At 39.1% G+C, this 57,329-nt stretch carries 58 protein-coding genes, 1 tRNA gene and 3 pseudogenes (2 of these 62 running past the window's edge); 30 read left to right on the top strand and 32 right to left on the bottom strand.

Annotated elements, in window-relative coordinates; all coding sequences use genetic code 11:
* A pseudogene (locus IC572_RS07730) lies at nt 1-440 on the top strand (Fic family protein); it begins 264 nt to the left of the window's first position.
* Between the two features lie 11 nt (nt 441-451).
* Here the strand turns inward: IC572_RS07730 and IC572_RS02930 are convergent.
* The 5 genes from IC572_RS02930 to IC572_RS02910 form a co-directional block, all read right to left on the bottom strand.
* Nucleotides 452-1,696, bottom strand: a complete 1,245-nt coding sequence (locus IC572_RS02930) for an RNA polymerase factor sigma-54 (RefSeq protein WP_187855013.1) — start codon at nt 1,694-1,696, stop codon at nt 452-454.
* A gap of 2 nt (nt 1,697-1,698) precedes the next feature.
* Entirely contained in the window at nt 1,699-2,421 is a 723-nt protein-coding gene (gene lptB / locus IC572_RS02925) for an LPS export ABC transporter ATP-binding protein (protein WP_000353244.1), read from the bottom strand.
* Between the two features lie 12 nt (nt 2,422-2,433).
* Nucleotides 2,434-2,835 carry a tRNA (adenosine(37)-N6)-threonylcarbamoyltransferase complex ATPase subunit type 1 TsaE gene (gene tsaE / locus IC572_RS02920; protein ID WP_053577250.1) on the bottom strand — a complete coding sequence of 134 codons (402 nt, stop codon included), beginning with the start codon at nt 2,833-2,835 and terminating at the stop codon, nt 2,434-2,436.
* Complete coding sequence (locus IC572_RS02915) at nt 2,832-4,598, bottom strand: DNA polymerase III subunit gamma/tau (protein WP_187855012.1); 1,767 nt, start codon at nt 4,596-4,598, stop codon at nt 2,832-2,834. The genes tsaE and IC572_RS02915 overlap by 4 nt, the downstream gene beginning before the upstream one ends.
* Before the next feature lie 68 nt (nt 4,599-4,666).
* Complete coding sequence (locus tag IC572_RS02910; protein WP_187855011.1) at nt 4,667-5,299, bottom strand: LysE family transporter; 633 nt, start codon at nt 5,297-5,299, stop codon at nt 4,667-4,669.
* Between the two features lie 267 nt (nt 5,300-5,566).
* Here IC572_RS02910 and IC572_RS02905 point away from each other — a divergent pair, with 267 nt between their 5' ends.
* The 3 genes from IC572_RS02905 (at nt 5,567) to IC572_RS02895 (ending at nt 7,095) form a co-directional block, all read left to right on the top strand.
* Nucleotides 5,567-5,989 (top strand): DUF1104 domain-containing protein, encoded by a 423-nt coding sequence (locus IC572_RS02905; RefSeq protein WP_187841775.1) that lies wholly within the window; start codon nt 5,567-5,569, stop codon nt 5,987-5,989.
* A gap of 28 nt (nt 5,990-6,017) precedes the next feature.
* Nucleotides 6,018-6,479, top strand: coding sequence for a sialic acid-binding protein (locus IC572_RS02900; RefSeq protein WP_187855010.1), 462 nt, complete (start codon nt 6,018-6,020; stop codon nt 6,477-6,479).
* 181 nt (nt 6,480-6,660) lie between these two features.
* Complete coding sequence (locus tag IC572_RS02895) at nt 6,661-7,095, top strand: hypothetical protein (RefSeq protein ID WP_187855009.1); 435 nt, start codon at nt 6,661-6,663, stop codon at nt 7,093-7,095.
* 45 nt (nt 7,096-7,140) lie between these two features.
* Here IC572_RS02895 and IC572_RS02890 read toward each other — a convergent pair whose 3' ends face one another.
* Nucleotides 7,141-8,193, bottom strand: coding sequence for a type II asparaginase (locus IC572_RS02890; protein ID WP_187855008.1), 1,053 nt, complete (start codon nt 8,191-8,193; stop codon nt 7,141-7,143).
* Nucleotides 8,194-8,267: 74 nt separating this feature from the next.
* Here IC572_RS02890 and IC572_RS02885 point away from each other — a divergent pair, with 74 nt between their 5' ends.
* Entirely contained in the window at nt 8,268-9,599 is a 1,332-nt protein-coding gene (locus tag IC572_RS02885) for an anaerobic C4-dicarboxylate transporter (protein ID WP_187855007.1), read from the top strand.
* Nucleotides 9,600-9,674: 75 nt separating this feature from the next.
* Here IC572_RS02885 and sabA read toward each other — a convergent pair whose 3' ends face one another.
* The 11 genes from sabA to IC572_RS02830 form a co-directional block, all read right to left on the bottom strand.
* Entirely contained in the window at nt 9,675-11,636 is a 1,962-nt protein-coding gene (gene sabA, locus IC572_RS02880; protein ID WP_332246568.1) for a Hop family adhesin SabA/HopD, read from the bottom strand.
* A 227-nt stretch (nt 11,637-11,863) separates the two neighbouring features.
* Nucleotides 11,864-12,781, bottom strand: coding sequence for an outer membrane beta-barrel protein (locus IC572_RS02875; protein WP_187855005.1), 918 nt, complete (start codon nt 12,779-12,781; stop codon nt 11,864-11,866).
* Nucleotides 12,751-13,737, bottom strand: a complete 987-nt coding sequence (locus IC572_RS02870) for a tRNA dihydrouridine synthase (RefSeq protein WP_187855004.1) — start codon at nt 13,735-13,737, stop codon at nt 12,751-12,753. The genes IC572_RS02875 and IC572_RS02870 overlap by 31 nt, the downstream gene beginning before the upstream one ends.
* 90 nt (nt 13,738-13,827) lie before the next feature.
* Nucleotides 13,828-14,844 carry a tRNA lysidine(34) synthetase TilS gene (tilS, locus tag IC572_RS02865; RefSeq protein ID WP_187855003.1) on the bottom strand — a complete coding sequence of 339 codons (1,017 nt, stop codon included), beginning with the start codon at nt 14,842-14,844 and terminating at the stop codon, nt 13,828-13,830.
* 35 nt (nt 14,845-14,879) lie between these two features.
* Entirely contained in the window at nt 14,880-15,947 is a 1,068-nt protein-coding gene (locus tag IC572_RS02860; RefSeq protein WP_187855002.1) for an HP0729 family protein, read from the bottom strand.
* Nucleotides 15,948-15,955: 8 nt separating this feature from the next.
* The gene (locus IC572_RS02855) at nt 15,956-16,207 is read right to left on the bottom strand and encodes a hypothetical protein (RefSeq protein ID WP_332246567.1); all 252 of its coding nucleotides are present in this window, start codon (nt 16,205-16,207) and stop codon (nt 15,956-15,958) included.
* 158 nt (nt 16,208-16,365) lie between these two features.
* Entirely contained in the window at nt 16,366-18,084 is a 1,719-nt protein-coding gene (locus IC572_RS02850; RefSeq protein WP_187855000.1) for a LeoA/HP0731 family dynamin-like GTPase, read from the bottom strand.
* Entirely contained in the window at nt 18,081-19,925 is a 1,845-nt protein-coding gene (locus IC572_RS02845; RefSeq protein WP_187855034.1) for a GTPase, read from the bottom strand. The genes IC572_RS02850 and IC572_RS02845 overlap by 4 nt, the downstream gene beginning before the upstream one ends.
* Nucleotides 19,926-20,047: 122 nt before the next feature.
* Nucleotides 20,048-21,367 (bottom strand): 30S ribosomal protein S12 methylthiotransferase RimO, encoded by a 1,320-nt coding sequence (rimO, locus tag IC572_RS02840; RefSeq protein WP_187854999.1) that lies wholly within the window; start codon nt 21,365-21,367, stop codon nt 20,048-20,050.
* Nucleotide 21,368: 1 nt separating this feature from the next.
* Nucleotides 21,369-21,830, bottom strand: a complete 462-nt coding sequence (locus tag IC572_RS02835; RefSeq protein WP_187854998.1) for a phosphoribosyltransferase — start codon at nt 21,828-21,830, stop codon at nt 21,369-21,371.
* Between the two features lie 8 nt (nt 21,831-21,838).
* A complete protein-coding gene (locus IC572_RS02830) occupies nt 21,839-22,948 on the bottom strand; it encodes a pyridoxal-phosphate-dependent aminotransferase family protein (protein WP_187854997.1) in 1,110 nt (369 codons plus the stop codon).
* A 146-nt stretch (nt 22,949-23,094) separates the two neighbouring features.
* Between IC572_RS02830 and IC572_RS02825 the strand changes: the two genes are divergently transcribed.
* From IC572_RS02825 to IC572_RS02800, 6 genes are all read left to right on the top strand, one after another.
* Nucleotides 23,095-23,571, top strand: coding sequence for a phosphatidylglycerophosphatase A family protein (locus IC572_RS02825; protein ID WP_187854996.1), 477 nt, complete (start codon nt 23,095-23,097; stop codon nt 23,569-23,571).
* A 77-nt stretch (nt 23,572-23,648) separates the two neighbouring features.
* Nucleotides 23,649-24,692, top strand: coding sequence for a D-alanine--D-alanine ligase (locus tag IC572_RS02820; protein ID WP_187855033.1), 1,044 nt, complete (start codon nt 23,649-23,651; stop codon nt 24,690-24,692).
* On the top strand, nt 24,693-25,418 hold the full coding sequence (estV, locus tag IC572_RS02815; protein ID WP_187854995.1) for a lipase EstV: 726 nt from the start codon (nt 24,693-24,695) through the stop codon (nt 25,416-25,418). It begins immediately after the preceding gene.
* Entirely contained in the window at nt 25,405-26,886 is a 1,482-nt protein-coding gene (locus IC572_RS02810; RefSeq protein WP_187854994.1) for a Mur ligase family protein, read from the top strand. Before estV ends, IC572_RS02810 begins: the two co-directional genes overlap by 14 nt.
* 9 nt (nt 26,887-26,895) lie before the next feature.
* A complete protein-coding gene (locus tag IC572_RS02805; RefSeq protein WP_187854993.1) occupies nt 26,896-27,381 on the top strand; it encodes an HIT family protein in 486 nt (161 codons plus the stop codon).
* Nucleotides 27,382-27,445: 64 nt separating this feature from the next.
* Nucleotides 27,446-28,402: a ribose-phosphate pyrophosphokinase gene (locus IC572_RS02800; RefSeq protein WP_000647424.1), complete on the top strand. Its 957-nt coding sequence runs from the start codon at nt 27,446-27,448 to the stop codon at nt 28,400-28,402.
* Nucleotides 28,403-28,428: 26 nt separating this feature from the next.
* Here the strand turns inward: IC572_RS02800 and IC572_RS02795 are convergent.
* The 4 genes from IC572_RS02795 to IC572_RS07900 form a co-directional block, all read right to left on the bottom strand.
* Nucleotides 28,429-28,505, bottom strand: a tRNA-Ile gene (locus IC572_RS02795).
* A complete protein-coding gene (locus IC572_RS02790) occupies nt 28,467-29,612 on the bottom strand; it encodes an FtsW/RodA/SpoVE family cell cycle protein (protein WP_187855032.1) in 1,146 nt (381 codons plus the stop codon). The genes IC572_RS02795 and IC572_RS02790 overlap by 39 nt, the downstream gene beginning before the upstream one ends.
* 22 nt (nt 29,613-29,634) lie before the next feature.
* Entirely contained in the window at nt 29,635-30,252 is a 618-nt protein-coding gene (locus IC572_RS02785) for a hypothetical protein (protein ID WP_415751472.1), read from the bottom strand.
* Nucleotides 30,253-30,389: 137 nt separating this feature from the next.
* On the bottom strand, nt 30,390-30,848 hold the full coding sequence (locus IC572_RS07900) for a GTPase (protein ID WP_187854992.1): 459 nt from the start codon (nt 30,846-30,848) through the stop codon (nt 30,390-30,392).
* 133 nt (nt 30,849-30,981) lie between these two features.
* Here IC572_RS07900 and IC572_RS02775 point away from each other — a divergent pair, with 133 nt between their 5' ends.
* The 15 genes from IC572_RS02775 to IC572_RS02705 all read left to right on the top strand — a co-directional run bounded on the left by IC572_RS02775 (nt 30,982) and on the right by IC572_RS02705 (nt 44,724).
* A complete protein-coding gene (locus tag IC572_RS02775; protein WP_187854991.1) occupies nt 30,982-31,965 on the top strand; it encodes an RluA family pseudouridine synthase in 984 nt (327 codons plus the stop codon).
* Nucleotides 31,928-33,181 carry a fibronectin type III domain-containing protein gene (locus IC572_RS02770; RefSeq protein ID WP_187855030.1) on the top strand — a complete coding sequence of 418 codons (1,254 nt, stop codon included), beginning with the start codon at nt 31,928-31,930 and terminating at the stop codon, nt 33,179-33,181. The genes IC572_RS02775 and IC572_RS02770 overlap by 38 nt, the downstream gene beginning before the upstream one ends.
* 10 nt (nt 33,182-33,191) lie before the next feature.
* Nucleotides 33,192-34,373: a tRNA (guanosine(46)-N7)-methyltransferase TrmB gene (gene trmB, locus IC572_RS02765; protein WP_187854990.1), complete on the top strand. Its 1,182-nt coding sequence runs from the start codon at nt 33,192-33,194 to the stop codon at nt 34,371-34,373.
* Nucleotides 34,370-35,041: an ABC transporter ATP-binding protein gene (locus IC572_RS02760; RefSeq protein WP_001934524.1), complete on the top strand. Its 672-nt coding sequence runs from the start codon at nt 34,370-34,372 to the stop codon at nt 35,039-35,041. Before trmB ends, IC572_RS02760 begins: the two co-directional genes overlap by 4 nt.
* Entirely contained in the window at nt 35,028-35,834 is an 807-nt protein-coding gene (locus IC572_RS02755) for an FtsX-like permease family protein (protein ID WP_187854989.1), read from the top strand. The genes IC572_RS02760 and IC572_RS02755 overlap by 14 nt, the downstream gene beginning before the upstream one ends.
* The gene (locus tag IC572_RS02750; RefSeq protein ID WP_187854988.1) at nt 35,827-37,029 is read left to right on the top strand and encodes a murein hydrolase activator EnvC family protein; all 1,203 of its coding nucleotides are present in this window, start codon (nt 35,827-35,829) and stop codon (nt 37,027-37,029) included. The genes IC572_RS02755 and IC572_RS02750 overlap by 8 nt, the downstream gene beginning before the upstream one ends.
* A gap of 91 nt (nt 37,030-37,120) precedes the next feature.
* Nucleotides 37,121-37,480 (top strand): FlaG family protein, encoded by a 360-nt coding sequence (locus tag IC572_RS02745; protein ID WP_001876599.1) that lies wholly within the window; start codon nt 37,121-37,123, stop codon nt 37,478-37,480.
* Between the two features lie 16 nt (nt 37,481-37,496).
* A complete protein-coding gene (gene fliD / locus IC572_RS02740; protein ID WP_187854987.1) occupies nt 37,497-39,554 on the top strand; it encodes a flagellar filament capping protein FliD in 2,058 nt (685 codons plus the stop codon).
* Between the two features lie 41 nt (nt 39,555-39,595).
* Entirely contained in the window at nt 39,596-39,976 is a 381-nt protein-coding gene (gene fliS / locus IC572_RS02735; protein WP_001199081.1) for a flagellar export chaperone FliS, read from the top strand.
* The gene (locus tag IC572_RS02730) at nt 39,963-40,202 is read left to right on the top strand and encodes a hypothetical protein (RefSeq protein ID WP_187854986.1); all 240 of its coding nucleotides are present in this window, start codon (nt 39,963-39,965) and stop codon (nt 40,200-40,202) included. The genes fliS and IC572_RS02730 overlap by 14 nt, the downstream gene beginning before the upstream one ends.
* Nucleotides 40,203-40,254: 52 nt before the next feature.
* The gene (locus IC572_RS02725) at nt 40,255-40,914 is read left to right on the top strand and encodes a tRNA threonylcarbamoyladenosine dehydratase (RefSeq protein WP_187854985.1); all 660 of its coding nucleotides are present in this window, start codon (nt 40,255-40,257) and stop codon (nt 40,912-40,914) included.
* A 25-nt stretch (nt 40,915-40,939) separates the two neighbouring features.
* Nucleotides 40,940-41,086, top strand: a complete 147-nt coding sequence (locus IC572_RS02720) for a hypothetical protein (protein WP_000656207.1) — start codon at nt 40,940-40,942, stop codon at nt 41,084-41,086.
* A gap of 3 nt (nt 41,087-41,089) precedes the next feature.
* Nucleotides 41,090-41,968 carry a carbon-nitrogen hydrolase gene (locus IC572_RS02715; RefSeq protein WP_000638536.1) on the top strand — a complete coding sequence of 293 codons (879 nt, stop codon included), beginning with the start codon at nt 41,090-41,092 and terminating at the stop codon, nt 41,966-41,968.
* Nucleotides 41,969-42,094: 126 nt separating this feature from the next.
* Nucleotides 42,095-43,408, top strand: coding sequence for a Na+/H+ antiporter family protein (locus IC572_RS02710; protein WP_187854984.1), 1,314 nt, complete (start codon nt 42,095-42,097; stop codon nt 43,406-43,408).
* On the top strand, nt 43,408-44,724 hold the full coding sequence (locus tag IC572_RS02705) for an MATE family efflux transporter (protein ID WP_332246566.1): 1,317 nt from the start codon (nt 43,408-43,410) through the stop codon (nt 44,722-44,724). The genes IC572_RS02710 and IC572_RS02705 overlap by 1 nt, the downstream gene beginning before the upstream one ends.
* Here the strand turns inward: IC572_RS02705 and rny are convergent, their stop codons facing one another.
* Nucleotides 44,725-46,236, bottom strand: coding sequence for a ribonuclease Y (gene rny, locus IC572_RS02700; protein ID WP_232263321.1), 1,512 nt, complete (start codon nt 46,234-46,236; stop codon nt 44,725-44,727).
* Nucleotides 46,214-46,882, bottom strand: coding sequence for a 5-formyltetrahydrofolate cyclo-ligase (locus IC572_RS02695; RefSeq protein WP_187855028.1), 669 nt, complete (start codon nt 46,880-46,882; stop codon nt 46,214-46,216). The genes rny and IC572_RS02695 overlap by 23 nt, the downstream gene beginning before the upstream one ends.
* A 97-nt stretch (nt 46,883-46,979) precedes the next feature.
* On the opposite strand from IC572_RS02695, the gene IC572_RS02690 reads away from it, so the two are divergent.
* Together IC572_RS02690 and ftsY are read left to right on the top strand one after the other, a co-directional pair.
* Complete coding sequence (locus IC572_RS02690; protein WP_187854982.1) at nt 46,980-47,537, top strand: hypothetical protein; 558 nt, start codon at nt 46,980-46,982, stop codon at nt 47,535-47,537.
* Between the two features lie 6 nt (nt 47,538-47,543).
* Nucleotides 47,544-48,422, top strand: a complete 879-nt coding sequence (ftsY, locus tag IC572_RS02685; protein WP_187854981.1) for a signal recognition particle-docking protein FtsY — start codon at nt 47,544-47,546, stop codon at nt 48,420-48,422.
* 8 nt (nt 48,423-48,430) lie between these two features.
* On the opposite strand, the gene IC572_RS02680 is transcribed toward ftsY, so the two are convergent.
* The 5 genes and pseudogenes from IC572_RS02680 to moaA all read right to left on the bottom strand — a co-directional run bounded on the left by IC572_RS02680 (nt 48,431) and on the right by moaA (nt 51,756).
* Nucleotides 48,431-48,751, bottom strand: coding sequence for a YkgJ family cysteine cluster protein (locus tag IC572_RS02680; RefSeq protein ID WP_187854980.1), 321 nt, complete (start codon nt 48,749-48,751; stop codon nt 48,431-48,433).
* Between the two features lie 60 nt (nt 48,752-48,811).
* Nucleotides 48,812-49,638, bottom strand: a pseudogene (locus IC572_RS07720) (sortase).
* 144 nt (nt 49,639-49,782) lie between these two features.
* On the bottom strand, nt 49,783-50,091 hold the full coding sequence (locus tag IC572_RS02665) for a hypothetical protein (protein WP_097720036.1): 309 nt from the start codon (nt 50,089-50,091) through the stop codon (nt 49,783-49,785).
* A 10-nt stretch (nt 50,092-50,101) separates the two neighbouring features.
* Nucleotides 50,102-50,347 (bottom strand): annotated as a pseudogene (locus tag IC572_RS07985) (hypothetical protein); the annotation flags it as partial.
* Between the two features lie 443 nt (nt 50,348-50,790).
* Nucleotides 50,791-51,756, bottom strand: a complete 966-nt coding sequence (gene moaA / locus IC572_RS02655) for a GTP 3',8-cyclase MoaA (RefSeq protein WP_187854979.1) — start codon at nt 51,754-51,756, stop codon at nt 50,791-50,793.
* An 86-nt stretch (nt 51,757-51,842) separates the two neighbouring features.
* Between moaA and mobA the strand changes: the two genes are divergently transcribed.
* A complete protein-coding gene (gene mobA, locus IC572_RS02650) occupies nt 51,843-52,448 on the top strand; it encodes a molybdenum cofactor guanylyltransferase MobA (protein ID WP_187854978.1) in 606 nt (201 codons plus the stop codon).
* Complete coding sequence (gene flhB / locus IC572_RS02645; protein WP_187854977.1) at nt 52,441-53,517, top strand: flagellar biosynthesis protein FlhB; 1,077 nt, start codon at nt 52,441-52,443, stop codon at nt 53,515-53,517. Before mobA ends, flhB begins: the two co-directional genes overlap by 8 nt.
* A gap of 94 nt (nt 53,518-53,611) precedes the next feature.
* On the opposite strand, the gene IC572_RS02640 is transcribed toward flhB, so the two are convergent.
* The 4 genes in view from IC572_RS02640 to tyrS are tightly spaced (at most 18 nt apart) and all read right to left on the bottom strand, a layout consistent with a single transcriptional unit that may run on beyond the window.
* Nucleotides 53,612-54,349, bottom strand: a complete 738-nt coding sequence (locus IC572_RS02640) for a hypothetical protein (protein WP_187854976.1) — start codon at nt 54,347-54,349, stop codon at nt 53,612-53,614.
* 18 nt (nt 54,350-54,367) lie between these two features.
* Nucleotides 54,368-55,729, bottom strand: a complete 1,362-nt coding sequence (locus IC572_RS02635; RefSeq protein WP_187854975.1) for an N-acetylmuramoyl-L-alanine amidase family protein — start codon at nt 55,727-55,729, stop codon at nt 54,368-54,370.
* 6 nt (nt 55,730-55,735) lie between these two features.
* A complete protein-coding gene (gene fabX / locus IC572_RS02630; protein ID WP_000255243.1) occupies nt 55,736-56,827 on the bottom strand; it encodes a decanoate oxidase/trans-2-decenoyl-[acyl-carrier protein] isomerase FabX in 1,092 nt (363 codons plus the stop codon).
* A gap of 15 nt (nt 56,828-56,842) precedes the next feature.
* Nucleotides 56,843-57,329, bottom strand: the final stretch of a protein-coding gene (gene tyrS, locus IC572_RS02625) for a tyrosine--tRNA ligase (RefSeq protein ID WP_187854974.1). Its footprint extends 722 nt past the window's final position; only the last 487 of its 1,209 coding nucleotides appear in the window; the start codon falls outside the window, past its right edge; it ends in the stop codon at nt 56,843-56,845.

Below are 57,329 nucleotides of genomic sequence, written 5' to 3'. Positions count from 1 at the left end.
TTTAATGAATTTTTTACTCCCTAATAAGGGGGCTTTCAAAACGACTGATAATACCATTTTAAGAGCTAGTTTTGAAACGACCCCCCATTTTCAAGTGCCTATGGCTATGAAAGAATGGTGCGATAACCTCAATTATAAGATGAATACCTTACAAGATAAAGAAGAAAAACTAAAAGCCATTTTAGAACAACACATTTTGTTTGAAAGGATACACCCTTTTAGCGATAGTAAATGGTAGGGTGGGCAGAATGCTAATCTTTTATAGTGTTTTAGAGCAAAACTTAATACCATTTGTGATCACCAAAGAACAAAAAGAGGCTTACATTAAGGCTTTAGACACACGCAATACAGAAATCTTATACCAACTCGCCAAAGTATCCCAAGAGTTTGAACTCACACGCATACAAGGGCAAATGATACTCAATAAGAATAAGCCCTAAAATCATGGTTTTCAAGCGCGCATCAAATAGAGCTTTTTCCTTTCGCTTGAAGAAGCGATGTTGAGCAGTTGGCGGTATTTGGTGATCGTTCTTCTTACCATTTTCAAATGGAATTTTTCTTCAATGAGTTCTAAAATCTTAGCGTCGCTCAAAGGCTCTTTTTTGTCTTCGTTTTTGATCAATTCTAAAAGATAGTCTTTAATCACAGCGTTTGAAGTCTCGCTATTGTCTAAGGCGGTGCTAAAGAAATGTTTAATAGGGAAAACCCCCCTTTCGCATGCCAAATATTTATTAGAAATGGCCCTTGAAATCGTGCTTACAGAGTGGTTAAACTCATTAGCTAAATCTAATAGCTTTAAAGGGCGTAATTCCTTACCCTTAAAAAAATCGTATTGATACTCTAAAAGCATGAGGCCGATTTTATAAATCGTGGCTTTTCGTAAATTTAACGCGTCAATCAAATCTTTAGCCTCTTTTAATTTTTCTTTTAAATAGCCGCTATCCTTAAAGCGATTTTCTTCTAAACTGATCGTCGGGTAGCTTTCATCATTCAAACGCACGATGATTTCATCATCCACTTCTACAATAAAAAGTTCAGGAATGACTTCTATTTCTTTTTCTAAAAACTCAATGGCTGGGGGGTTTTTAAAGGATTTTAAAATCTTTAAAGCCTTTTCGTAATAAAAATCTTTAGAAAATTCATGGTGTTTTTCTAAATTTAAAATGATTTTTCGCGCTTCTTCATAAAGCTCGTTATCGTCCAATTCCCTACCCTCTAACTGGAATAAAAAGCTCTCTTTCACATCTTTAGCGCCAATGCCAGCGGGATTAAGGTAACTAAAACGCTTGCGCACTTTTTCATAAACTTCGCTCTCTACCCCTAAAATTCTAGCCCTTTCTTCAATGTTTTCTTCAAAATACCCTTCACTATCCAGCCCGCTGATAATATCCATAGCGATTTTTTGAGAGGTTTCAGTGGGAAAAAGGGGGGAAATGATTTGAGCCTCTAAAGTTTCAAAAAGGCTTTTAGATGCGATTGCGAAATTTTCTAAATGATCGCTGCTCTTTTTAGCGCTAAAACGATCGCTAAAATTTTTGATGCGTTTGTTTTCAATTTTGATTAAGGGGTTATCTAGGGCGTTTTGTTTCAACACTTCTTCTAAATCTTCAAGCTCGCTTTGTAAAATGGGGAGCCACCCTTTTAAAGTAGCGTTTAACTTGTTTTTAGGGCTAAGGTTTGCGCGTAAGATCGCCATGTCTATACCTTAAAATTTTCCCCTAAATAATACTTGCGCACCAAAGCGTTTTCATAAATTTCATTAGCGTTCCCGCTCGCTAAAAGCGTGCCGCTTTTAATCACATACGCCCTATGGCACACGCTCAAAGTCTCTCGCACATTGTGATCAGTGATCAACACACCAATGTTTAATCCAATCAAGCTTTCAATGATTCTTTGAATGTCAATCACCGCAATCGGATCCACGCCCGCAAAAGGCTCATCTAATAGCACGAATTTAGGGTTTTTCATTAAAGCCCTAGCGATTTCTACGCGCCTTCTTTCTCCCCCACTCAAGCTCATGCCCTTGCGCTCTCTTATGGCTTGGATATTAAAAGCATCAAGCAAGCTTTCCATTTTTTCTTCGCTCTCTTTAGAGTTTTTAAAAGTGCTCTCCCCTGCTAGGGCCAGATTCTCTTCCACGCTCAATTCTTTAAAAATGCTGGATTCTTGGGGCAAGTAGCCTATACCTAAGTTAGAACGCTTGTGTAAGGGGTATTTAGCTAAATTCACATCGTTTAAATAAACGCTCCCCCCACTAGGCTCTAAAAGCCCACATATCATATAAAAGGTGGTGGTTTTACCCGCCCCATTAGGCCCTAAAAGCCCCACCACTTCGCCGCTTTTCACTTCTAAAGAAACATCTGAAACGATTTTGGTTTTTTTAATCTGTTTGTTTAAATGCTCTGCTTTTAAAATATCCATTCAAGCGACCCTTTAAGCGATCTTTATTGTATAAAAACGGCTAGTTGATTCGGTTTTGATTTCCACAACCTTAATAGCTAAATCGTATTTTTTTAAAATTTTTTCTAATTTTTCATCGCCCCATTCCACAAAATGGATCCCCTTTTCTAACAAGCACTCCAACATGCCAAGCTCCAAGCAAGCCTTTAAATCGCGCATGTAAAAATCGTAATGGAACACGCTCTCGCTATAAGCATGCATCAAGCTAAAGGTTGGCGAAGTCGCTTGAATGTCTAAACCCAAGCGTTTCAAGCACGCTTGAACTAAAGTCGTTTTACCGCTCCCCACAACGCCCTTTAAAAGCACCACCCCCTTAAAATCATCTTTTAAAATTGCAGCCGCCACTTTGTCTAATTCGTCTAAATTCGCTCTCATAACAATTCCACGCTTTTGATTTCAAACTCACTCTTAATCTCTTCAATCAGCTCAGAGTGGTTAGCCATGAATTCTTGCAAGGCTGTAGGGGCTTGTTTTGGTTGGGTTTCTTGAATCTCTTTAGTATCGTTTTCTTTAGTTTCTTTTTCTTTAATCTCTTTTTCTTTAGTTTCTTTTTCAATCGCCTCTTTAGTGTCGTTTTCTTTCATTTCAGCCATCGTTTCGGTGGTTGGTTTGGGTAAGATTTTTTCCCTTAAAGAAGAGATTTTAACCTCTTTAGTTTCTTCTCTAGCGCTTTTATTTTCTGAATGATTTTTTAAAGCGATTTTGATATTTTCGCCCTTGCCAAAAACCCCATCAACGATACTTTTCACGATTTTAAATCGTTCTCTTAAAAGCTCTTTATCTTTATTGGTGGCTAAAGACTCCCAAGTCAAGGTTTTAGTCTGGCTGTCAAAATCAATGAAACGGATATTTTTTTCAAACACCGCCCCCAACTCGTAATTGCGCTCATAAACCAATGTTTGAACTTGCTTGAAAAGGTTGTGGAAAATGCGATCTTTAGCTGAAAGCATGGGAGTTTGTGGGGTTTCTGCGTTCTCTTTTTTTTCTGCACTTTCTTTTTTTTCTGTTCCCTCTATTCTTTCTGCGCTTTTGGGTTCTTGTTTAGGGGCGTTAGCGTTTTGGTTTAAGGGTTTTAAAACGCTTTCTTTACTTTGCTCTAATTCTACAATCGCATCGTCTAGGGCTTTGAGTTTTAAAGCTTCTTTGAATTTCATTTTCAATAACAACAGCACAAAACTGGCATTTGCCCCTTCTTTTAAAAGGCTGAGACTGCTCATAATGATTTTAAAAAAGCGCTCTATTAAAAGAATGGAATACGAATCAGGGCTTAATAATTTCGCTTTCAAAAAAAGCATCATTTCTTCTAAAACGCTCTCGGTTTCATAATTTTCTAAAATGGCATAACGCTCTTGCAATCGCGCTTCATCTTGGTTGATTAAGCTTTGAAAAAAATCTTCTAAAACGCTCCTGTCAATCGCTCCTAACATTGCAGCCACCTTGCTTTCTGTAATAGCGTTATCGCAATAATTGATGGCTTGTTCTAAAAGAGTGATCGTATCCCTCAAACTCCCTTGCCCGCTGTGAGCGAGTTTTTCTAACGCGCTACTTTCATAACTCACTTGTTCTTTTTCTAAAATGGTTTTTAAATGAGAAATAACGGAATTTTCAGGGATTTTTTTAAACCTGAAATGCTGGGTGCGGCTGAGTATGGTAGCGGGCAATTTCAAAGCGTCCGTTGTCGCTAAAAGGAATTTCACATGGCTAGGAGGCTCTTCTAAAGTCTTTAAAAGCGCGTTAAACGCTTCAGTGGTGAACATATGCACTTCATCAATGATAAAGATTTTATAGCGCCCAAAGCTTGGTTTGTAGCGCGTTTGCTCTATGAGGTTACGGACATCATCAATCCCCCTATTAGACGCCCCATCCATTTCTATAATATCTATATGGTGGTTGTTTAAAGCGCTCTGGCATTGGATGCAAGTATCGCAAGGCACAGCCTTTGGACCTTCTTCACACATTAAAGCCCTAGCAAAAATCCTAGAAGAGCTGGTTTTCCCTGAACCCCTTAACCCGCTGAATAAATAAGCGTTAGCCAAACGCTGGTTGTCTAGGGCTAAAGAAAGCGTTTTAGCCACGCTCTCTTGACCGACTAGCTCGCTAAAATGTTTGGGGCGGTATTTTAACGCTAAAACTTGCATATTGATTGTAATCCTTAAAACTCATTTAGGAGTATTGTAATGCAAAATGACTTAAAACTAGCCCCTTTTTAGGTTTTGCTCAATAGTGCTAAAAAATCCCTAAATAAAGTAACGCTGAGCGTTCCCATGATAGCGGTTACAAAGAGATTCACGCCCATAAAGATTTTTTGGTTGTTTAAAAGTTTGGAGCCATAACGCAACGATAAAGTGCATAACAATAAAAGCCAAGAAAGAGCCGCCGATAAAGTGCCGGCTAGAAAGACAAATTTTTGCGTTAAGTTAAAAGACAAAGCGCTCGCGCCAATTAAAAACACCATTTCCAAATACACTTGAGGGTTGAGTAAGGTAACGCCTAAAGTGAATAATAAGGTCTTTCTTAAGGATAATTTTTTAGGGGTTTGGACTTGCTTCTTTTTAAAGGTTTGAAAAAGGGTTTTTAAAGCTAAAAAAGCGTAAAACCCGGTAAAAACTGCCCCAAATAAATTCAAAAACAAACTCAAATAAAGGTTTTTAGCGAAATAAGCCCCCACGCCAAACACGCCCATGCTCATTAACACAATATCGCACATAAAACACAGAGCACAAATCAAAAACACATAATTCCTGGCCATGCCTCGCTCTATAATAAACAAGGATTGCGCTCCCACAGCCGCGCACAAAGAAATCGCTAAACCAAAACCTTCTATAAAAACCACAAACATCTTGCTTAAATCCTTTCACTCAAAATAAGCCAAAAACTACCAACGCCATACAAACCAATCATTCAAAAGGGTATTTTAAAATTTTAGGGTTTAAAACGACCTTTATAAATAAAAGTTAAATGATGATACGCAATGGCTTGTGCGAAATTTAAAAACCCCATTTTTTAGCGCTCTTAAAGGCGTTTGAGAATAAATTAAAATTAACATGGTAGAATGCCAAAATTTGCTGTCGTCATGCGGCAAAAATTTAACAACAAGGGATTGGGAATGAGAAAGAGTTTGGCTTTTTGCCTGTTAGCTTTGCTTGGATTACAGGTTTTAGGCGCTAGGGATTTTTCGCAACTCAAAGATAAGGAGCTTTTGGAATTAGCTGGCACTCTGCCTTCTAATGAAGCGATCGATTATCGCATGGAAGTGTCTAAACGCCTTAAAGCTTTAAAAGCTGAAGACGCTAAGAAATTTCGCGCGAATTTCAGCCGGATCGCCAGGAAGAATCTTTCCAAAATGAGTGAAGAAGATTTCAAAAAAATGCGTGAAGAAGTGCGTAAGGAATTAGAAGAAAAAACCAAAGGTTTGAGCGCTGAAGAAATCAAGGCAAAAGGGCTTAATGTGAGCGTTTGCAGCGGCGATACGAGAAAAGTTTGGTGTAGGGCTGTTAAGAAAAAAGACGAACATTGCTCTCCTAAGTGAGACAAAATTTAATTTAAAAGGATAAAACATGAAAAAAGCGTTGAAAATACTTTCTGTTAGCGCGTTGTTATTTGTGGCTTTGAACGCCAAAGATTTCAGCAAAACAAGCGATGAAAATTTGGCTAAAATGGCTGGCGTTGTCGCTCCGCAGGATATTGTGGATTACACAAAAGAGTTGAAAAAGCGCATGGAAAAGATGCCTGAAGACAAGAGAAAGGCGTTCCATAAACAATTGCATGAATATGCGACTAAAAACACAGACAAGATGACCGTGGCGGATTTTGAAGCCCGCCAAAAAGCCGTTAAAGAAGCGCTTAAAAAAGGCAATATGGAAGACATGGATGATGATTTTGGATTGAGATCATGCAAGCATGGGAAAATGCATAAACACCACAAACACGGTGGCCATGATAAACATGGCAAAGGGCATGACAAAGAACAAGACAAAAAAGACCACGATCACAATGATCATGGCGAAAATGAAAAATAAAGCTTAAACCACACCACTTTTTCTATCAAAGCTTCAAATTCTTTAAGCAAAAATCCTAAACGCTTTGTGGCGTTTGGGATAGAAGCTTTTAAGTATTGTATAAAATATTATTAGCAATTTTTGTTATTTTAATGAAGTATGGTATAATTAAGACGATTAAAAATCCTACAAGGATTAAACAATGGCTTACAATAGCGAAATGTCAATTTTAGCACGCGTATTCAACACCGCCGTCTTTAGTAACAATAGCGCCTTTGGTATAACGCCATTTGATTTAGGCGAGGAACAGATGAGCGTGGACATGAAAGACGAAGTCGTAAAAAGGTTACAAGCGGCGACCCAAACTATCGCAAGCACTAACATTTATATCCCCACGACTATCAAAGTCCCCATTTTAAAGACAAGCCCAGCTTATGCGATATGGCTAAAAGCGATGACAAGCAACGCTATCGTAGGGGGGCAATGCACATTAAAAGACGACACAGGGTTTCAGTGTGTGATAAAACAAGTAACTTTGGATTTCAATGTTATAGATTTGGTAACAAACGCTGAATTTACGATTAAAGGCGACTTCTACCCCCAACCACAATTTGATAAAATTCCAATCAAAAAATAAAAACCTAAAACCGCTTCAGCGTTTCAAACCATTCTAAAGAGCGTTTCAATACTCTTCAAACATTTCTTGGATTTTTGCCTTATCATTCGTTTTAGTTAGAGCAAGTTGTAAAAGCACCCTGGCTTTTTGGGGGTTTAAATTGTCGCTTGTGATGAAACCATAAGCCTTGTCATCAATCTCGCCTGAAGTAATCTCACCGTTGCCTACCCTGCTAGAACGAACAATAACCACCCCCATTTCGCTCGCTTCTTGCATCGCTTTTAAAAACCCAGCGCTCACATTCCCGTTACCCACCCCGGCTATCACAACGCCTTTTGCATGCGAGTTTAGGCTCGCTTGGAATAAATCAGGGGTCATGCCGACATGCGTGTAAATAATATCCACTTTAGGCAGGGGGGTTTTGAGTTGTGAAAGGGAAAATTCGCTCTCTGTGGTGTGTTTTCTCAAAGGTTGCATGTAATAGCGCGCCTTGCCATAATACACGCTCCCTATCGCACCGCTATTTAGGGCTTTAAAGGTGGAAGTGTGGGTGGTGTGCGTTTTAATCGCTTCCCTAGCGCTAAAAATACTATCGTCCATCACCACCAACACGCCCTTATTCGCGCTTTTTTCATCGATCGCCACGCTCAGCGCGTTATACAAATTCAAAGCCCCATCCGCGCTCAAAGAAGTAGCGTTACGCATCGCTCCCACTAACACCACCGGTTTTGTGGAGCGTAAAACTAAGTTTAAAAAATACGCGCTCTCTTCTAAAGTGTCCGTGCCATGCGTGATCACCACGCTCTTAATACGGCTATCATTGAGCAATTTTTGAACGCGTTTGGCGAGTTTGAACCATACCTCTTCATTCATGTCTTGTGAGCCGATATTAGAAATCTGCTCCCCTTGAATGCGAGCGATCTTGTTGAGACTAGGGATAGCCTTCAAAAGCTCTTTGACACCCAACTCACCGCTCTTATAACTACCCAAACTCGCGCTTGTGCCACTCCCTGCAATCGTCCCCCCTGTCGCTAATAAAGCAATGGTAGGTAAATTTTGAGCCATGACTTGCCCTTTCAAACAAAGTAAAAGAATCAAAAATTTCAAAAACATTCTCATTATAGACTACCTTTTGAAATTAAAAGATTTTATAGTATAGTAAAACATCGTTAAAATAAATTTAAAAAGGGTTAATGGTGGATGCCTTTTTTCAAATTATCGTGTTACTTTTTTCGCTTTTTTTAGGGGCAAGGCTAGGGGGCTTGGGAGTGGGCTATGCGGGGGGCTTGGGCGTGCTTATTTTATGCTTATTTTTGGGGCTAAATCCGGGCAAAATCCCTTTTGATGTGATTTTAATCATCATGGCAGTCATTAGCGCTATCAGTGCCATGCAAAAGGCTGGGGGCTTGGATTACTTAGTTAAAATCGCTGAAAAAATTTTAAGGAAACACCCCAAGCAAATCAACTATTTAGCACCAAGCGTGGCGTATTTTTTAACGATACTAGCCGGCACCGGGCATACGGTTTTTTCTTTGATTCCGGTGATTGTGGAAGTGAGCCAGAGCCAAAATATCAAACCCAAAGCGCCCTTAAGCTTAGCGGTAGTCTCTAGTCAAGTCGCTATTACCGCAAGCCCGGTGAGCGCGGCGGTGGTATTTATGAGCGGCATTTTAGAGCCTTTAGGGGCAAATTATCTCACCCTTTTAATGGTTTGGATCCCTACGACTTTTTTAGCATGCATGCTCACGGCGTTTATTATGGGTTTTACTGATTTAAAGTTAGACAGCGATCCGCATTATTTAGAGCGCTTGAAAGCGGGCAAAATCTCGCCCCCTAAAATCAAAGAAGAAAAAGAAACCTCAAAAAGCGCGAAATTATCGTTATGGATTTTTATCGGCGGGGTTGTAGCGATCGTGTTTTATGCGAGCGCGATTTCTAAAAATATCGCTTTAATTAGCCCGGTGGTTTTAGGCAGAGATTACGCGATCGTGTCTTTCATGCTAAGCGTGGCGACTCTCATTGTGATTTTTTGCAAGATCAACGCTAATGAAATCGCTCATTCAAGCGTGTTTAAATCCGGCATGCAAGCGTGCGTGTGCGTGTTGGGCGTGGCATGGCTAGGCGATACTTTTGTGAGCAATCATATAGATGAAATCAAGCGATACGCTTCTTTTTTGATTGCAGATTACCCGTTTTTATTAGCCGTAGCGCTCTTTTTGGCTTCCATGCTTTTGTATTCGCAAGCCGCCACCTCTAAAGCGCTCATCCCAAGCGTGATCACAGCCTTAGGCATTAGCGCTAACCATACGGAGCATTTGTATATTATCGTGGCTTCTTTTGCGAGCGTTTCGGCGTTGTTTGTGTTACCCACTTACCCCACTTTATTAGGAGCGATCGCTATGGATAACACCGGCACCACTAAAATGGGCCGTTATGTGTTTGATCATGCGTTTTTGATTCCTGGGGTTTTAGTCGTGTTTTTGAGCGTGGCGTTAGGGTTTGTTGTCGCACCGTTGGTTTTGTAGATTTCATCATCAATGATAAAAAGCTTGATGTTGCACTTTTTCTAAACCCCTTTAAAAAAAGAGGATTTAACCCATTCAATAAGCGAACACATAATTGAGATACACGCTATAGAGCCTTCGGTATTGCAATTGAGTGCCTAGAAAAGAATAGTAATTCGTGTTAATGGTGGGGATCTTCACGCCTAGTTCCATGCCATGTTGCACGGAATGTTCGCTGTCTTTTTTCTTTTTCATAGCGAGATTCGTCCTCAAGCCGAGATTGAACAAAAATTGGAAATTGGAAGCATTGACTTTCGCGCTGTAAGGGTTATTGAACGCTGTTAAATTCACGTATTGGGAATTAAGCCATGTAGTCCCTGCTAGTTGGATGCCTCCAAAAAGACCCACAGAGAGCTTGTTGTTCTTTTTAGTGGCTTTATCGTTAAGAAAGTTAAACAACAAATCGCTCCCACCGCCATAAGTCCATACATCAGAAGACGAATTAAAAAAGCTGGATTTGATATAGCCGTGGTTGTAATCAAAGAAGCCGTAATACCTTAACCCAAACGCTTTCTTTTTCCCAAAGAATTGCTTATAGCCCACTTGCACGCCAAGCCCGTTCAAAGCGCCGTTATTGTTTTGAGAGCTGATCATTCCTATATTTTTAAAGGGGTTATTGCTCATCGCCGCTAAAGCTTGATTAAGATTGGATTGCTGCTCTGGGTTGATTTGGTAGTTGTATTGGCCCGCTGCCGGAGCGTTTTTATCGTAAGGCAGTGTAACAATGTCTTTTGTATTGACTTGATTGTGCGGGAGTTTAGAAATCTCTTCGCTCAAATTCTTAGCGTCGTTATAAGTGGTTACAATCTCTGTTTGATTGGATTTTAGGTTATAAACATCTTTAGCCACGCTTAAAGCCGCATCCACCCGGTTACCATAATAACTCACATTGTTTTGAATCGTTTGAACTTCTTTATTCAAATTCACAACTGCCATATAGGGGTTAGTAGGCGTTGAACCCGCATTGGGTATTTTCAAGTAGGCTTTCTCCAAATAACGATACTGATCTTTAGGGATGGAATCAAAGAGGTTGAAAATGTCTTTGGCGTAAGAGATGACTTGCTTTTGGTTTTGGGCGAAAGCGTAAATGTCTTTAGCGAATTTGGGGTTTGTTTGAGTCCCTGTGGCTTGAGCTTGCAACTGAGTGGATAGGGTGTGGTTATTTTGAGAAAGCGTAACCGCTTGTTGCAAGATAGGTATCATCGCCTTAATGTTGTTAAACACCGCGTATTGAGTGGGGTAGCCAGTGGATATGATAGCGCCGGACGCGTTTGAAACGCCACTGATGACGATATTTTTCCACATCATAGCCGTCTTAGTGTTTGCGATTAAATCCATAAGCTTTTGCGCGGTTTCAAGAGCGTTGCTTACGGTTGAGTTTGGTGTGTTTGATGAGTTTGATGCCGAGTCTGTTGTGGCGCATCCGGATAAAGCGCAAAGATTGTTGCCTTTAGTGGTAGCGTTTTGTTGGGCTGCTTGGAGGCTTTCAGCGAGCTTTTTCATCTCATCATAAGTGGTTTGATTCATCGCGCAGTTTTCAATTCCTGAGCAGTTGCTGACAATAGTGCTAAAAGGAGGGTTACCATAGACATCAGCGGGTTTTTGAGTATCCTTATTAACCACAAAAAAAGTGAAGTAGTTCCCCGCATAAAGACTCCAAAAACCCAATACCGAAGTGATAACGGCTTGCACGGCGTTGAATATGGGCGATTGGGTGGTGCTGTTATAGTTGTTGTTGGTAAAGCTTTTCAAATAGTTTAAAGAGCTATTGACCAGCTCAATGTTGTTGGCGTTTTGAATGCTTTGCTTCAACGAAGCCACTTGATTTAAATACTGGTTTAATTGCTCGTATTTTTCGTTCAAGTTTTTTAATTCACCGGTGTTTTTGACCATTTGCACCGCTTCGCCGATTTGATAGCCCGCGCTCACAAAAAAGCCGTTGTCTTCAGCGTGGAGCGATGATACCGCAAGCGAGAGAGAGAGAGAGAGAGTAAAAATCGTTTTTTCATAAAATGTTCCTTAAAGTAATGTTTTTGTTGTAAGAATATCATGAAGTGATAATATATTTACAATGAACCTAATTTTACTATAAATTTATTGGATTTCAAAAAAAAAAAAAAGATTTTGGAGTATTTTAACTTATTTATCTTTGAAGCGTTGATTTTTGTAACGATAAAATCATCTTTTGAATTTTATCATCAGTATTTAATAAGAACGAATCCAAACTAAAACAAGAACGCGTAGCTGACAAAAACTTCTTTATTCCTAAAAACGCTGAAGTTTTGTCGGATCGTTTGTTGTTGCCACACATTGCTAGAGCCAAAATTCCTCCAACTTTGCGCGCTCAAGCTATAGTAAGGGATTTTTAGCCCCACATTGAAGCGGTTATGCTTGCCTATATACAAAGAGCCTCCAAAATTCACAAAAAACCCCCCACCCGCTGCAAAAAATTTATCATCTTGTTTCGTGTTTTGGTTTTGATAGTTAGGACTCCACAATATGGCGTATTCCACCCCACCCCCACCAAACACGCCTATTTTAAAAAACAGCATTTTTTCCGTTTTTAAAGCGAGTTTTAAAAGGGTGTCTATAGGGAGATTAACAAACACATTCACGTTCAAACCAAACGCCATGAAATGCCCGTTATTGAAGAGAAAATCTTGGGGGCTTGGGGTTTTTTGCAAAACTAAAGGGCCTTGAGCGTTTGAAGTAGGATCGTAGGTTTTAATCGCGCTCGGGTTATAATTCGCTTGGGATAAAAGGGTGTTACCCCCCACTTTTTGACCCAATTGCGCTTTAGCGTATTCTATGTCCCCCCACACCCTTAATCCTAAAATATGGTATTTATCAATAGCGATTTCATCGCCTATTTGCCCGGTATAAGACAGGTTTTTACCCCCCTTATAATAGGCTTCTAATTTCTCGCCATAACACACACTACCAGGGCAAGTGGGGTTGTCTTTATAGGCTTGTTGCCACATGCTTGTGCGCATGCTAGCCCCTGTGCCTAGCCTAAAACCTAGATAAATGTGGTTTTTGGTTTTGAAAAAAGGCGTTTTTTCAGCACTATTGCCCCACAAAACCCCCAAACTGGCTAAAAAAATGAGCGCTTTCAAACGCTTTTTTGATTCAATTCTACCCATAATGGCACTTCACTTTGTAACGTTTCTTGATTAAAAAATTCCTCTATGCTCTCTCGCATGCTCTTTATTTCTGTAAGGGTATTGACGCAGTTACGAAACGCGCTCGCTTGTATTTCACCCTTAGCGTAAGCATGCAAGTTTTTCCTAAACATAACCACCCCCCTATCCCCATAAAACTCCACCATTTTATCAAAATGTTCTAAAACCAAATCTTTTTTCACGACTGCGGGCAATTTTGTGGTGTTGTTTCTGATTTGCCAAAATATCCATGGGGCTCTTAAGGCTGCTCGCCCTATCATTAGCCCATCCGCTTGCGTGATTTGCAAGACTTCAAAGGCTTTTTTCACGCTGTCAATTTCGCCATTGGCTATCACAGGCTTTTTTAAAATCCCTTTCATTAAAGCGATACTTTCATAATCTATTTTGTCTTTTTGGTATTTGTCGCTTCGTGTCCTCCCATGCACCACCACATAATCCACCGGCGCATCGTTTAAGGCATGAGCGATTTCTTGGGGGATTTTCTTTTCAAAGCCTAAACGCACTTTCACGCTTGTGATTTTTTTATTGGTGTTTTCTCTGATGATTTTTAAAAGCTTCACTAAGTGGTTTAAATCCTTCAATAGCCCGCTACCATTACCATGATTAGCCACTTTAGGAGCGGGACAACCGCAATTAAAATCAATCCCATTCACATGCTCTAAAGCGTTGATTTTCTCCACCGCTTCTTTGACTACGCCCTCTTTAGAGCCTGAAATTTGCACCATGAAATGATCTTCTAAAGGGGATTTTTCCAACATTTTAGAAGTTTTATCAAACGCATACACCAACGAATGCGAGCTCACCATTTCGCTTGTGGTAACATCCACGCCAAATTTTTTCACCACGCTCCTAAAAGGCAAGTCCGTATAGCCTGCTAGAGGGGCTAGAAAAAGCCATTTTTTATTCTTAAAGTCCATCCGCTCTCATATCAAAGTTTTTTTGCTGTATTTTGACACAATCAAGGTTAAAAAGCGCTTTAAAAACTAGCGCTTGATTAAAATTAACTTTTATAGATCCATTAAACTCTGTTTAAAACCAATTAAAAAATCATGCGTTGGTTGTTTTAAAAACTCTGCGTATAAAATAGGCCGTAAGCGTTTAGGGATATTCAACCTCCTAGCCTTGTCTTTAAAATCCTTTGGCATGCTTAAAGTTTTAGGGGGTTTAAGGGCGATAAACACACACTCTTTGTCGCTTTCAATGATGAATTTTTGAGCGATTTCTAGGCTAAAAAAATGGCGTTTGATTTCTTCTTTTTGAGGAAAGCTCAACACATACCCCTTTTGCTTTAAGATTTTATCCACCATAAACAGTGCGTTTTGCGAATACTTAAAAAAAGTGATCCCATGCCTTTGTGAAACGGGCGTTAAGGGATAAAGTCGCTCTTTTTCTTTATCCAAAAATTTAAAACTTTGGATAATGCCCTTAGAATAATGTTGCATCAAGGCGTTAGCGTAATGTTTCCTGAAAAAATTGCGTTTGAATTTTAAAGAAGAATTAGAATCATCTTCAAAAAATTCCCAATCTTTAGCGAGCGTTTTAAGGGTGTCTTTAGGGGTGTAAAGCAGGGGGCGAACAATCGCATAAAACCCTCTTTTTTCATAGGCTTGAAAGCTTAAAAGCGTGTTCAGTCCGGCACCTTTGCTTAATTGCATCAAAAACCATTCCAGCCTGTCATTCAAGTGGTGCGCTAAAATCAAATGCTTGTAAGAATGCTCTTTTGTTAGGGTTTCAAAAAAATCATAACGGATCTTTCTCGCTTGCATTTCAAAATTGCGTGCGATTTTTGGAGCGTAATGGATATAGCATTTTTTATGGTGTGTTTTTGCGAGTGTTTGAGCGTGTTGGATGATTTCAAGGCGTTGTTTTTGCGTGTTATAATCCACTAAAGCGATGTCAAAAGCGATGTTTTCTCCAACTAAAAGATGAAACAAGCAAGTGGAATCCAACCCACCTGAAAAACCCAGTAAATTTTTCCCCTCCCTTAAAGGCTCTAAATAGGGTTTAAAATCTCGCGCTGTCAAATCGGTGCTAAACGCATGCTGGATTGATGGTGCTTTTATGAAGTTTCCTTGTGGGTTAAAACGCCTTTGAGTAAACTTGCGCCTTCTATGCCTAAAATTTCATTCCTGAGTTTTTCCACTTCATTCAAACCTGGAGCTTTTGCGTGAACGGCTTCGTTGCGGATGTTTTGAATGAGGCTTAGGCTTTTTGAAAAAGGATAATTGATGAATCTTTTTAAGTTTTCTTCTAAATGGCATTGGATTTTTTCGTGTTTGAGTAAAAATTTAACGCTCCCAAGATTGGGCTTTTTAGTGAAAAAATCTTTAAGCGTAAAAGATTTTCCTTGGACTTCATAATCTAAATCATAAAGATTGGGATCTTTTTTGCAAGCCTTTAAAAGAACTTGTTTGGCAAAAGTATAAATTTCGTATTCTAAGGTTTTGGAGTATTTGACGATGATGCTGGTAAAACCATTCAAAAGATCGTTTTCGCTTTGTAAAAGCTCTAATTCGGCATGAATGATGTTATTGATGCTATCAGGGTGTAAGAGGTAAAAAAGCCTTTTGCCAAAAACAAAACGCATGAAATTTTCTTGCATGGTTAAATATTCTTTGCTTTTATACACGCTTAGATAATGCTTTTCATCGCCTAAAAAATAAGAACGCTCTTCTTTTAACTTTACCGGCAAAGGATAGACATAATTATTCCCATAAATGGCGTAAGTGTGGTTGTTTGGGGCGATGAAATTGGCTAAAAATTGATCCCTTAAAAGGCTAAAATCTTCCCTAACTAATTCCCTTAAATCGCTGATAATAAAAAAGTCTTCCACTTCCAAATTTTTTTCTTTATAATAGCTAGGGATCAAACCCTCATCAATCTCTTTAGAAACCTTTATCACCTTAGCGGCAAATAAATTAGCGTAATCGGTCAAAAAAAGCTGCAAAAAATTTTTTTCGTTGGTGGCTTTGTAAATCTCTTCTAAGGAGCCGTGCTTTTCTTGATCGTTGAGCTTTGATCGGATTTTACCAAAACCCACTTGGGATTTTTCCTGTAAAACGCTTAAATGTTGTTGGATCACATCTTTTTGATAATAAGGGTTATAAAGGATTAAAAGGTGGTTCATGCCTTGTCTTATTTTAGGATTTCTTTGAGGTTTTGTTTGATCTCGTCAGGATTTTGTTCGTATTCTTGGATGAGATCTTTTAAGATTTCAAACAATTCGTCAAAATCCTGCGGGTACTCTTTCTTAAACTTCACTACCAAATCCAAAGCTTCACAAGCGTTATTCAATGGATCTTTATCGTCATTGAAAGCGTCTTTTATACCCAAAACCATATTGGTAATGCGAGCACTCTGCCCAGGGCTTGAAATGCGTTTGCATATGAAGCCTTTGAATGCGTTGGCAAGCTTAAAAGATGCACAAATTTTAGAAAACATCGCCTTTCCTTATTGAAAGATTTAAAATACCGCTTGTTGGCTTAGCCCGTTTCAAGCCTAGCTAAAAAGCGTTTTTGATGCGTTTTTGAAATTTTAACACAAATTCAGTTCATTCCTCTTTTAGGCTCAACATCTATAATATCTTCGCCCTTGATAAAATCTTCGCCAGTTTGAATCCATTTTTCAAATTCTTGATCGCACTCTTGCGTTTTTTTAATTTTTTCTTCAATTTCTTGAAAGGATTTTTCCAATTCCAACGCACTCGGGAAACATGTTTGTTTGAATCTGGCTTCATCGTTGATGAGATCTAAAATTTCTTGTTTTTGTCCGTCAAAATTAGATTTCATTTCTCCTTTAGCTTTTTCAAATTCTTGTATTTTTTTATGTGTATTCCAAGAATCCCATGCTTCAAAAGCAAGACCGATAAGCGGTAAAGCTTTGTTCAAGTTGCCTGCCAAGTTTACAGCGCCCCAAGGTTTGAATTTCAAAGCCAAATCTATGCCTGTAAATTTTGCCACAGCCACTATCCCGTCTCTAGCCGCTTTGATATTAGTTGCATTGATAAACTTGCTTTGTTTTAAAAGATTGATTCCAATCCTTCCAAATGTCCCGGCATGCTTTTCAAAAGAACTCATATCAGCGTTAAAAGTCGTTCCAATTTTAGCAATTTCATTTGAAATCCCTTGCGTTTGTTTTTCAAATGCATTTTGGACTCTTGTTTCTATATTGATGCCTTTATCGCCTATTTCTCTAATAACAAAATCATTAAAGGTTTCTAGGCTAGTGCCAAGAACTTGAAGGATGAGATCGCTGAAATACCTCGTTATAAATTCTCTTAAATGAATGCGGGCTTGAGAAATTTCACTATTTAAATCTTGAATATCCTTTCGCCTTTTTTCAATTATTATATTCAAATATTCCATTTCTCTCTTAATATCTTGCAACGCTTGTTTTGCGGGCGGCATTTGCCTATGGACCACATCTTGAATGACGCTTTTTTTGGTTTCCTCTATGATGGTTAATTTCCCGCCATTTTCTTTAATCTTTTTTTGCGTCGCGTCTTGCAAGGCTTTGATGTGTGAGAGTTTTTGGAATTCTTCTTGATGCTTTAGCCAGTGTTCCACCCCCAAATCATAAGGGTTTGCAGCGACAGCGACAATAATCAAACCCTCTTTTTCTTCTTCGCTTAAAGAAATCAGATCATTCAGTCGGCTTTGGATGTTTTCTTTTTTGATCTTAAATCTTTTGTTGTAATCTTCTTCATCTTCAATATCCGCTTCTTCATCAAAACGGCTGATGACAAATATCGTCCTGGATAAAAGATTGAGCGTCCTAAACAACCAGTTCAAATCCTCCTTATGGCTTTCTTTGATGGGGTTTGACGGGTTGAGCGCGTATAAAATGAGATGGGCTTCGCTGATATATTTTTTCGTAATATCTTTATAGCACTCTATTTCGCCGCTATCGGTTATTTTTTCTTTAAACCCGAATAGTCCCGGGGTGTCAACCAGCTCCATTTCATTATCTATATCATAGATTTTAACTGCATCGCTGGATTCTTGATGGTCTATCTTCATGCTCTCATCCAAGCGATCGATCCAAGCTACCGCTATGGATGTTTTCCCTTCAGAAAAACCTCCCACCAACGCCACTTTAAGTTTTTGATCGGCAACATTTTTAATCGCATTACGGATTTTGTCTTTGAGAGACTCTTCAACCTTGATTCCGTATTTTTCCCCAGTTTGGACAAAATCAAGCAATTTTTTAAGATTTTCTTGATTCCTCTTTTGATTTCTTTTAAATTGTTCTAGCGTTTCATTCATTGCGCGATCCTTTGTTTTAATGTGGTTTTGATGCGATTATCTAAGTGCCATAAGTCTTCACCGGCCTTTATTAGCCCTTCCCTCATGCACTCGTAACAAACAACGAGATCGTTAAAACCGGCTTTGAGTTTTTCAATCTTTTCCCATATGTCTTTTTTGCGACTTTCAAGTCGGCTTTTCACATCCTGCACAATTTTTTCACAAATTTGATGTAAATTCTTATCCACTTCTTTTTTTTGTTGGGATCTTTTATATCTTGAACTAAAAAAGCTCCAGATTGATCTGGCTATTCCAACTAATCCTGCAATAATCCCTGCGGTCAGAGCAAGCCAACCCATAGGACTCCAAGCGTTAAATATCCCAAGCAAACCCAAACCTCCTATTGAAGTGGCTAATTTTGTTCCATCAATACCGCTATCAGTATCAAAATTAAGATTAAAGCCTCTATCAATACTGATGTGCTCTAACATTGCTAGAGAATCTTTAATTCTGTATTCAAGTTGTTTAATAGCTTCTTTTATCTCTCCATCAAATCGTTCCTCACATTCTTTAAACCGCCGTTTTATGTTTTCATGCAATGTTTCAATTCCTTGAATGAGTTCATTTTTAAAAATTTCTTTACATTCCTCATCTTCAATATTTTTGTTAATATGCGCATACATTTTTTCTCTCAAGTCAGATTTGAATTGATCGATTTCGCAGAACGCTGAATTGGTTAAATTTAATATAAATTTTTCTGTAGAACGATCCAGATTATAGCGGGCTTCTTGTTGGTGTTCTTGTGCTGCTTCTTTAATCATTGGATCGATCCGTTTTTCAATCGTAATTTCGATCGCCTTTTGCAATTGTTCTACCACTTTTAAGGCTTTATTGCAGTTTGATTCTATGATTTTGGCGTGCGAGTTTTTAAGAAGCTCTTCGGCTATAAATTCTGCTAATGGTTTGAAATGGGATTTATACAATAATGATTCTCCTGCTTTAAAATCTTTTAAAAATTTTTGTTTGTTTTTATCAAAATCAGTCCCTGGAATCAAAGCTTGCGCAAGGCCATAAAAAGCCGCTTGAGCGCTCACTGCTTTATAGCCCATGTAGTGCTCGCCTAAAATGTTTTTCATCTCTTTATTTAAAATTTTTAAGCTTTCTTTTTCGTTTCCATCAATAAGCCCATCTTTAAAAACTCTTGGGCTATTAATCGGTTTGTTAAAAATCGTCCATACCTCTGTTTGCGAATCAAGCTGTCTTTGGATTTTTTCAATCGTTCCCCTTTTCCCTTCTTCTCCTTTTTGCGGAGGATTAGGCTTTTTGGTAACATAAAAAATAGCATGGGCTTTTTGTGTGGCGTTAGAAATTTGATCGATCACTTTTTTTTCGCTGCCTTCTATCCCTGGAACATCCAGTAAAGTAAAGGTTTGATGGTTGTATTGGAAAGAATAAGATTGTGTTTTTAAAGTGAAATCGCTCCTCCCATCGCCTATAATCGCTCCATCTTGGAATTTTTCTAGCTCCAAAAGAGCATGCCCACTACCTCTATGATTTTTCTCTGCATAGAGCCTCTTGAATCGTTCTTGTTGAACTACTTTGCTTTGTTCTTTAAAAAACATCCTCAAACATTCAATAAGGGTTGATTTCCCCGCACCGGTTTCCCCATAAAAAGCGATGGTAAAATTTTCCCACTCTTCATTATTTTTCAAGCTTTCAAGCTCTTTTAAACTTTTAGATTCTAATTGTTGGAATACCTTTAACGCTTCTTGATTGAATCGCTTCAGTTTTTCATCTTTGTCATCAGCGTTTTTGAAAATACTTTGAAGATCTTTAATGCTCTTTTCTACGCCAAGATAAATGCTTTTTCATTTTTGCATGCCTCAAGTGGATTTTTCTCGGGCATTTTAACAAAAAAAAAAAAAACGCAAACCCCCACGCTCTAGCCACGCTTAAAGCGTGCTTTTAGCCTTATGGCTAACTTTTAAAAAGGGCTTAAAACCTTAGCGAGTAAGATATTGTCTTTAAACGCGCTAGGCACAATCGTGTAATGCCCGGGTTGTAAAGGGGTGGTTAGTTCGCTGTCGTTGATTAAGATTTCCCCATCCACTTCAGGCGCCCACCTCAAATCCCTTGCTTTGTAAAAATACTCGCCCTCTTTATTTTCCACTAACGCCTTAATGGGCTTATTTAACAAAGCCCTAAAAGAATGGTTTTGGTGTTTTAAAGCGATTTTGTTCAAGACTTTGATGCGGGCGTTGATGATTTTTTTAGGCACTTTCTCTAAAGAATAGGCATGCGTGTTTTCTTCCGCACTGAAAGCAAAAATATTCAATCTGTCAAACCGGAACTCGTCTAAAAACGTGCTCAATTCTTCAAATTCGCCCTCATTTTCTTCTGGATGCCCTACAATGATCGTGCTTCTGATAAAGCTTTCTTTAACCTGTTTCATGGCGTTTAAAAGCTTTAAATGGTGCGCTTGGCTGGAGTTACGCCGCATCTTTTTAAGCATGGAGTCGCTGATATGCTGGATGGGCATGTCAAAATAATTTTGAAAAATAAGCGAGTCTTCAATCGCGCCAATCAGCTCTAAAGTGGTGCTAGAGGGGTAGAGGTATAAGATGCGAGCGCTTTTTAAGGCTTGTTGCTTGTCAATCGCTCTAATGAGCTGGATCAAGCCGTCTTTTTGCCCCTTATCGTATAAAAACGAGCTAGAATCTTGAGCGATAAAAGTCATATCCTTATAGCCTTTAAGGGCTAGATCCTCCACTTCTTTTAAAATGGAGTCTAATTCCCTGCTTTGCAATTTCCCCTTAAAGCTAGGGATAGCGCAAAAAGAGCATTTTTGATTACAGCCCTCAGAAATTTTAACGTAAGCATGCACGCTCGATCCCGTGATGATGCGCACGTTATAATGCTCGCTTAAAAACACTTGCTCGCTGAACTGGTTTTGTTTTTTAGCGATCATTATATCAATCTTGTCATAATCCCCCACGCCGGTAAAAATATCCACTTCAGGGATCAATTCTTTGATTTCATCTTTATAGCGCTCGCTCAAGCACCCGCTCGCAATCAAAATCGCTCCCTCTTTTTTGTCTTTAGCGGCGTTGAGAATGGTTTGGATACTCTCTTGTTTGGCGCTTTCAATAAACCCGCAAGTGTTGATCAAAATCACATCAGCGCTCTTAGCGTCATTAGTGAGCGTGTAATTATAAAGCTTGCCTAACATCACCTCTGAATCCACCAAATTTTTAGAGCAACCTAATGAGATCAGGCAGAGTTGTTTGTTTTCTTTAATTTGCATGTTAATGGCTTTTTAAGTTTTTCAAATCCACTTCCCAAAAGAAATCAATCCATTCAGGAGCGTCTTTTAAAAACGCGTCGGCTTTGTATTTCGCGCTTGTTTTTTGGAACAAACTCGCGCTATAAAACTTTTTATCAGGGTGTTTTTCTTGCAACACTTTAAGCACCGCTTCTAAAGAATTACCGCTATCTACGATTTCATCTACCACAAGAATGGTTTTTAAATGATCTTTGATCGTGGGGATATTTTCAATTTTTAGGGCGTTTTGTTGCTTGGTGGTGTCATAAGAAATCGCATTGATGCCATAAACTTCCCTTAAATTCCAGTGCAAACTCAAAAAATGCGCTAAAGTCATGCCCCCTCGCATCACGCACACAAGGGCTTCTGGGATACCGCAAATTCGCTCCACTTGTTTGACTAATTCCAGGCTGTCTTTTAAAAAGGCTTCATAAGAATAATGCATTGTGATCCTTAAATTTCGTAATATTGCTTCAAAAAAGTTGCGTTCGCCACGCCATCAAATTCCCTTAAATCCAAATCGTTTAAGGCTAACTCTAGGGCGTTTAAGGCGTAGGCGGTTTTATAGACAGGAATGATCCCCATGTGGTTGATACGAATGAGTGCGTCTTTATAAGGCTCTTGACCGCCCGCAAATTGCACCTGATATTTTTCTTTCAAAAGGTTTTTTAATTCTTTGGCATGCTCACTAACAATCGTTGTCATGCTCAAGCTTGGGCTTTTAGGGAAAATCTTTAAACCGAGCGCTAAAACGGCTTTTTGAGTGGCTAAAGCAACTCGTTTAGTCTCTTGATAGAGTACTTCAAAGCCCCCTAAATTTTGCACCAATTCAAAATAGCGCTGCAACCCTAAAGTGTGTAAAATAGGAGCGGTGTAGCTTGTGGTGTTGTTTCTTTGGTTTTTCAATTCGCTCTTCAAATTGAAATAAAACCCTGTATTGCGTTCTTCTATGCGTTCAATTGCATTCTGGCTCAATGCGACTAGGCTCATCGCAGGGGGTAGCATGAACGCTTTTTGACTCCCCCCAATGAGCGCATCAACATGCGTTATTTCTAAAGGCTCAACCCCTAAAGCGGTGATCGCATCTACAATCACAAAAACATTCGGATTAGTTTCTTTAATGGCTTGAGCGATATTTTCTACAGGGTGTCGTAACCCCCCACTGGACTCGCATGCTTGAATGCAAAACGCATCAATGTTAGGGTTGGCTTCAAGCGCGTTTAATATTCCATCCACTTGAGCCGGTGTGTCCCATTCATAGATTAATTCATGGGCTTTGATAAAATGGGCTTTAGCGATCTTGCCAAACCTTTCGCCAAACTTGCCCGCATTAACAAACAGCAACTCTTTTTGACATAAGGAAATCACACTCGCTTCCATAGCCCCTGTCCCGCTGCTGCTTAAAAGCAAAACTTCTTCTAAACCGGTCATTTTTTTTAAATTTTCTCGCACGCTTTGGAAAATCTTTTCAAAATCTTTGGTGCGGTGGTGGGGCATTGGCTGAGAAAAGCTTGAGCGCATCTCTTCATTAATGGCTACAGGGCCTGGAGTGAAAAGCAACATTAAAATTAACCTTTAATTTTTGAGAGAATTTAAAAGTTATCATACTAAAACGCGCTTAAAATTAAGCCTTATTGTTTAAGAAAATCGCTTTTTAATGCAAATAAAATGCTAAAATGCCATGGTTTAAAAAGAATTTAAGGCAATGATTGGATAAATTTAATCTTCGCGCATGTTTTTTAACCCTTTTTTTTAGTGGGTATTCTAAAAAGGCTCCTGGAACGATAGGGAGTTTAGTAGCGTTGTTACTAGGCTTACCTATTTTGATTTTTTCGGCTAACACTTTGTTTTTAGGGGCGATTTTCATTGGGCTTATCGCTATCACTCAAATAGATAAGGAAGAAGAAGAGACTAAGAGGCATGACAGCTCTTACATTGTGATAGATGAACTAGTGGGCATGTGGCTTGCGATGGCGATTAGCGGGTTATCGTTAGCGAGCGTGGTTTTGAGTTTTATCTTTTTTAGGATCTATGATATCACTAAACCCTCACTCATTGGCAAGATAGACAAAGAAGTTAAAGGGGGTTTAGGGGTGGTGGCTGATGACGCTTTAGCGGGTGTTTTAGCCGGATTGAGTACGTTATTAGTCATCCATATTTTGGGATTTTTTAACATTAAACTTTAATTTTAAGAAAATTCAAAAGCCTTTTTTTAGGTAAATATAGATAGACTTTATTGCAATCGTTTTCAGGGAGTTTGATCGTGGAGTTTTGCGTTTTATTTGGTGGGGCGAGTTTTGAGCATGAAATCAGCATTGTGAGCGCGATCGCGCTTAAAGGGGTGTTAAAAGATAGGATTAAATATTTTATTTTTTTAGATGAAAACCATCATTTTTATTTGATTGAAGAATCCAACATGCATTCAAAATACTTCGCTCAAATCAAAGAAAAAAAATTACCTCCCCTAACCCTTGCACACAATGGCTTGCTTAAAAACTCGTTTTTAGGCGCTAAGATTATAGAATTGCCTTTAGTGATCAATCTCGTGCATGGGGGCGATGGCGAAGACGGGAAATTAGCGAGCTTGTTAGAATTTTATCGTATCGCTTTTATAGGCCCTAGAATTGAAGCGAGCGTGCTGAGTTACAACAAATATTTAACCAAACTTTACGCTAAAGATTTAGGAATAAAGGCTTTAGATTATGTTCTTTTGAATGAAAAAAACCGCGCTAACGCCTTGGATTTGATTGGGTTTAATTTCCCTTTCATAATCAAGCCCAGTAACGCCGGAAGCTCTTTAGGGGTGAGTGTTGTGAAAGAAGAAAAAGAATTGATTTACGCTTTAGATGGCGCGTTTGAATATTCTAAAGAAGTTTTAATAGAGCCTTTCATTCAGGGCGTGAAAGAATACAATTTAGCCGGTTGCAAGATCAAAAAGGATTTTTGTTTTTCCTATGTTGAAGAGCCTAACAAACAGGAATTTTTAGATTTCAAACAAAAATATTTGGATTTTTCACGCACCAAAGCCCCTAAAGCGAATCTTTCTGGCACTCTAGAAGAACAATTAAAAGAAAATTTTAAAAAACTCTATAACGATTTGTTTGATGGCGCGATCATCCGTTGCGATTTTTTTGTCATAGAAAATGAAGTGTATCTCAATGAGATCAACCCCATTCCTGGCAGTTTGGCCAATTATTTGTTTGATGATTTTAAAACAACGCTAGAAAATTTAGCGCAATCATTACCCAAAACCCCTAAAATCCAAATCAAAAACTCTTATTTGTTGCAAATCCAAAAGAATAAATAAATGGCCAAACGCAGTATCGCTTATTTGGATAGCGTTTTTGACATTTCCTACACTTTTATAGATAACCATAGCCCTTTAAACGCCTTGTTTTTGCATGGTTGGGGGAGTTCTAAAGAAGTGATGCAACAAGCGTTTCAAGGCTGTTTTTTAAATTACAACCATTTGTATGTGGATTTGCCCGGCTTCAATCAAAGCCCTAACGATGAAAAAGTCTTAGAGACTAAAGATTATGCTAATATCATCAATTTGTTCTTAAAAAGCGTGGGTAAAAAAGCGCATGTCGTTTTTGGGCATAGCTTTGGAGGGAAAGTGGCGATCTTGTGTGAAAACGAACGGATGGTTTTATTGAGCAGCGCCGGGATTTTAGAGCCAAAACCCTTAAAAGTGCGTTGTAAAATCCTTTTAGCTAAAATCTTTAAAAAATTAGGCTTGAATTTAGGGTTTTTGAGGAGTAAGGACGCTATGGGGCTTAATCAAGTCATGTATGAAACCTTTAAAAAAGTGATTAGCGAAGACTTTAGCGAGCATTTCAAACGATGCGAGAAGGAAGTTTTATTATTTTGGGGTAAAGATGATAAAGCAACCCCCTTAAGCTCCGCTCAAAAAATACAAACCTTATTGAAAAGAAGCGCGTTATTCGTTTTAGAAGGGGATCATTTCTTTTTTTTAAACCAAGCAAAAGAGATTGAAAAACTAGTGGAGAATTATCATCATGCAAAGTCTTAGTTGGCTGAATTTAGCGTTTCGTTGGCTCTTTATAACAGGGCTTAGCTATTATATAATGACTTTATTGCAATGGTATCATTACAGCGTGTTTAGGATCTTAACCAAACACCACAAAATGCGTTGGCATGGGATTTATTTTTTATTGCCTTTAGGGGTGTTTATCCTATCGTATGCTTTCAAAATGCCGTTTGTTTTTGATTTCTTTTGCGGCGTGATTCAAATGCCCATGCTCATTGTTTGGGCCAAACGCAACGACAAGCCTTTAGTTTTCACGCCAAGGGTGAAGCGCTTTTTTATTTTCTTGTTACTCTTTTTAATCTTGCATGAAATCTTAAATACAGAATTAGTCCCTTTGAACGGGATTTCGCTCGCGCTAGGCTATTGGTGTTTATTTATATTTGTTTTAAGCGCTTCTTTAATCTTTGAAAAAGTCTTATCCAAGCGGTATTTGCAAACCGCTAAAGACAAAATCGCCTCTTTAAAGAATTTAAAAGTCATCGCCATTACCGGAAGCTTTGGGAAAACCAGCACCAAAAATTTCTTGCTTCAAATCTTACAAACCACATTCAACATGCATGCAAGCCCCAAAAGTGTCAATACCCTTTTAGGCATTGCGAACGATATTAACCAGAATTTAGACGATAAGAGTGAAATCTATATCGCTGAAGCCGGGGCAAGGAATAAGGGCGATATTAAAGAAATCACCCGCCTCATTGAACCGCACCTTGCCGTGGTCGCAGAAGTGGGCGAACAGCATTTAGAATATTTTAAAACTTTAGAAAATATTTGCGAGACTAAAGCGGAATTATTGGATTCCAAACGCTTAGAAAAAGCCTTTTGTTACTCTGTGGAAAAAATCAAGCCCTATGCCCTTAAAGATAGCCCCTTAATAGATGTTTCTAGCCTGGTTAAAAACATCCAATCCACTTTAAAAGGCACTTCTTTTGAAATGCTCATAGATAGCGTTTGGGAAAGCTTTGAAACAAAGGTTCTAGGGGAGTTTAGCGCTTATAATATCGCTTCAGCTATTTTAATCGCTAAGCATTTAGGATTAGAAACCGAAAGGATCAAACGGCTTGTTTTGGAACTCAACCCTATTGCCCATCGTTTGCAACTGTTGGAAGTGAATCAAAAAATCATCATAGACGATAGCTTTAATGGGAATTTAAAGGGCATGTTAGAGGGCATTCGTTTGGCGAGCTTGCATCAAGGGCGTAAGGTCATTGTAACACCGGGTTTGGTGGAAAGCAATACAGAAAGTAATGAGGCTTTAGCGCAAAAAATAGACGAGGTTTTTAATGTCGCTATCATCACAGGGGAGTTGAATTCCAAAACGATTGCTTCCAAATTGAAAACCCCCCAAAAAATCTTACTCAAGGATAAGGCGCAATTGGAAAATATCTTACAAGCCACCACGATTCAAGGCGATTTGATTTTATTCGCTAATGATGCCCCCAATTACATTTAGGAAATGACCATGCAACATTTATACGCCCCTTGGCGCGAAAGTTATTTGAAAGAGAAAAATAAGAGTTGTGTCTTTTGCGAAATTTCTCAAAACCCTACAAAAGATCCAGAAAACAGAGTGCTTTATAGAAATAGCGATCTCTTTGTGGTGATGAACGCCTACCCTTATAACCCGGGGCATTTGTTGATCGTCCCTCATGCGCATCAAGCGAGCGTTGAACTTTTAGATCTGAATACTTGGCTGAACATGAATAAATTAGCGCCTAAAGTGTTAAAAGCGTTGTATGCTTATGGCGCTCAAGGGATCAATTTAGGTTTGAATTTGCACAGAAACGCCGGAGCAGGGATCCCTGAGCATTTGCACATGCATTTAGTGCCTAGGTTTTTAGGCGATAGCAATTTTATGAGCGTTATCGCTCAAACCAGGGTGTGCGGGATGGATCTTAATGAAACCTATCTTGTGTTAAAAAACTTATTAGAAAAGGAGCTTCATTGAAAACAAACGCTTTTAGTTTGGGTGCGCTACAATTGATTTTAATTCATTTTAGGGAGTGTAAGCGATGAAGGCGCGTGGGTTTAAGGCAAAGATGCGTGGGTTTAAGATTTTTTCAGGGAGCGCTCACCCTGCATTTGGCAAAGAAGTGTCAAAGCATTTAGGCTTTCCCTTATCCAAAGCGGTGATAGGCAAATTCAGCGATGGCGAAATCAATATCCAAATCAGCGAATCGGTGCGCGGTAAGGATATTTTTATTATCCAGCCCACTTGCGTGCCGGTCAATGACAATCTAATGGAATTGTTAGTCATGGTAGATGCTTTAAGGCGCAGTTCGGCCAATTCTATCACAGCGGTGTTGCCGTATTTTGGCTATGCCAGACAGGACAGAAAAGCGGCTCCACGAGTGCCTATCACGGCTAAAATGGTCGCTAATTTGATGCAAGAAGTGGGGATTGAAAGGATCATTACAATGGATTTGCATGCCGGGCAAATCCAAGGCTTTTTTGATGTGCCAGTGGATAATTTATACGGATCTATCGTTTTTAGAGACTATATCCGCTCTAAAGCGTTAAAAAATCCTGTGATCGCTAGCCCTGATGTGGGTGGGGTTACAAGAGCCAGGTATTTTGCCAATCAAATGGGCTTAGATTTAATCATCGTGGATAAGCGCCGTGAAAAAGCTAATGAAAGCGAAGTGATGAATATTATCGGCTCAGCCAAGGAGCGCGATGTGATTTTAGTGGATGATATGATTGATACTGCAGGCACGATCTGTAAAGCCGCTTTAGCCTTAAAAGAACAAGGGGCGACTTCTGTCATGGCGTTAGGCACGCATGCGGTTTTGAGCGGGAATGCGATCAAGCGCATTAAAGAAAGCGCGTTAGATGAAGTGGTGGTAACTAACTCTATCCCTTTAGTTCAAAAATGCGATAAAATCACCACCTTAAGCGTAGCGTCCTTATTTGCGGAAGTGATCAGAAGGATTTATCATAACGAAAGCGTCCAATCGCTTTTCACTTAAAAAAGGGGATAAAAGAAAAGCGGGAGTGGTGGATTCTGTAGGACTTGAACCTACGACCAATCGGTTATGAGCCGAGCGCTCTGACCAGCTGAGCTAAGAATCCAAAATTCCCAAAGGATGGTTTGCTATTGTATCCAAAAATATAGCGAAAAGCAAGCAGGTTTTCTAGGATTGCAAACAGGATCATAAAAGTGATAAAACTGCTCCCCCCATAGCTGAATAAAGGCAAGGGAATCCCCACCACAGGGGCTAACCCTAAAGTCATGGCGATATTCACGCTGGAATAAACAAAGATTAAAATAGAAATCCCAAGGGCTACAATCTTTAAAAACCAATCGCTGTTGCTCTCAAACAGATAAAAAAATAAATGCAAACTCAAGCCTATATAAATCGCAAAAAGCAATATAGCCCCTAAAAACCCGAAACGCTCCACGAAGTAGGCGAAAATAAAATCGCTCGTTGCGATAGGCAAGAATTTGAATTTGGTTTGGGTGGAGGCTTCTTTGGATTTGCCTAAAAACCCGCCCGATCCTATGGCGATAATGGATTGCATGACATGGTAATTAGGCTTTTCAGAAAGGAAGTCTGCGATGCGCTTTTTTTGGTAATCGTGTAAAAAATGATAAGCGATAGGCGAAGCCACTAAAAGAGCGGCAAAAAGAGGGAGCCACACCCTAGTCCTTAAACCCACGATAAGTAAAATCCCAAAACCCATGATGAGCACAATAAGAGCCGTGCCTAAATCGGGCTGCTTTAAAATCAAAGCCGCCGGTAAGCAAATGTAAAAACTGAGCTTTAAAAACATGCCCCAATCATAGCCTTTAAAAGGAGGCGGGTTGATTTTAATCAAATGCGCCAACAATAAAAGAATGGCGATTTTCACGGGTTCGCTGGGCTGTAGAGTGATAGAAGTAAAGGGAATGACTAGCCATCGTTGTGCCCCAAGCTTGCTAGAACCCATAAAATCCACTAACGCTAATAAAATCACGCACGCCCAATAAAACACAAAGAGCCACCGATCGAGCTTCCTGAAAGGGATAAAAAACACGATCCAAAAGAGAAGAAACCCTATCGCATAATAAACCCCTTGCTTCAAGCTCAAAACCGCGCTGCTCTCAAAAATCAATAAAAAAGAAACCACCAACAAGGGAATAATAAACACAAAAGGCAAAAGATCAAAATGCATCCAAATCCTTTTGTCTAATGCCATGCGTTTTTCATAACCCCTGATCTTATGATTTTAATTTTTTGATTGTATCCAAATTGAGATAATTCTCCTTGAAAAAGGATGTTATCACATCAACTGCAGGCAATTTGACTTCGCCCGTCTCATCATTAAAGCATTTTTCTAACACTTTCAAATAAGCAAACCCAATGCCTTCTGTGATAACCACAGCGGTTGCGCCCCCTGCAACACTCCCCACAACAGGAATGAATTTAAGGAAACCATTAACGAGCGTTCTCCCCACTTGCGCGACAGCGGTTACGCCTAACAATCCTGTGATCAAACTCGCGCCCACAGATTTATCCAAATCCATTCCAAAAGCGTCATTCATTTTATAAATCATCCCTGCTTGAATGGGCGCGATAGCGAACGCATCGCTAAAGGGTATGGGGATAAGCCCAGCCCCTCCTGCAGCGCCTGATGCAACATGGATAATGGTTTTACATTCCTCTATCATGGCCTGTTTTCTTGCTTGGATATTAGCTTTTTGAATCAGTAAGAAATGGTTTTGTTTGTTTTTCCTAGCTTCTATCAAGCATTTTTTCGTTTCATCTACCAATTCTTCTAAACCTTCAATGGGGACTTCAATACCTCTAAATGAAAACGCAACGGAATTGACCCTCACATAGGCTCTGACAAAACCTTTAAACCCCCATTCTTCGCCTATGATCTCTTTAGTTTCTTGGACAAACGCCTCGCCGGCTTTTTCTTGAGTGTTTGTGAAAACGACAATCGTTGGGATATTCCAATCTTTAGCGAAGCTTAATAACTCTCTCTCTCTCTCTCTTGAATCCTACCAGAAGTCTCTTTAACGCACAAATACGCCACATCAATGGCTTCTTTTTCATCAAGCGTTTTAAAAGAATCTTCCATTTCTTTTTTAATGCTTTGCATGGTGTCGTGGTAATCTTTATCTTCAATGCCTTTAGTGTCCCACAAAATTAAGCCTTTTTCTTCATCAATGTATTTTTCAAGATGCTGAGTGATGGGCTTTCCTACGCCTACTTTAGCGATTTCTTTACCAAATAGAGCGTTAATGAGCGAGCTTTTACCCACCCCAGTACCCCCCATGAGCAAAACGTTCATCTTGGGTTTTTCCTTTTTGATAGATTCAAGCATCTTGCTCATGTTCAATCCTCCCTCTTTCCCATCAAGCGTGAATGCGTCGCCTAAAAAACCACGCAAAATGCCGTTCAGTTTATCATGCCCGTTATGTTCCATTAGAACCCCTTTAAAAATGATTTGAGCCACAAAATGTTGTCGCACCGATTATAGCGTATTCAAATAATGAAATAGGATTTTTTTAAGGTTTTGAGTAAAATAATGGTTTTTAAAAAAGCAAAAAAGAGTTTGAATGCAAAAAGTTTTCATTGCCCCTACCCATTACAAACGCATTGATGAATTTTTAGCCAAAGAATTGCAAATTTCTAAAAACCAAGTATTGAATTTGATTAAAGAGAGGTTAGTGTTTTGTCAAAAAAAGGAGGTCAAAAAAGGGGGGCTAGCCTTAAAAGAGGGCGATGAAATCACGCTTTTAACGCCCAAAATCGCGCCCAAACCCTTAAAAAGAGAGCTTGATTTAGAAGTAGAAGTCATTTTTGAAGATGAAGACTTATTGGTGTTGAATAAGCCCCCTAATCTAGTCGTCCATAAAGCCCCAAGCGTGAAAGAGCCTACTTTAGTGGATTGGTTAAAATCTCAAAATTACGAGCTTTCTAATCTTGGCTTAAAAGAGCGCTATGGGATTGTGCATCGTTTGGATAAGGACACGAGCGGAGGGATTGTCATCGCTAAAAACAATTTTACCCATGTTCATTTGAGCGAGCAACTCAAAACTAAAATGATGGGGCGCTATTATATCGCCTTGCTTTCAACGCCCTTAAAAGAAGAAAAAATGAGCGTGGAATGCTATTTGACAAGAAACCCTAATAACCGCTTAAAAATGATAGCACTCAAAACGGCCAAAAAAGAAAAAAGCCGTTATTCTAAAAGCGAATTTACTAGCTTGCTGACTTCTCAAAATGGCATGGATTTGATAGGGGCTAAACTATTCACCGGGCGCACGCACCAAATCAGAGCGCATTTAGAATATTTGAACAGACACATCATAGGCGATAATCTTTACGGGCTTAATGGGGCGCTTTTTAAAGAAGAGATAAGGATCATGCTGCATGCCTATTTGATAGAGTTCAAACACCCTAGAAGCGAGCAGAAACTGCGCTTTAAAGTTCCCCTATTAAAGGATATGTTAGAATACCTTAAAAAAGTTTTTGACAAGGAGAATTTAGATGAGGTCTTGGATGAAGAAAAAATACTTCACGCTTTTATTGCAAAGTAGTGTGGTATTAGCGGTTTTTATAGGGTGTTCTTCTACCAGGAATCATACTTTTTCAGCCCTTAGTAATCAAGAAAATACAGACGATAAGCTCCCGGTAGTCCATTCTGTTAAAACCATTAACGATGTGAGTTCAGTGGGCTTTGAATGGCCTAAAATCGCTGATACTTATGACATTGATGGGTTTATTTTGTATCGTTTGAAAAAAGACTCTAAGCTTAAACGAATCGCCACCATTAAAAACCCTTATGCGACCCACTATTATGATGAGGGGTTAGAAACAGAGAGTTCTTACACTTACCAGATCGCCACTTACAAGGGCGATAAAATCTCTAACCTTTCAGACCCCATTCTAGTAAAAACCTCTTTTATCAATCCTGTAGAAAGCGTGTTCGCAAGCCTTGAATACCCTAAAAGCGTGAAAGTCTTTTGGAGCCCGCACCCAAATCCCAGCGTTTCTAAATACATCATTCAAAGGCAGAATAAAGACGGCAAATTTTTAAATGTAGGGGCTGTAAAAAACCGCTTGTTTGTGGAGTATTTTGACAAGGATAAGGATCTAGAAGATGGGAAAAAATACCGCTACCGAGTCATTGCTGAAAATTTCATGGGGGATAAATCCAGACCTAGCGTCATAGTGGAGGGGAAAACCAAAGATTTACCCAAAGAAATCGCTAATGTTAGAGTGAGCCAAAATCTCACACGACACATTGAATTGAGTTGGGATAAATCCCCAGAAGAAGATGTGATAGCTTATCGCATTTACGCTTCCAATAACCGCAACGACAAATACAAATTCATCGCTCAAACCACCAACACTTCCTATGTGGATAAAATAGAAAAAGACAATCTCACTCGTTATTATAAAGTCGTCGCCCTTGATAAAACGCATCTTGAAGGGGCGTTACCCAAAGAGCCTGCCATGGGTGAGACCGCTGACAGACCCGAAGCCCCTATCATCACTAAAGGGACTATTCAAGATTCTTCAGCCTTTATCCAATGGGAAAATAACCCAAGCGCTAAAATAGCCACCTATGCGGTGTATCGTTTTGAAGCCAATTCTAAAACCCCTTTGCGTTTTGGGAATATCACCAAAAACCAATTCGTGGATAAAGACATGAAAGTGGGCGTGGCTTACCGCTATCAAGTGGTGAGCGTGGATAAAGATGGTTTAGAGTCGCACCCCAGCAAAGAAGTGCGTTTGTTTTTAGAGCGCTAAAAGGGTTTTAATGCCCCATTTTTTAGCCAAGCTGGATTTTAAACCTTTAGAATACCCAATAACAAATGGGGATTTTTGTTTTCATAAGGAATTTTTAAGCTTAAAACACCCCACTAAAAGCTGTGTGTATGCGAGTTTTAAGGATCGCATTTTTTTATTGCAAAAAATCCGGCGAGCGAGTGATTTTTTGATTAAAAGCGAAAAAGCGACGCCCTTAAAAAGAGAGATTTTAAAACAAGCTTTAAGGATTTATTCGCAATCTTTTGAAGTCATTTCGCATAATTTGCAAGAAAATTCTAAACATGCGAGCCAAAAAAAAGCCCTTGATTTAGAGGCTTTTGAAGACTTTATCCAAAAAAATCAAGCCCCTATTTTAGCCGAAATTGGTTTTGGGAGCGGGAGGCATTTGATAGAATTAGCCAAAAACAACCCCACTAAAACATGTTTAGGGATAGAGATCCACACCCCCTCTATCGCGCAAGCGTTAAAGCAAATTGAATTGTTGGATTTAAAAAATCTGCACATTTTGCAAGGCGATGGCCGTTTGATTTTAGAGAGCATGCCAAATTATAAGTGCGAGAAAATTTTTGTGCATTTCCCTGTGCCATGGAATGAAAAAAAACACCGCCGTGTGCTAAGCGAAAAGTTTTTAAACGAAGCTTTAAGGGTTTTAAAGCCTAAAGGGTTTTTGGAATTACGCACCGATGATAGCCTTTATTTTGAAGACAGCTTGAAATTAGCCCTAAAAAACTTTCAATGCGAGGTAGAAATCAAAAAAAACGCTCAAATCCCGGTTATCAGCAAGTATGAAGCGCGTTGGAATAAACTCAAAAAAGATATTTATGATTTAAGAATTTATTCTTTAGGATTGGATGAAAACCCTACTCAAAACCATGCATTGGATTTTTCTTTTGATACAATAACGATTGATAAAGAAAGCGTTGGAGCAATTTTAAAAACCCCAAAAATCATCAAAGAAGGGTATTTTGTGCATGTTTGTAATATTTATGAAAATAAGGGGGATTTTTTAGTGGAATTGAGTATGGGGGATTTTGATTGGCCTGTGCGTTTGTTTGTTTTATTGGCAGAAAATCAGATTTTTTACCTCAATAAAAGCCCCTTAAAAACCTTAAACAACCACAAAGCGCATCTTTTGCTTCAAAATATCCTAAGCCAAAAGGGAATTGGATGAGTGTGATCATCGCAGCGAATAATTTATGCTTACAATACCAGCAAAACGAGCCGGTCATTAAACATGCCAATTTACGCATCAAACGAAAAGACTTCGTGTTCATTTCAGGGCCTAGCGGGAGCGGTAAAAGCACGCTTTTGCGTTCGTTTTATGGGGATTTGAAGGTTTTTAGCGGTAAATTAGAAGTTTGCAATACCAACATGAATAACGCTTCAAAAGCGACGATTTTAGATTTGCGTAAAAATATTGGCGTGGTTTTCCAAGACTATAAATTGATCCAAGATTACACGATTGAGCAAAACATCAAACTGCCTATGGTGATTTGTGGGATCAAAAAAGAAGAATGCCACTTGCAGCTAGAAAAACTTTTAGGGCATATTGATTTACGCCATAAGGCTAACCGCTACCCCAAAGAACTCAGTGGGGGCGAACAACAGCGAGTGGCTATGGCTAGGGCTATGGCGAACTGCCCTGAACTCATTTTAGCCGATGAACCTACCGGGAATTTAGACGATTATTCCAGCGATAAAATCTGGAGCCTATTAAGAGGCATGAACACGCAATTAAACGCTACGATCGTGGTGGTTACGCACAAATTCCCTAAAAATTTTAGCGCTTATCACCGAAAATTCTATATAGAAGAGGGGGAAGTTTATGAATACTCTTAAAAAGCATTTAGCCTTTATCATTCCCCTAGTGGCGTTATTGTTTAGCTTGGAATGCGTGTTGTTTATCAATCAAGCGATCGCGCAAAAAGAAAAAAAATTGATTGAAGATTATGCAGTCGTGTTGGCCAGCACGCAAAAATTAGGCTTGGAATTGTTGCGTCAAAATTTTAGCGAAATCACGGCGTTAAAAGAGATTGATCCTAATTATTCTTTAGAACCTCTTCAAAAAACTTTAGGCACAGACGGGCTTAAGGAATTAAGGAAAAATTTACCCTTTTTTTATTCTTTACAACTTTCCACATTCCCCACTCAAGAGCGTTTAGAAAACATTAAAGAAAAATTGCTCAAAATCCCTGGCGTTCAAAAAGTTGAAGTCTTTGCCAAAACTTACATGCAAGTGTATGATCTCTTGAGTTTTATTAAAGCAGCGGTCTATATCTTTGCGTTAGTGGTCTTTGTTTTATCGGTTTTATTGATGTTCAAGCAAGTCCGCATCTGGATCTATCAATACCATGAGAGGTTAGAGATCATGGATTTATTAGGGGCTTCGGTGTCTTTTAAAAACGGGTTTTTGTATAAAATAGCTTTAATGGATTCTCTAATCGCTAGCTTTTTAGCTCCCATGTTCATGCTCTATATCACTTCGCAAAAAGGTTTTGAAAAAACAATGGATACTTTGGGTATTATAGGAGGCATGTTTGTTTTAAACCATTTTTTATGGGGACTGCTTTTTAGCCTTGTGGTCTCATTTGTTTCTGTTTTACTTGTAGCTTGGAGGACTAGACATGTATAAATTAGGGGTGTTTTTGTTAGCCACCTTACTATCAGCTAACACGCAAAAAGTGAGCGATATTGCTAAAGATATTCAACATAAAGAAACCCTTTTGAAAAAAACCCATGAAGAAAAAAACCAACTAAACAGCCGTTTGAGTTCTTTAGGCGAAGCGATCCGCTCTAAAGAGCTTCAAAAAGCTGAGATGGAGCGCCAAATGGCCGCCTTAAAAAAGAGTCTTGAAAAAAATCGTAACGAAAGTTTGGCGCAAGAAAAAGTCCTAACCAACTACCGCAAGTCTTTAGATCATTTGCAAAAACAACGATCATTTTTACAAAAGAGGGTGTTTGATACGCTTTTAGAGGATTTTCTTTTTTCACAAGCCTTAAAGGGGCAGAATTTAGCCTCTTCTAATGATGTGATTTTGCAAGTGGCGTTTGAAAACTTGCACCAAAGCACTCTGTCTAAAATGTCGCAACTAAGCCAAGAAGAAAAGGAACTCAGTACGCAAGCTTTAAAAGTCAAAAGCAGCATTCAAAAAATCTCCTCTATCATAGATGAGCAAAAAACTCGTGAAGTAACCTTAAAATCCTTGCAAACCGAACAAAATAAGCTCATTTTGAGCATGCAAAAAGATTATGCGATCTATAACCAACGACTAACCCTTTTAGAAAAAGAGCGCCAGAACTTAAACGCTCTTTTAAAACGCTTGAATATCATCAAACAAAATAGAGAAAATGAAGAGAGGGTCAGTTTGAAAAAATCTTCTCAAGCCTTAGAAGTCAAACAAGTAGCGAGCTCTTATCAAAATATCAACACCACGAGCTATAACGGGCCAAAAACGATCGCCCCTTTGAACGATTATGAAGTGGTGCAAAAATTTGGCCCCTATATTGATCCGGTTTATAATTTAAAAATTTTTAGCGAGTCTATCACGCTAGTGTCAAAAACCCCAAACGCTTTGGTGCGTAATGTTTTGGACGGAAAAATCGTGTTCGCTAAAGAAATCAACATGCTTAAAAAAGTCGTTATCATTGAGCATAAAAACGGCATCCGCACGATTTATTCCCAATTGGATAAAATCGCCCCCACCATTAAAAGCGGCATGCGGATCCAAAAAGGCTATGTTTTAGGGCGCATTGAGCAACGCTTGGGTTTTGAAGTAACCATGAAAGAAAAACACATCAACCCCTTAGAACTCATCGTGCGCAATTAAACAAATCGTCTTTTTGCCGATATTAGCTAAAGAATTTAACAAACAAAGAAATAGTTACATTTATTAGGCATGGAAAAATTTGGAGGTTTTTATGGTCAATGAAGTTCAAGGGATTGGGATTCCCGCATCTCATGCAAGCGTTCAAACAACCCCCACAAAAGAGATCAGTCGCACAAACACTATAAACACTATTGATGAATCTAAAACAACGATAGACCCTGATCAATACAAACCCAAGCTAGAATTATTGAGCGAGCGTCTGAATGAAGAAATGAAACGCATCGGCACGGATATTAATTTTAGTTATAACGATACGATCAAAGGGTTAGTGGTTTCAGTCAAAGACGCTAATGGGGATAAGGTGATAAGAGAAATACCCTCTAAAGAAGCCGTGGAGCTTATGCAAAGAATGCGCGATGTGATAGGCATTATCTTTGATAAGAGAGGCTAAACATTAGAGGTAAAACATGGCAATAGGTTCATTAAGCTCATTAGGGCTTGGCAGTAAGGTTTTGAATTACGATGTGATTGACAAGCTTAAGGACGCCGATGAAAAAGCGTTAATCGCCCCCTTAGACAAGAAAATGGAGCAAAATGTTGAAAAACAAAAAGCCCTTGTAGAAATTAAAACACTCCTTTCATCTCTAAAAGGTCCGGTTAAAACGCTTTCAGATTATTCCACTTATATCAGCCGAAAAAGCAATGTTACAGGCGATGCGTTGAGCGCGAGCGTGGGGGCTGGCGTGCCTATTCAGGATATTAAAGTGGATGTGCAAAATTTAGCGCAAGGCGATATTAACGAACTAGGGGCGAAATTTTCTTCAAGAGATGATGTTTTTAGCCAAGTGGATACCACGCTCAAATTTTACACGCAAAACAAGGACTACGCCGTTGATATTAAAGCAGGAATGACTTTAGGCGATGTGGCTCAAAGCATCACAGACGCTACCAATGGCGAAGTGATGGGCATTGTGATGAAAACAGGAGGGAATGACCCCTACCAATTAATGGTGAATACCAAAAACACCGGCGAAGACAACCGAGTCTATTTTGGCTCACACCTCCAATCCACGCTCACTAATAAAAACGCCCTTTCTTTAGGGCTTGATGGAGCTGGGAAAAGCGAATTGAGTTTGAATTTAAAGGGGGCTGATGGGAACATGCATGAAGTCCCTATCATGTTAGAACTCCCTGAAAGCGCTTCTATCAAACAAAAAAACGCAGCGATCCAAAAGGCTATGGAGCAGGCTTTAGAAAACGACCCTAATTTTAAAGACTTGATCGCTAATGGGGATATTTCCATAGACACTCTTCATGGGGGGGAATCTTTAATCATTAATGACAGGCGTGGGGGAAACATTGAAATTAAAGGGAGTAAGGCTAAAGAGCTTGGGTTTTTGCAAACCGCCACCCAAGAAAGCGATTTATTAAAAAGCTCTCGCACCATAAAAGAGGGTAAATTAGAAGGGGTAATTAGCTTGAATGGCCAAAAACTGGATTTAAAAGCCTTAACCAAAGAGGGCAACACCAGCGAAGAAAATACAGACGCTATCATTCAAGCGATCAACGCTAAAGAAGGCTTGAGTGCGTTTAAAAACGCCGAAGGCAAGCTTGTGATCAATTCTAAAACCGGAATGCTCACCATTAAGGGCGAAGACGCTTTAGGCAAGGCCAGTTTGAAGGATTTGGGTTTGAGCGCTGGCATGGTGCAATCTTATGAAGCCTCACAAGACACGCTTTTTATGTCTAAGAATTTGCAAAAAGCGAGCGATTCAGAATTCACTTATAATGGGGTGAGCATCACACGCCCCACTAATGAGATCAATGATGTGATTAGCGGGGTTAATATCACTTTAGAGCAAACCACAGAGCCTAATAAGCCTGCCATTATCAGCGTGAGCAGAGACAATCAAGCCATTATAGACAGCCTTAAAGAATTTGTCAAAGCTTATAATGAGCTTATCCCTAAATTAGATGAAGACACTCGTTATGACGCTGACACTAAAATCGCTGGGATTTTTAACGGCGTGGGCGATATTCGCGCGATTCGATCTTCTCTTAATAATGTGTTTTCTTATAGTGTGCATACGGATAATGGGGTAGAAAGCTTGATGAAATACGGGCTTAGTTTAGACGATAAGGGCGTGATGAGTTTAGATGAAGCTAAATTGAGTAGTGCCTTAAATTCTAACCCTAAAGCGACTCAAGACTTTTTTTATGGGAGCGATAGCAAGGATATGGGGGGCAGAGAAATCCACCAAGAGGGCATTTTTTCTAAATTCAATCAAGTTATCGCCAATCTCATAGATGGAGGGAACGCTAAATTAAAAATTTATGAAGATTCCCTAGACAGAGACGCTAAAAGCCTGACCAAAGACAAAGAAAACGCTCAAGAGCTTTTAAAAACCCGCTACAACATCATGGCGGAGCGCTTTGCGGCTTATGACAGCCAAATTTCTAAAGCCAATCAAAAATTCAATTCCGTGCAAATGATGATCGATCAAGCGGCGGCTAAAAAGAATTAAAAAAACAGAGAGTTATCAATTTTAAAGGATAAAGGAACATTATGCAATACGCTAACGCTTATCAAGCCTACCAGCATAACCGAGTGAGTGTGGAATCCCCAGCAAAACTCATTGAAATGCTTTATGAAGGGATTTTGAGATTTTCCTCGCAAGCCAAACGCTGTATTGAAAATGAAGACATTGAAAAAAAGATTTATTATATTAATAGGGTTACGGATATTTTCACGGAATTGTTGAATATTTTAGATTATGAAAAAGGGGGGGAAGTGGCGGTGTATCTTACAGGCTTATACACCCATCAAATCAAAGTTTTAACGCAAGCCAATGTGGAAAATGATGCGAGTAAGATTGATTTGGTGTTGAATGTGGCTAGGGGGTTGTTAGAAGCTTGGAGGGAAATCCATTCAGATGAACTCGCCTGACATGTTATTAGATTCCTTTAAAATCGCTCTCATTAAAAAAGATTCTAAGCAAGCCTTTTCATTGATAGAACGCCTTTCTTTAGAACAAATAAAAAGCTTGGATTTAGATGCGCTTTTAAGCCTTAAGGAGATGATAGCCCAAAGCATTGAACTATTGGAAAAAGAAAAAGAAGAACTGCAATCACAAATGCATAAGGCTAAGAAGATTCAAAAATTTTTGTCTTAGATTTTTTAAACTACGATACAATAAAAGCACTATTTTTATTGAAGGCTAAAGGTTGTCTGAACCCATAGATAGATTCACGCGCATAAGGTGGTTGTTTAAAAACGATTTTGAAAAAATCCGCCAACAAAGGGTTTTAATCTGTGGCGTTGGGGGCGTTGGGGGCTTTGCACTAGACGCTTTGTATCGTGTGGGGATAGGGCAAATCACTATCATTGATAAAGACGTGTTTGATGTTACCAATCAAAACCGCCAGATTGGCTCAGAAAGGATAGGAGAATCTAAAGTGTTGGTGTTGCAAGATCTATATAAGGGCATTCAAGCTTTGAACTTGCGTATAGATGAAGCGTTTTTAAATTCATTTAATTTTAGAGATTATGATTACATTTTAGATTGCATGGACGATTTGCCCATTAAAACAAGCTTAGCAATAAAATGCCAGAATTTCGCTTACGGGAAGTTTATCAGCTCTATGGGGAGCGCGAAGCGTTTGAATCCTAAACACATTAAAGTGGGGAGCGTGTGGGAAAGCTATGGCGATAAATTCGGGCGTAAATTTAGGGATTTTTTAAAAAAACGCCGTTTTAAAGGGGATTTTAAAGTGGTTTTTAGCCCTGAAGTCCCGCATTGCATAGAGCTTGGAAGTTTTAATGCGGTTACGGCGAGTTTTGGTTTGCAAATAGCGAGTGAAGTCGTGCAAGACATTATCAAATAAGATATTAACAATGAAAGGAAGTGGAATGAAAGATTACGAAGACGAATTGGAAGATTTTGAAGAAGAAGAATTAGAGGGCTTTGAAGAAGAAGATGAAGAGTATAATGATTATAAGAATGTCTATGATGATGACGATTATGAAGACTATAACTCTGATTATGAAGAAGAGTGAAAAATGATTTATGCAGGCGTTCTCCAGCATGCTTATTGCGGCTCTAGAAAAAAAACCATAGAGCATACAGCCAACCTGCTTGAACAAGCGCTAAAAAAACACCCTAAGACCAATTTAGTGGTGTTGCAAGAATTGAACCCTTATAGTTATTTTTGCCAGAGCGAAAACCCTAAATTTTTTGATTTGGGCGAATATTTTGAAGAAGATAAGGCTTTTTTTAGCGCTTTAGCTCAAAAATTTCAAGTGGTGCTTATCGCTTCTTTATTTGAAAAGCGTGCTAAAGGGTTGTATCACAACAGTGCGGTTGTGTTTGAAAAAGATGGCTCAATCGCTGGAGTGTATCGCAAAATGCACATTCCTGATGACCCGGGGTTTTATGAAAAATTTTATTTCACGCCGGGGGATTTGGGCTTTGAGCCTATTGTTACAAGCGTGGGTAAATTAGGGCTTATGGTGTGCTGGGATCAGTGGTATCCTGAAGCAGCAAGGATCATGGCTTTAAAAGGAGCAGAAATTTTAATCTATCCTAGTGCGATAGGGTTTTTAGAAGAAGATTCTAACGAAGAAAAAAAGCGTCAGCAAAACGCATGGGAGACTATCCAAAGAGGGCATGCGATCGCTAATGGCTTGCCTTTGATTGCGACTAACAGAGTGGGCGTAGAATTAGATCCTAGCGGCGCGATTAAGGGGGGCATTACTTTTTTTGGCTCTAGTTTTGTGGTAGGGGCTTTAGGCGAATTTTTGGCTAAAGCGAGCGATAAAGAAGAAATTTTGTATGCGGAAATTGATTTAGAACGCACCGAAGAAGTGCGCCGAATGTGGCCGTTTTTAAGAGACAGGCGCATTGATTTTTATAACGATTTGTTGAAACGCTATATTTAATCAGTCAATCAGTTTAAAATTTAAGGTTAGAAAGGATTGAACATGGTAGGTGTAATTTTTTGCGCTAAACAAGCGCAAAAGTTCTATCATTTTTGTGCGGTATTTTCATTTTAACAAGGAGCAAAAATGCTAGAAAATAGCTCTGTATGGAGCAATCCTGCCTTTGTGGCTATCATTTGCATGTGCGTTCTTAGCCTTTTAAGGCTCAATGTCATGCTTTCTATGATTAGCGCGACTCTCATAGCAGGGCTTATGGGAGGGCTTGGAATCACAGAGAGTTTTAATGTAATGATAGACGGCATGAAAGGCAATTTAAACATCGCTTTAAGCTACATCCTTTTAGGGGCTTTGGCGGTAGCGATCGCTAAAAGCAATCTCATTAAAGTCGCTTTGAGTAAGCTGATAGGCTTAATGGATTACAAGCGATCCACTTTTTGCTTTTTGATCGCTTTCATCGCATGCTTTTCGCAAAATTTAGTGCCAGTGCATATCGCTTTTATCCCTATTTTAATCCCCCCTCTTTTGCATTTGATGAACCGGTTAGAATTGGATAGAAGAGCGGTCGCTTGCGCTTTAACCTTTGGCTTGCAAGCCCCCTACTTGGTGCTTCCTGTAGGGTTTGGCTTAATTTTTCAAACCACCATTTTAGAGCAATTAAAAGCTAATGGCGTTAGCACCACCATAGCGCAAATCACAGGAGTGATGTGGATAGCAGGGTTAGCGATGGTTGTTGGGCTATTTTTAGCGGTATTAACGCTATACAAAAAACCCAGGCGCTACAAAGAAAAATCTTTTGATATAGAAGATTACGCTTCGCTTCAATTAAACTACCATGACTACTTGACTTTTATAGGGATTATTGTGGCGTTTGTGATCCAATTGGCCACCGATTCGATGCCTTTAGCCGCCTTTTTAGCGTTAGCGATTATCTTACTAGGCCGTGGCATTAAGTTTAAAGAAACAGACTCTTTAATGGACGATAGCGTAAAAATGATGGCGTTTATCGCTTTTGTGATGTTAGTGGCTAGCGGGTTTGGAGAAGTGTTGCAAAAAGTGCATGCGATAGAGGGCTTAGTGAATGCGATCACAAGCATAATCCAAGGGAAGTTTTTAGGGGCTTTTTTAATGCTTGTTGTAGGGCTTTTTATCACTATGGGGATAGGGACTTCTTTTGGCACTATCCCTATCATTGCTGTGTTTTATGTCCCTTTATGCGCGAAATTAGGTTTTAGCATAGAATCTACGATTTTACTCATCGGCATAGCCGCAGCCTTAGGCGATGCAGGCTCACCAGCTAGCGATAGCACCATGGGGCCTACTTGCGGGCTTAACGCAGACAACCAACACAATCATATCTATGACACATGCGTGCCGACTTTTTTAGTCTATAACCTCCCTTTGATTGTTTTTGGCGTTGCTGGAGCGTTACTATTAGGCTAATCTATCAAGTTAAGAAAATCTTTTCTTTAGCCTTACCCTCTGGGGTTAATGCTTTTTTAGATGTGCTGGTAGTCGCTCTCTCGGTTTTTTTTGTGGGTAAGATTTCGCACCATCACATTGTGGCTTTAGGGGTGGGTTTGCAATTTTTGATGCTTTTTTATGGCATCAATACGATTTTATACACCGGCACTAACGCCATTCTGTCTAGGCTTGTGGGATCTAGGGATTTTGCTCAAATCAATCACGCTTTTTCCAGTATTTTCATAGGGGCGTTTGTGATCTGTTTGGGCGTGCTGTTTGCTTCTTATTTTTTGATTGAGCCTTTTTTAAATTGGATGCAATTACAAGATCTTTCACGCCAATTGACGCAAGATTATTTAGAAGTCTTAGTTATCGCGCTACCGAGTATTTTTTTAAAAAATGTTTTAGTTTCAGCGCTCGCTAGCTTTTCAGACACCCTAACCCCCTTTATTGTTAAAATCATCATGGTCATCGCATGCATTTTTTTGAATCAAGCCTTGATTTTTGGGGATTTTGGTTTTAAAGAAATGGGGATTGTAGGCTCTGCTTTAGCGAATGTGGTTGTCTCTTATTTGGAATTACTCGCGCTTGGCGTTTGGATACAAATCAAAAAAATCCCTTTAAAATTCAAAATAACCTTTCATTTTTCTTTTTTAAAAACCATGTTTAGAGTGGGTTGGCCGGCCGGGTTTGAGCGCTTATTGAGCTTATTTTCTTTAATCCTCTTATCCAAATTTGTAGCGAGCTATGGGGATAAGGTGTTAGCGGGCATGCAAATAGGCATCAGGGTGGAAACCTTTTCGTTCATGCCCGGATTTGGGTTTATGATCGCAGCGATGGTTTTAACAGGGCAAAATTTAGGGGCGAACAAGCCAAAGATCGCCACAGAATACGCGCATTTGATTTTAAAAATTTCTATGGGTTTAATGGGGGTTTTAGGGGTTATTTTAGTCTTATTCGCTAAAGAATTTGTGAGCCTTTTTTCTCAAGATGGAGAAGTTTTGGAAGTGGCGCGATCTTATTTGATCGCTGTGGGCCTCTCTCAAGCCCCCTTGATTGGGTATTTTGTGCTAGATGGAGTTTTTAGAGGGGCTGGCATTTCTAAAGTCTCACTATACATTAACACCCTAAGCTTATGGGGGTTAAGGATCATGCCTATTTACTTGCTTTTAATTCATCATTTTAAGGTGGAATTTATTTTTGTAGTGATCGCATCAGAAACTTTTTTGCGCTCATTCATCTACTATAAAGTTTTTTCTAAAGGCATATGGAAAAGGTGCGGGAAAAAGGCTTGATTATTGCTTGAGCGTAGCGGTCGTTTTGAAACGATTTTCTCGCACCACTTGCACGCCCACTTCACCCACATACTGAGCGCTCTCTTCTATCTTTTTAGCGATCTTTCTGGCAATAATAGGCACTTGATTGTCCCTGACTTGGTTGGATTTGACAATCACTCTTAATTCTCGCCCGCTCTCCATCGCATACGCCTTTTCCACCCCATCAAATTCTAGTGCGATCTCTTCTAAAGCTTGCATGCGTTTAGCGTATTCTTCATCGCTCTTTCTTCTAGCCCCAGGACGCCCTGCTGAAAGCGCATCAGCCGCGCACACGCTCGCACACTCCACGCTCATGATCTCTTCATGCCCATGGTGGGCATAAATCGCATTGATCACAACCGGGTCTTCTTTATGGCGCTTGCACACCTCAACGCCTAAATTCACATGGTCTCTCCCAAGCTCTTGGGTGAGCGCTTTACCAATATCATGCAAAATACCCGCTCTTCTGGCGAGCTTTTTATCCCCCCCAAGCTGTTCTGCAATCAAGCCGGCTAAAAGAGCGACTTCTTTAGAATGCTGTAAGGCGTTTTGCCCAAAACTAGAGCGATAACGCATTTTGCCTATTAAAATTTTAAGCTCATCTTCCATAACCCCAAGCTCCAATTCTAACACCACGCTCTCCCCTTCAGAAAGCAATTCTTTTTCCAGGTTGCGCGCGACTCTATGATAAACCTCTTCAATCCTGTTAGGCTGGATACGGCCATCTTCTATTAAAATTTTAAGCGTCTCGCTCGCTACTTCACGCCGATAAAGATTGAAACTGGACAAACACAATTCGCTGCTGTCTTCGCTAAATTCTATATCCACCCCGCTGACTTTTTTAAACGCTTCAATATTTTTCCCGTCTTTGCCTATCACACGACCGATATAATCTGAGCAAGGCAAAGCGATACGGCTTGTTAAATTCTCTGTCGCATAATTACCCGCAAAACGGGCTGTCGCTTCCGCTAAAATGGCATACGATTTTTTCTTGCCCTCTTCTTTGGCTTCTTTTTCATAACGCCTGATTAACGCGCTTTTTTGGGCTTCCAATTCTTCTTCTAACTGCTCCAAGATCATGTTTTTAATTTCATCTTTAGTGTAAGCCATGTAATTGAGCATCGCGTCTAGCGCTTTGGCTTGAGCTTCTTTACAAACAGCGCGCTGTTTTTTGAAATTTTCTTTTTCTTGTTCTAAAATTTGGCGTTCTTTTTCAAGCTCTTTTTTTTCCTTTTCTAAATAGCGTTTTTCATCTCTTACAAATTCTTTGTGTTGCGCTTCTAAATGCTTCAAATGCGCTTCTTTTTTGTCAAAATGGGTTTGGAGTTGCAAATTCTTGTTTTCATATTGCTGTTGCAACTTGTATTCTTGGCTTTTCATGCGCATCTCTTCAGCTTCCACGAAAGATTTCGCTTGAAACTCCATTAATTTGGCTTTAGCTGAAGCGCTTTTTAAAGCGGCTTGCCCTCTAGCGTAATAGATCTTTTTCATCACATAATACATGACTAGAGCGGTAATCAAACACGCTACCAAGACTTCTAATGAAATATAAATTAACCCGCTGCTCATAATGTTTCCTTCTATTATTCTTCATAACGATACGAGCATTCATGTAAAGATCCGCTTCAATGTCATAGGCGTTTGTGAGAACACCATTAGCTAGCGCTAACTCCCTACTCACAAACACGATTAAGGGGCGTTTTAGTCGCCTTTTGAATAATTGGGGCAAACTCCTATCATACATGCCTAGCCCAAAACCCACGCGCCTAAAGCTTGTATCCATTCCTAAAATCGGCACGACAATGCAATCTAATTCCCGCTTATAATGGCGCGACAAACTCGGCTCATCAAACCACCCCAAACGCCTTAAGGGCAACCTAAAGGGTGCGATAGTAAAACCCTCTTTAGAAAAATGAGCACCTTTTTTAATGCTTTTAGGCAACCACACGTGCTTATTTTTTTGTCTTAACCTAAAAATCAAAGGCCTAATGTCAAGCTCATGCCCTAACGGGCTATACAATAAAATATTTTGATAATCTTTGAGTTTCCAAAACAAAAGCTTGCAAGCCAATTTATCCCTGACTTTATTTTTTGCTTTAGCCCTTTTCAAGCGTTCTTTACAAAAATCTCTAAAAATCGTTTTAATGGTTATAATCCTTAAATTTTAGACTTACATTATAGTATAATTTTAGGTTATTAGTTACCATTTTATTATTCTTAAGGATGTGTTTATAATGAGAATTAAGGCTTATTTTTTGCGTTTTATCGCACTGGTTTTGATCGTTTTGTTGGGTTTTAGCGCTTGTAAAAATTCCCAAAAATCTCAAGATTCTCAAAACAATACCACCCAACAAGATAGCCCTAAAACCTACACCGCTATGGATTTGAATAACCAAGAATACACGATCACAGGCGATTTAGATTCCCTAAACATCAGCCCGGATCCTAACACCCCTACCCTATTAGTTTTAAGCGCTTTAGACGATTTTTTAAAAGATTACGCCCCCACCTTTAACATCTTAAAAAAAACTTTTAAAGATCGTTTGAGGGTGCTTATTTTACTCAATAAACCCTATTCAAGCGATGCAATCAAAGACTTTAGTGCGCGTTCTCAAGCTGATTTGATGATTTTAAACCCTAAAGATACCGCTCTTTTTGATCATTTAAACCATAACGCTTTAAACCATTCTTTTAGCATGCTCTTATATCACAAACACCAATTGATCAAAATGTATCAAGGGATCGTGCCAATAGAAATGCTCCAATTTGATATTTCCAATTTAAAGGATTAAAAAACCATGTTTAATTTTTTCAAAAAAATTGTCAATAAAATTAAGGGCGAAGAGAAAGAAAAAAAGCGTGAACATATTCCTAAAGAGGAATTAGAAGAAATTTTGATTGGCTTTGACATCCAATACGATTTGATAGAGAGCTTGTTACAGCATTTAGGCGATTTAATTACGCCCAAGCAATTAGAAGTCGCTTTGTTGCGTTTTGTGCGTGGGGAAAGCTATTATGATAAAACCCGCCTAAAGACCATCACCACAAAACCCTTAGTGCATTTGATTGTGGGGGTTAATGGGGCGGGTAAAACCACAACGATCGCTAAATTAGCCAAGCTTTCTTTAAAACAGCATAAAAAAGCGCTTCTTGGGGCAGGCGATACCTTTAGAGCGGCCGCAGTCAAACAGCTGCAATTATGGGGCGAAAAACTTAACATTCAAGTCATTAGCGCCAAAGAAGGGAGCGATCCAAGCTCTTTAGCTTACAACACCATAGAAAGCGCGATCGCTAAAAATATAGATGAAGTTTTTATAGATACCGCTGGGAGGTTACACAACCAGACCAACCTTAAAAACGAGCTTTCTAAAATCGCACGCACTTGCTCTAAAGTTTTAAAAGACGCCCCCTTTTACAAATTCCTTATTTTAGACGGCACGCAAGGGAGTTCTGGGCTAACGCAAGCCAAAATTTTCCATGAGACTTTGGCGCTAGACGGCGTGATTATGACTAAGCTTGATGGCACTTCTAAAGGCGGAGCGATTTTAAGCGTGCTGTATGAGTTGAAATTACCCATTCTTTATTTAGGAATGGGCGAAAAAGAAGACGATTTGATCGCTTTTGATGAAGAACGCTTTATAGAGGATTTGGTTGATGCGGTGTTTGTGGAGCAATAAATTCTAAATTATTTCTTAAGAATAACCCTAAAGCTCTTATCCATATGGTTTGCTTCTTGCAAAGCGTTACAAACCTCTGCGTTTTTGGCATAAAACTCCTTAAGCGGGATGTGGGAATAAAGCTTTTTGTGCACTTCATCAACCCTGCAAATTAACGGGCGCGATTCATAAATCTTGCACAAATTGGTTTCTGAATCCAAAAATTTGCACACCCCATTGCCAGCATCAAACCCAATAAGCTCAATAATCCCAGTGATATTTTTACAGCACAGCCCGCAAGAGGTGCAAGGGAAACGATCAGGAGTTGTTCGCTTTTTGGATTCTTCCATGCTCGCTTCTTTATACCCTCTATTTCATGCCCTTTTTTCCTCTTTTAAAGCTCTATAGTCCTAAGAAGTCTTATCGTCTCTTAGATCTTTCAAGCCGTGCCTGCCTAAAACTAATATCACGCAAGCTATAATTCCCATTTTCTAGGCTATCCGTCTGATCTCGCATGAGAATGAGCGCGTTTTTTGCTCTTTCATTGAGCTTTTGGTGTTTGTCCATGATAGGCACTTTCAAAAAGCGCTCAAACTAGAGAGCGTTGAAACGGTAACGCAGAACTGATCTTTTTCTTTTTGATTGTAACGAGAGGTATCGTAGTGATGCTTTTTCATCGTAGCGATGGCCTCTTGAGAAAGCGAGAAAAACAGTGCGTCAAATTTTGTGATCTGCCTAGTGAAATACATCGCCATTTTTTCAATAGCTTGAAACTGATCAATCATCACAACCGCTTCCTCAAATCTCACTCTGATCTCTTCGTAGCGAGCCTTAGCATTTTCTAGCTTTTCTTCCATTTCAGCGGCTCTCAAAGCTCCAAAAATAGCGAGTGCGGGTCCGGCTAAAAGCCCCATACTTCCAACTATACCTCCAGTAGCCAAACCAAATCCCACAGAGAAATTTCCCACAGCATTTCCAACAACACCAAAGGTATCAAAAGAACTCATCTTGAGATTTTTATCAATAATTTTTAGTGTATCTGACACACAGAGAGTTGGATATTTTCCATGCTATCTTTTTTGTTGCTAAGTTCAAATCCTTTTAATTGATTAAAATGATGCGAAAATTCTGAAATTACTTGATTTCTAATATAGCACTTTTTCTCTTCAAATCTCGCAAGAGCAAACTCGCAATCAGAAGCCACAGCTTTAATAACTTCTTCTGCTTCCTCTAGCAAATCATTGCCTTCATTGATATACTTAATATATTCATTGGTCTCTTCGCTGAGAATGTCTGCATCAACTTTTTTTTAACTCCGTATCCTGCTGCCGCTAGGGCCACTCCAGCTGCTATAATAAATGGCAATGGCATGTTTTATCCTTTATGTGTTTATGATATTTCTTAAAGCTTCTAGATTTTCATCAATGCTTTTTTGAAGCTCAGATAACACGGCTTTCTTTTGTTCTCTTGATAAATCGCTTGCATCAATAAGATCTTCATGGCGGTAGATAAGGCTGAGCGTTTGACCAATATCAATAATTTCTTCAATAACGCCATCTTCAATCCCATGCGTTCTAGCGGCTTGCACGAATTTCTCACGATCTCTTTGACTGAAAGAACCACCACTTTCTAACGACTTCAGCACTTTGGTTAAGATCACATTTTGACCCATATCTTTTTGTTCTTCCATGATTTCTCCTTTAAATTTCTATTTTTCCACCATTATTCATGAGTTCCAAAAATTCTTGGGTATTATTAAACAAGGGCTTTTGACCTAGTCTTTCTTGGATCTTGTTATTGATTCCTATACCTAAATCTGCATCCCCTGTATAACTTGCTCTCCAAAGCTCGTCAAAACTCTGATTGAAAAACTTGGTAGTTTCATGAAAATATCGCTCAAACACCTCCTTAAATTGATTTTGATACACCTCTAACAGCTTGATAAGCACCACATCCTTTGCATCCTTCATGGCTTGATCGAACGCTTCTTTGGAATCCTTGCCATTTCCAACATATTCATATAAATTCATCAATAATAATGGTGCAAATTTTATAAGCATTTTGCTCTCTGTAATATCCACCCCTGCTTCATGAGAGCTTTGTAACGAAATATTTTGCATGTTTTCTAACATGAATTACCCTCTCTTTAGCGGTGTTAATAGGTGAGATTTAAAAAAAGCAAGGGATTTTGGGGATTTTAAAAGGTTTAGGGTAGGCTTATATAACCCCCCCCACGAAAGACCGGAAACTAAAAAAGCCGGAAATAAAAAACGCTAGGACTTTTTCCATAAAGACACTCCTTATTGTTTGATCCTAGCCACTATAACCAAAAATCCTAAACAAACCGCCTTATTTTTAATAAAAAGGTTTAAAATAATAAATATTTTCCCTACCCCCCTGTGTAGTAAAACGCCCTTGTGGGAGTTTTGCTGTTTTTATCATTCCACATGTTTTTTTCTGGTTTATTGATGATAGATTGTTTTAAAAGCCTTTTCATCATTTTTGTATCTTTATTGATGATCGCCTCTTTAGCGTCTATGGCGTCTTGATAGTATAAACATGGGCAAATCTTTCCATCAGAAGCCAAGCGGATACGATTGCAAGATTGGCAAAAATCATCGCTATGCGGAGCGATAATGCCAAATTGATAGCCATTTTCTAGCGTGTAGATTTTAGAAGAACCTTGTTTGGATTTTTCTGTCTCCATTATTTTGTATTTTTGAGCGATCAGATCTAAAATTTCTTCCTCTTTCAAGCCTTTAACCAAACTTTTAGCATGCGTGTTTTCCATAAATTCAATGTAGCGGATTTGTATGCTTCTGTTTTTTGCGTATTCTAAAAGTTCTAAGATTTCATCATCATTAACGCTTTTCATCACAACCGTGTTTAATTTGAGTTTTAAACCCGCTTTCAAGGACTCTTCAATCCCTTCTAGCGTGTTTTTAAGAGCGTCTTTTTGAGAGATTTTTAAAACCCTATCGCTTTTTAAAGAATCTAATGAAACATTCACCCGTGATAACCCGGCATTTTTTAAATCCTTAGCCATCTTTTTGAGTAAAAAACCATTAGTGCTTAAAACTAACGCTACTTCCTTATTGTAAGCGTGCAGTTTAGCGATAAATTCGTCTAAACCCTTGCGTAATAGCGGCTCCCCACCCGTGATTCTAATTTTTTTAACGCCCTCATCAATGGCAATTTTAAGAAATTCTAAAACATTATCCAAAGGCAACAATTCTTCACCATCAAAAAAATCTAATGGCGTAGCAGGCATGCAATACTGACACCTGAAATTGCATTGTTTGGTTACAGAAACTCTAATATAATCAATAACCCTATTAAAACTATCTACTAACACTCCCTTTATCCCTTATGCCCTTTATTTAAGCTTTTAGTGTAACATAATAAAACAATGACTTAACAACATCAAAATGGATAGAACTTTTGAAAAACCCTATCATTGATAACATTCCTTGCGTTTTATTAGCTGGGGGCAAAAGCTCTCGTTTCACCATCAATAATATTCAAATCAATAAGGCTCTCATGCCTTTAAAATCGTATTCTAGCCTTTTAGAATACCAATACTCGCGCCTTTTAGAACTTTTCAAACAAGTCATTATCAGCGCTAAAAAATCTTACGAATTAAACGCTCCCTACCTTTTAGAAAGAGAAAGCGGCCTTTTTTCACCCCTTTTTGGCATTCATAACGCTTTTTTAACGCTACAAACCCCTTATATTTTTTTTATCCCTATAGATACGCCTTTAGTGTCCTTTGAGAGCATCAAGGCTCTTTGTGGGATTCAAAATTTTAGCGTAGTCTATGCTAAAAGCCCTACAAAAGAACATTATTTGATTTCTTTGTGGCATCAAAATACCCTTAACGCTCTTAATTACGCCCTTAAAATGCAAAATTATCGCTTGAGCGATCTTATCAAAAATACCTCTTCTGTCGCTATCAATTTTAATCAAGAAGAAGAATTTTTAAACCTCAACACCCTAAAAGACTATGAATTAGCCGTTCAAATTTTAAAAGAGAGGGCCAATGGCTGAAGAAGAAAAAACCGAACTCCCTAGCGCGAAAAAAATCCAAAAAGCCAGAGAAGAAGGCAATGTGCCTAAAAGCATGGAAGTGGTGGGGGTTTTAGGGTTATTGGCTGGGCTAGTGAGTATTTTTATTTTTTTTATATGGTGGGTGGATGGTTTTAGCGAGATGTATCGCCATGTGTTGAAAGATTTTTCCCTAGATTTTAGCAAAGAAAGCGTTCAAGAGCTGTTTAACCAACTAGCCAAAGACACTTTTTTATTGCTTTTACCCATTTTAATCATTTTAATGGTGGTGGCGTTTTTGTCTAATGTTTTGCAATTTGGCTGGCTCTTTGCCCCCAAAGTCATTGAGCCTAAATTTTCTAAAATCAACCCTATCAATGGCGTCAAAAACCTTTTTTCTTTAAAAAAGCTCCTTGATGGGAGTTTGATCACTTTAAAAGTTTTTTTAGCTTTTTTCCTGGGGTTTTTCATCTTTTCCTTGTTTTTAGGGGAATTAAACCATGCGGCTCTTTTGAATTTGCAAGGCCAGTTATTGTGGTTTAAAAGCAAGGCGTTATTACTCATTTCTTCGCTTTTATTTTTATTTTTTGTCTTGGCTTTTATAGATTTAGTGATCAAGCACCGCCAATACACTAACTCTTTAAAAATGACTAAACAAGAAGTTAAAGACGAATACAAACAGCAAGAAGGAAACCCAGAAATCAAAGCCAAAATCCGCCAGATGATGGTAAAAAACGCCACGAATAAAATGATGCAAGAAATCCCTAAAGCTAATGTCGTGGTTACTAACCCCACCCATTACGCCGTCGCTCTCAAATTTGATGAAGAACACCCTGTGCCTGTGGTGGTGGCTAAAGGCACGGATTATTTAGCCATTAGGATTAAGGGCATCGCCAGAGAGCATGATATAGAAATTATAGAAAATAAAACGCTCGCTAGAGAGCTTTATAGGGATGTGAAATTAAACGCCGCCATACCAGAAGAATTGTTTGAAGCGGTAGCGATAGTCTTTGCTCAAGTGGCTAAATTAGAGCAAGAACGCCAAAAACAAAAGATCATTAAACCTCTTTAAGATTTTTGTAAACCCGCTTTTAAGCCCTAAAAAGACACTCAATCAAAGACACTCAAAAAACTTTAGCTATCCCTATTGAATGAGAACTAAGCCTTTAAATCTTATGCTCCAAACGCCTTAAAGTGTTATGCACATATTCTAAAAGCCACCCTAACAAGCCTAAAAAATAAAAACCCAATCGCATGCCATAATATTCTTTAGTTTGAATGAACATGCTAGAGCATAGCACCACCACGCCAAGCCCCACGATCAAAATAAGCGTGTTAGCGTATTCATACAACCCAAAAAGGCGTTTGTGGTAGATTAAAACCAGTATCAATAAAATAAGAGCGAGTATAAAAAGGGAAAAATCCACGCAATCAGACACACTTAAAAACCTAAAACTCTGTAAAGAAGAAGCAAAAACCCACACGATGCAAATATTCATAGAGGGCAAGAAAGATTGCTTCATGCTAGCCCCTAAAAAACGCCACAATAAAGTCGCTAACAGCGCAAAATAGAAAAGATAAAGCACGATTAAAGAATGTTTAACAGGAAAATTCCAAGCGTAGAAAGAAAGGCATAAGATCCCTACGCAAGCGCATTTTTGGCGCGTGAGGGTGAAAGGCTTTAGAATAAGCACAAGCAGATAAATCAAAGAAACGCCTATTAGCCCCAAGTAATCTAATTTGACAATGAAATCATAAACATGGTTTTCAAACAAAAAAAACAATTGGGAAAAATCATCGCTGAAATGCGAAAACAACAAAGTTTCCACATTGAACAAAAATAACAAAAAAAACAATGAAGAAAAAACGACTTTATGCGTGTATATTTTTTGATAAAAATTCATCTACAACCTAATCATTGCCTAATCATTCTTGCTGAAGAAACTATCAATGCCATCAGCAATGCCCTTAGCCAAGATTTTTTGATACGGTTTGCTTTGGATGCGTTTAGATTCTATCGCATGGGAATTATAACCAATTTCTATTAAAATTGAAGGCATTAAAGCCCCGGCTAACACCCAAAAAGGCCCCTCTCTCACGCCACCATCCACCACATCAGGGTAATTTTTGCGGATGCTTTGGAGCATGCCGTATTGCACGTCAATCGCTAGTTTGTTAGAGACAATCAATCGCTGCGTGTTCAATGAATTTAAAAACAAACTTTTAGAAAAATAATCCATCAAATTCACATCGTCTTTATTTTCTTGCTCAGCCACTTTCCTAGCCCTTTCGCTCCTTGCGGTGGATAAAAAATAAGTTTCTATGCCATGAGCGTTAGAGGTGGAGTGTTTAGGGATGGAATTGGCATGCACTGAGATGAATAAATCCGCGCTTTTTTTATTGGCTAATTCCGTGCGAACCACTAAATCAATATAAATATCCTTATCCCTTGTCAATAAAACGCTATAGCCTCTTTTTTTAAGCTCTTTGTGTAAAAACTTCACCACTTCTAAAACAATGTCTTTTTCACACACCAAATTCGCGCTCATCGCCCCGCAATCTTTCCCCCCATGCCCGGCGTCTAAAACGATTTTTTTGTGTTTTTTGCGTTTGGTTTTGATGAAAGCGTCATTTTTTTCTGTTATAAAAACTTGGTTCTTACTCTCATTTTCTGCTTCTTTTTTAAGAATTTCTTTTTTAAGAATTTCTTTTTTAAGAATTTCTTTTTTAAGAATTTCTTTTTTAGCGCTCCTTTCGTTCAATGGAGGATGCGCATGTTTTGAGCGTGCATGCTTAGTTGGCGTTTTTTCTTTGGTCTCTTTAGACTTTTTAGTCTCTTTTTTAATAGATTTAGGGGCAGGTTTTGGCGTTGTGTGTTTGAGTGCATGGTGTTTGGGTGGTTTTAACACCATTTGATGCCTAACTAAGGGCTTTTTCTCCACGATAGAAACATAGAGTTTGTCTTTAAGGATTTTAATCTCATAAGTCATCTTAGGAGCGTAGCCGATAACCACTCGCGCTAATTTAGGGCTGAATTGCGCGATCGTGATGAAAGATTGCTTGGAAAATTGGTAATGCTTTTTAGGAATGGTTAAAACGGCTTCTAATTCCAAATAGCTCTTGAAATTTTTGAGCGGAACTTCTTTGAATTTTTTAACTTCTTGATTGAACAAAATTTTAACGCTGCTAGAACCAAAAGGCACAATGTTGGTAATTTTAAGGGTTGTAGCATAAGCAAAATGCAACCAAAAAAGACATGCAACAACCCCTAATCTCACAAGCACTACAAATTAACCCTCTGTAAGCTCTTTAATCAATTCATGCACGCTAATAATCTTATCCACTCTATAGCCATTAGCCCCGGTAAAATAAAGCCCCTCTTCTCTGTTCCCTAAATAACTGCGCCCCAAACCATCAGCGATACAATAGCCCACCTTTTTAGCCTCTTCACCCCTGTTGCAAGGCGCTACACAATTGCTCACGCATGCGATTTTGGGCGCGTTACCCTCTTCAATGCGCTTGATCACCCCCGTATTAATAGCCCTAGCCGGATAGCCTACAGGCGATTTAATGAGTAAAATATCTTCTTTTTTGAGCGTGGGCAAAAGATCGGCATACGCTTTAGCGTCGCATTCTTTCGTGCCTAAAAAACGAGTCGCCATTTGCACCCCACTCGCTCCAAGACTCAACATGGTGTCTATATCCTTCCTATCCCAAATCCCCCCAGCGGCGATGATAGGGATATTCCCCCATTCCTTAGAAGCTTCCACGACTTTAGGCACTAAATTTTCTAATCGGAATTCTTCTTTGAAACAATCTTCGTATTTAAAGCCCTGATGCCCCCCACTCAAAGGCCCTTCCACAATAAACGCGTCCGGGATTCTTTTATAGCGATCGCTCCATCTTTTACAAAGGATTTTTAAAGCCTTCGCTGAAGAAATAATAGGGATGAGCGCCACATCGCTAAAATCCTTAGCGAATTCAGGCATGTTAGTGGGCAAACCAGCCCCTGTAATAATGATGTTCGCTCCTGCTTCACAAGAATCCCTTAAAACACGGCCATAGTCATTGATAGCGTATAAAATATTCGCTCCTAAAGGGTTGTTCCCGCAAATCTTCCTAGCGTTTGCAAAAATCTCATTCAACGCTTTTTTGGAGTAAAAATTCAACGCTTCAAAGGGTTTTTTAGCCACAATCCTTTCTACAAAACGCATGTTTTTATAATAACCAGTCCCTACGGCTGAAATCACTCCTAAAGCCCCTTCTTTGGCAACATTTCCAGCTAGTTCATCCCAGCTAATCCCCACACCCATGCCCCCTTGAAAAATAGGGAATTTTATGGTGTGCTTACCGATTTTTAGCGGTTTGAGTGTTGATACCATAGCTCTTTCCTTAAATTAGTTAATATTTAATTTCATAAATCTTTTCTTACCAAGCTGTATAACATAATTTCCTTTAACAAAACGATAACTCTCATCTTTTATCACTTCTTGATTAATCTTTACCCCTCCCCCTTGAATATCGCGCCTGGCTTGTGAAGTGGATGGGCAAAAGCCAATCTGTTTTAAAACGTCTAAAATCCCAACCCCTTCATCAAAATCGCTCTCTGATAAAATTTCAGGCAAAAGGTTTGCGCTAAACACTTTAGAAAATTGCTCTTTAGCCTTGATAGCTTGTTCATTATCATAATAACGAGCCACGATTTCACCAGCGAGTTCTTCTTTAACGGCTTTAGGGTGCAAGGTCTGATTTAAAATACCATGTTTTAAGTCTTCAATTTCTTCTAAAGTCTTAGCGCTCAAAAGGGTGTAATAGCGCCACATGAGATCATCGCTTACGCTCATGATCTTCCCAAACATCGCATTAGGCTCTTCAGTGATCCCC

Source organism: Helicobacter pylori (assembly GCF_014496485.1).
GTDB classification, from domain to species: domain Bacteria; phylum Campylobacterota; class Campylobacteria; order Campylobacterales; family Helicobacteraceae; genus Helicobacter; species Helicobacter pylori_DD.
The sequence above is the reverse complement of the archived record's forward strand: the minus strand, read 5'-3'. Positions and strand labels throughout refer to the sequence as shown.

Excerpts from the sequence above, each read along its gene's own strand:
- IC572_RS02690 (WP_187854982.1), top strand. The coding sequence starts at position 46,980 with ATGAGAATTAAGGCTTATTTTTTGCGTTTTATCGCACTGGTTTTGATC.
- tsaE (WP_053577250.1), bottom strand. The coding sequence starts at position 2,835 with ATGAGAGCGAATTTAGACGAATTAGACAAAGTGGCGGCTGCAATTTTA.
- IC572_RS02665 (WP_097720036.1), bottom strand. The coding sequence starts at position 50,091 with ATGGAAGAACAAAAAGATATGGGTCAAAATGTGATCTTAACCAAAGTG.
- IC572_RS02775 (WP_187854991.1), top strand. The coding sequence starts at position 30,982 with ATGCAAAAAGTTTTCATTGCCCCTACCCATTACAAACGCATTGATGAA.
- fliD (WP_187854987.1), top strand. The coding sequence starts at position 37,497 with ATGGCAATAGGTTCATTAAGCTCATTAGGGCTTGGCAGTAAGGTTTTG.
- fabX (WP_000255243.1), bottom strand. The coding sequence starts at position 56,827 with ATGGTATCAACACTCAAACCGCTAAAAATCGGTAAGCACACCATAAAA.
- rny (WP_232263321.1), bottom strand. The coding sequence starts at position 46,236 with ATGAAAAAGATCTATTACGCTAGAGGGCAAGCCGCTTTAAAAAGCGCT.
- IC572_RS02905 (WP_187841775.1), top strand. The coding sequence starts at position 5,567 with ATGAGAAAGAGTTTGGCTTTTTGCCTGTTAGCTTTGCTTGGATTACAG.
- IC572_RS02835 (WP_187854998.1), bottom strand. The coding sequence starts at position 21,830 with ATGCATTATTCTTATGAAGCCTTTTTAAAAGACAGCCTGGAATTAGTC.
- IC572_RS02800 (WP_000647424.1), top strand. The coding sequence starts at position 27,446 with ATGAAGGCGCGTGGGTTTAAGGCAAAGATGCGTGGGTTTAAGATTTTT.
- IC572_RS02870 (WP_187855004.1), bottom strand. The coding sequence starts at position 13,737 with ATGGACTTTAAGAATAAAAAATGGCTTTTTCTAGCCCCTCTAGCAGGC.
- IC572_RS02850 (WP_187855000.1), bottom strand. The coding sequence starts at position 18,084 with ATGAATGAAACGCTAGAACAATTTAAAAGAAATCAAAAGAGGAATCAA.
- IC572_RS02885 (WP_187855007.1), top strand. The coding sequence starts at position 8,268 with ATGGTGGATGCCTTTTTTCAAATTATCGTGTTACTTTTTTCGCTTTTT.
- IC572_RS02760 (WP_001934524.1), top strand. The coding sequence starts at position 34,370 with ATGAGTGTGATCATCGCAGCGAATAATTTATGCTTACAATACCAGCAA.
- trmB (WP_187854990.1), top strand. The coding sequence starts at position 33,192 with ATGCCCCATTTTTTAGCCAAGCTGGATTTTAAACCTTTAGAATACCCA.
- IC572_RS02640 (WP_187854976.1), bottom strand. The coding sequence starts at position 54,349 with ATGAATTTTTATCAAAAAATATACACGCATAAAGTCGTTTTTTCTTCA.
- IC572_RS07900 (WP_187854992.1), bottom strand. The coding sequence starts at position 30,848 with ATGGAACATAACGGGCATGATAAACTGAACGGCATTTTGCGTGGTTTT.
- fliS (WP_001199081.1), top strand. The coding sequence starts at position 39,596 with ATGCAATACGCTAACGCTTATCAAGCCTACCAGCATAACCGAGTGAGT.
- IC572_RS02930 (WP_187855013.1), bottom strand. The coding sequence starts at position 1,696 with ATGGCGATCTTACGCGCAAACCTTAGCCCTAAAAACAAGTTAAACGCT.
- IC572_RS02875 (WP_187855005.1), bottom strand. The coding sequence starts at position 12,781 with ATGGGTAGAATTGAATCAAAAAAGCGTTTGAAAGCGCTCATTTTTTTA.
- IC572_RS02750 (WP_187854988.1), top strand. The coding sequence starts at position 35,827 with ATGTATAAATTAGGGGTGTTTTTGTTAGCCACCTTACTATCAGCTAAC.
- IC572_RS02915 (WP_187855012.1), bottom strand. The coding sequence starts at position 4,598 with ATGCAAGTTTTAGCGTTAAAATACCGCCCCAAACATTTTAGCGAGCTA.
- IC572_RS02680 (WP_187854980.1), bottom strand. The coding sequence starts at position 48,751 with ATGGAAGAATCCAAAAAGCGAACAACTCCTGATCGTTTCCCTTGCACC.
- flhB (WP_187854977.1), top strand. The coding sequence starts at position 52,441 with ATGGCTGAAGAAGAAAAAACCGAACTCCCTAGCGCGAAAAAAATCCAA.
- ftsY (WP_187854981.1), top strand. The coding sequence starts at position 47,544 with ATGTTTAATTTTTTCAAAAAAATTGTCAATAAAATTAAGGGCGAAGAG.
- IC572_RS02710 (WP_187854984.1), top strand. The coding sequence starts at position 42,095 with ATGCTAGAAAATAGCTCTGTATGGAGCAATCCTGCCTTTGTGGCTATC.
- IC572_RS02730 (WP_187854986.1), top strand. The coding sequence starts at position 39,963 with ATGAACTCGCCTGACATGTTATTAGATTCCTTTAAAATCGCTCTCATT.
- IC572_RS02790 (WP_187855032.1), bottom strand. The coding sequence starts at position 29,612 with ATGGCATTAGACAAAAGGATTTGGATGCATTTTGATCTTTTGCCTTTT.
- IC572_RS02720 (WP_000656207.1), top strand. The coding sequence starts at position 40,940 with ATGAAAGATTACGAAGACGAATTGGAAGATTTTGAAGAAGAAGAATTA.
- IC572_RS02810 (WP_187854994.1), top strand. The coding sequence starts at position 25,405 with ATGCAAAGTCTTAGTTGGCTGAATTTAGCGTTTCGTTGGCTCTTTATA.
- IC572_RS02805 (WP_187854993.1), top strand. The coding sequence starts at position 26,896 with ATGCAACATTTATACGCCCCTTGGCGCGAAAGTTATTTGAAAGAGAAA.
- IC572_RS02890 (WP_187855008.1), bottom strand. The coding sequence starts at position 8,193 with ATGAGAATGTTTTTGAAATTTTTGATTCTTTTACTTTGTTTGAAAGGG.
- estV (WP_187854995.1), top strand. The coding sequence starts at position 24,693 with ATGGCCAAACGCAGTATCGCTTATTTGGATAGCGTTTTTGACATTTCC.
- IC572_RS02830 (WP_187854997.1), bottom strand. The coding sequence starts at position 22,948 with ATGTTGCTTTTCACTCCAGGCCCTGTAGCCATTAATGAAGAGATGCGC.
- lptB (WP_000353244.1), bottom strand. The coding sequence starts at position 2,421 with ATGGATATTTTAAAAGCAGAGCATTTAAACAAACAGATTAAAAAAACC.
- IC572_RS02900 (WP_187855010.1), top strand. The coding sequence starts at position 6,018 with ATGAAAAAAGCGTTGAAAATACTTTCTGTTAGCGCGTTGTTATTTGTG.
- IC572_RS02755 (WP_187854989.1), top strand. The coding sequence starts at position 35,028 with ATGAATACTCTTAAAAAGCATTTAGCCTTTATCATTCCCCTAGTGGCG.
- IC572_RS02860 (WP_187855002.1), bottom strand. The coding sequence starts at position 15,947 with ATGAACCACCTTTTAATCCTTTATAACCCTTATTATCAAAAAGATGTG.
- IC572_RS02895 (WP_187855009.1), top strand. The coding sequence starts at position 6,661 with ATGGCTTACAATAGCGAAATGTCAATTTTAGCACGCGTATTCAACACC.
- IC572_RS02910 (WP_187855011.1), bottom strand. The coding sequence starts at position 5,299 with ATGTTTGTGGTTTTTATAGAAGGTTTTGGTTTAGCGATTTCTTTGTGC.
- IC572_RS02745 (WP_001876599.1), top strand. The coding sequence starts at position 37,121 with ATGGTCAATGAAGTTCAAGGGATTGGGATTCCCGCATCTCATGCAAGC.
- rimO (WP_187854999.1), bottom strand. The coding sequence starts at position 21,367 with ATGCAAATTAAAGAAAACAAACAACTCTGCCTGATCTCATTAGGTTGC.
- IC572_RS02715 (WP_000638536.1), top strand. The coding sequence starts at position 41,090 with ATGATTTATGCAGGCGTTCTCCAGCATGCTTATTGCGGCTCTAGAAAA.
- IC572_RS02770 (WP_187855030.1), top strand. The coding sequence starts at position 31,928 with ATGAAGAAAAAATACTTCACGCTTTTATTGCAAAGTAGTGTGGTATTA.